This window comes from Streptomyces sp. NPDC030838 (assembly GCF_055572035.1).
On the sequence record NZ_JBVIED010000006.1, the window covers coordinates 115,344 to 172,058 of the forward strand.

Annotated in this window: 49 protein-coding genes and 2 pseudogenes (2 of these 51 running past the window's edge); 26 read left to right on the plus strand and 25 right to left on the minus strand. The window is 70.2% G+C overall.

Features of this window, described 5'->3' with window-relative positions; all coding sequences use genetic code 11:
* From ACZ42A_RS18095 to ACZ42A_RS18110, 4 genes are all read left to right on the plus strand, one after another.
* Positions 1–531 carry the 3' portion of a carbohydrate ABC transporter permease gene (locus ACZ42A_RS18095; RefSeq protein WP_468528186.1) on the plus strand. 453 nt of this gene lie to the left of the window's left edge, so 531 of the gene's 984 nt are visible here — the last part of the coding sequence; its start codon lies off the left edge, out of view; the stop codon is at positions 529–531.
* A complete protein-coding gene (locus ACZ42A_RS18100) occupies positions 528–1,361 on the plus strand; it encodes a carbohydrate ABC transporter permease (protein WP_468528187.1) in 834 nt (277 codons plus the stop codon). Before ACZ42A_RS18095 ends, ACZ42A_RS18100 begins: the two co-directional genes overlap by 4 nt.
* 52 nt (positions 1,362–1,413) lie before the next feature.
* Positions 1,414–3,150 (plus strand): amylo-alpha-1,6-glucosidase, encoded by a 1,737-nt coding sequence (locus ACZ42A_RS18105; RefSeq protein WP_468528188.1) that lies wholly within the window; start codon positions 1,414–1,416, stop codon positions 3,148–3,150.
* Positions 3,151–3,221: 71 nt separating this feature from the next.
* Positions 3,222–5,075: an RICIN domain-containing protein gene (locus ACZ42A_RS18110; RefSeq protein ID WP_468528189.1), complete on the plus strand. Its 1,854-nt coding sequence runs from the start codon at positions 3,222–3,224 to the stop codon at positions 5,073–5,075.
* Here the strand turns inward: ACZ42A_RS18110 and ACZ42A_RS18115 are convergent.
* Positions 5,029–5,397: a FadR/GntR family transcriptional regulator gene (locus tag ACZ42A_RS18115; protein WP_468528450.1), complete on the minus strand. Its 369-nt coding sequence runs from the start codon at positions 5,395–5,397 to the stop codon at positions 5,029–5,031. The genes ACZ42A_RS18110 and ACZ42A_RS18115 overlap by 47 nt on opposite strands.
* Positions 5,398–5,840: 443 nt before the next feature.
* Between ACZ42A_RS18115 and ACZ42A_RS18120 the strand changes: the two genes are divergently transcribed.
* Positions 5,841–8,492, plus strand: a complete 2,652-nt coding sequence (locus ACZ42A_RS18120; protein WP_468528190.1) for an RICIN domain-containing protein — start codon at positions 5,841–5,843, stop codon at positions 8,490–8,492.
* A 441-nt stretch (positions 8,493–8,933) separates the two neighbouring features.
* Here ACZ42A_RS18120 and ACZ42A_RS18125 read toward each other — a convergent pair whose 3' ends face one another.
* From ACZ42A_RS18125 to ACZ42A_RS18135, 3 genes are all read right to left on the minus strand, one after another.
* Positions 8,934–9,203 carry a hypothetical protein gene (locus tag ACZ42A_RS18125; protein ID WP_468528191.1) on the minus strand — a complete coding sequence of 90 codons (270 nt, stop codon included), beginning with the start codon at positions 9,201–9,203 and terminating at the stop codon, positions 8,934–8,936.
* A 4-nt stretch (positions 9,204–9,207) separates the two neighbouring features.
* Positions 9,208–10,506, minus strand: a complete 1,299-nt coding sequence (nhaA, locus tag ACZ42A_RS18130; RefSeq protein ID WP_468528192.1) for a Na+/H+ antiporter NhaA — start codon at positions 10,504–10,506, stop codon at positions 9,208–9,210.
* A 260-nt stretch (positions 10,507–10,766) separates the two neighbouring features.
* The gene (locus tag ACZ42A_RS18135) at positions 10,767–12,299 is read right to left on the minus strand and encodes an alanine/glycine:cation symporter family protein (protein WP_468528193.1); all 1,533 of its coding nucleotides are present in this window, start codon (positions 12,297–12,299) and stop codon (positions 10,767–10,769) included.
* A gap of 607 nt (positions 12,300–12,906) precedes the next feature.
* On the opposite strand from ACZ42A_RS18135, the gene ACZ42A_RS18140 reads away from it, so the two are divergent.
* The gene (locus tag ACZ42A_RS18140) at positions 12,907–13,356 is read left to right on the plus strand and encodes a hypothetical protein (protein WP_468528194.1); all 450 of its coding nucleotides are present in this window, start codon (positions 12,907–12,909) and stop codon (positions 13,354–13,356) included.
* Positions 13,357–13,386: 30 nt separating this feature from the next.
* Here ACZ42A_RS18140 and ACZ42A_RS18145 read toward each other — a convergent pair whose 3' ends face one another.
* Entirely contained in the window at positions 13,387–14,445 is a 1,059-nt protein-coding gene (locus ACZ42A_RS18145; protein ID WP_468528195.1) for a PucR family transcriptional regulator, read from the minus strand.
* 238 nt (positions 14,446–14,683) lie between these two features.
* Here ACZ42A_RS18145 and ACZ42A_RS18150 point away from each other — a divergent pair, with 238 nt between their 5' ends.
* From ACZ42A_RS18150 to ACZ42A_RS18175, 6 genes and pseudogenes are all read left to right on the plus strand, one after another.
* Complete coding sequence (locus ACZ42A_RS18150; protein WP_468528196.1) at positions 14,684–15,169, plus strand: hypothetical protein; 486 nt, start codon at positions 14,684–14,686, stop codon at positions 15,167–15,169.
* An 80-nt stretch (positions 15,170–15,249) separates the two neighbouring features.
* On the plus strand, positions 15,250–17,292 hold the full coding sequence (locus ACZ42A_RS18155) for a flotillin family protein (protein WP_468528197.1): 2,043 nt from the start codon (positions 15,250–15,252) through the stop codon (positions 17,290–17,292).
* Between the two features lie 82 nt (positions 17,293–17,374).
* A complete protein-coding gene (locus ACZ42A_RS18160; RefSeq protein ID WP_468528198.1) occupies positions 17,375–22,240 on the plus strand; it encodes a DNA repair ATPase in 4,866 nt (1,621 codons plus the stop codon).
* Positions 22,240–22,398 carry a hypothetical protein gene (locus ACZ42A_RS18165; protein ID WP_468528199.1) on the plus strand — a complete coding sequence of 53 codons (159 nt, stop codon included), beginning with the start codon at positions 22,240–22,242 and terminating at the stop codon, positions 22,396–22,398. The genes ACZ42A_RS18160 and ACZ42A_RS18165 overlap by 1 nt, the downstream gene beginning before the upstream one ends.
* A 231-nt stretch (positions 22,399–22,629) precedes the next feature.
* Positions 22,630–24,535 (plus strand): annotated as a pseudogene (locus ACZ42A_RS18170) (NAD-binding protein).
* A gap of 149 nt (positions 24,536–24,684) precedes the next feature.
* Positions 24,685–24,909 carry a hypothetical protein gene (locus ACZ42A_RS18175; RefSeq protein ID WP_468528466.1) on the plus strand — a complete coding sequence of 75 codons (225 nt, stop codon included), beginning with the start codon at positions 24,685–24,687 and terminating at the stop codon, positions 24,907–24,909.
* Here the strand turns inward: ACZ42A_RS18175 and nhaA (ACZ42A_RS18180) are convergent.
* Complete coding sequence (gene nhaA / locus ACZ42A_RS18180; protein WP_468528200.1) at positions 24,879–26,252, minus strand: Na+/H+ antiporter NhaA; 1,374 nt, start codon at positions 26,250–26,252, stop codon at positions 24,879–24,881. The two genes, ACZ42A_RS18175 and nhaA (ACZ42A_RS18180), sit on opposite strands and share 31 nt — an antisense overlap.
* Before the next feature lie 523 nt (positions 26,253–26,775).
* On the opposite strand from nhaA (ACZ42A_RS18180), the gene ACZ42A_RS18185 reads away from it, so the two are divergent.
* From ACZ42A_RS18185 to ACZ42A_RS18200, 4 genes are all read left to right on the plus strand, one after another.
* Positions 26,776–27,885, plus strand: a complete 1,110-nt coding sequence (locus tag ACZ42A_RS18185) for a PucR family transcriptional regulator (RefSeq protein WP_468528201.1) — start codon at positions 26,776–26,778, stop codon at positions 27,883–27,885.
* A 185-nt stretch (positions 27,886–28,070) separates the two neighbouring features.
* Complete coding sequence (locus ACZ42A_RS18190) at positions 28,071–28,502, plus strand: NfeD family protein (RefSeq protein WP_468528202.1); 432 nt, start codon at positions 28,071–28,073, stop codon at positions 28,500–28,502.
* A 4-nt stretch (positions 28,503–28,506) separates the two neighbouring features.
* A complete protein-coding gene (locus ACZ42A_RS18195; RefSeq protein WP_468528203.1) occupies positions 28,507–29,544 on the plus strand; it encodes an SPFH domain-containing protein in 1,038 nt (345 codons plus the stop codon).
* Positions 29,545–29,840: 296 nt separating this feature from the next.
* Entirely contained in the window at positions 29,841–30,707 is an 867-nt protein-coding gene (locus ACZ42A_RS18200; protein WP_468528204.1) for a potassium channel family protein, read from the plus strand.
* Between the two features lie 361 nt (positions 30,708–31,068).
* On the opposite strand, the gene ACZ42A_RS18205 is transcribed toward ACZ42A_RS18200, so the two are convergent.
* Positions 31,069–31,479 carry a MerR family transcriptional regulator gene (locus ACZ42A_RS18205; protein ID WP_468528205.1) on the minus strand — a complete coding sequence of 137 codons (411 nt, stop codon included), beginning with the start codon at positions 31,477–31,479 and terminating at the stop codon, positions 31,069–31,071.
* Between the two features lie 432 nt (positions 31,480–31,911).
* Here ACZ42A_RS18205 and ACZ42A_RS18210 point away from each other — a divergent pair, with 432 nt between their 5' ends.
* Positions 31,912–33,423, plus strand: a complete 1,512-nt coding sequence (locus ACZ42A_RS18210; RefSeq protein WP_468528206.1) for a SulP family inorganic anion transporter — start codon at positions 31,912–31,914, stop codon at positions 33,421–33,423.
* A gap of 57 nt (positions 33,424–33,480) precedes the next feature.
* Here ACZ42A_RS18210 and ACZ42A_RS18215 read toward each other — a convergent pair whose 3' ends face one another.
* From ACZ42A_RS18215 to ACZ42A_RS18225, 3 genes are all read right to left on the minus strand, one after another.
* Positions 33,481–33,942: a GNAT family N-acetyltransferase gene (locus ACZ42A_RS18215; protein WP_468528207.1), complete on the minus strand. Its 462-nt coding sequence runs from the start codon at positions 33,940–33,942 to the stop codon at positions 33,481–33,483.
* A 54-nt stretch (positions 33,943–33,996) separates the two neighbouring features.
* Positions 33,997–34,524, minus strand: coding sequence for an aspartate carbamoyltransferase (locus tag ACZ42A_RS18220; protein ID WP_468528208.1), 528 nt, complete (start codon positions 34,522–34,524; stop codon positions 33,997–33,999).
* A 180-nt stretch (positions 34,525–34,704) separates the two neighbouring features.
* Positions 34,705–36,102, minus strand: a complete 1,398-nt coding sequence (locus ACZ42A_RS18225; protein ID WP_468528209.1) for an MFS transporter — start codon at positions 36,100–36,102, stop codon at positions 34,705–34,707.
* Between the two features lie 108 nt (positions 36,103–36,210).
* Here ACZ42A_RS18225 and ACZ42A_RS18230 point away from each other — a divergent pair, with 108 nt between their 5' ends.
* The gene (locus ACZ42A_RS18230) at positions 36,211–36,864 is read left to right on the plus strand and encodes a TetR/AcrR family transcriptional regulator (RefSeq protein ID WP_468528210.1); all 654 of its coding nucleotides are present in this window, start codon (positions 36,211–36,213) and stop codon (positions 36,862–36,864) included.
* Here the strand turns inward: ACZ42A_RS18230 and ACZ42A_RS18235 are convergent.
* From ACZ42A_RS18235 to ACZ42A_RS18245, 3 genes are read right to left on the minus strand one after another with little or no spacing between them, the layout of a single operon-like run.
* Positions 36,773–37,138 (minus strand): sulfurtransferase TusA family protein, encoded by a 366-nt coding sequence (locus ACZ42A_RS18235; protein ID WP_468528211.1) that lies wholly within the window; start codon positions 37,136–37,138, stop codon positions 36,773–36,775. The genes ACZ42A_RS18230 and ACZ42A_RS18235 overlap by 92 nt on opposite strands.
* Positions 37,104–37,181 carry a PLP-dependent transferase gene (locus tag ACZ42A_RS18240; RefSeq protein WP_468528451.1) on the minus strand — a complete coding sequence of 26 codons (78 nt, stop codon included), beginning with the start codon at positions 37,179–37,181 and terminating at the stop codon, positions 37,104–37,106. The genes ACZ42A_RS18235 and ACZ42A_RS18240 overlap by 35 nt, the downstream gene beginning before the upstream one ends.
* Positions 37,178–37,375, minus strand: a complete 198-nt coding sequence (locus ACZ42A_RS18245) for a PLP-dependent transferase (protein ID WP_468528212.1) — start codon at positions 37,373–37,375, stop codon at positions 37,178–37,180. Before ACZ42A_RS18245 ends, ACZ42A_RS18240 begins: the two co-directional genes overlap by 4 nt.
* A 189-nt stretch (positions 37,376–37,564) precedes the next feature.
* Between ACZ42A_RS18245 and ACZ42A_RS18250 the strand changes: the two genes are divergently transcribed.
* Genes ACZ42A_RS18250 through ACZ42A_RS18265 form a run of 4 tightly spaced genes read left to right on the plus strand, consistent with a single transcriptional unit; the run spans position 37,565 to position 41,704 of the window.
* Positions 37,565–38,545, plus strand: a complete 981-nt coding sequence (locus ACZ42A_RS18250) for a GNAT family N-acetyltransferase (protein ID WP_468528213.1) — start codon at positions 37,565–37,567, stop codon at positions 38,543–38,545.
* Positions 38,542–39,882, plus strand: a complete 1,341-nt coding sequence (locus tag ACZ42A_RS18255) for an ABC transporter substrate-binding protein (RefSeq protein WP_468528214.1) — start codon at positions 38,542–38,544, stop codon at positions 39,880–39,882. Before ACZ42A_RS18250 ends, ACZ42A_RS18255 begins: the two co-directional genes overlap by 4 nt.
* Positions 39,876–40,838 (plus strand): carbohydrate ABC transporter permease, encoded by a 963-nt coding sequence (locus ACZ42A_RS18260; RefSeq protein WP_468528215.1) that lies wholly within the window; start codon positions 39,876–39,878, stop codon positions 40,836–40,838. The genes ACZ42A_RS18255 and ACZ42A_RS18260 overlap by 7 nt, the downstream gene beginning before the upstream one ends.
* Entirely contained in the window at positions 40,835–41,704 is an 870-nt protein-coding gene (locus ACZ42A_RS18265) for a carbohydrate ABC transporter permease (RefSeq protein WP_468528216.1), read from the plus strand. The genes ACZ42A_RS18260 and ACZ42A_RS18265 overlap by 4 nt, the downstream gene beginning before the upstream one ends.
* A gap of 11 nt (positions 41,705–41,715) precedes the next feature.
* Here ACZ42A_RS18265 and ACZ42A_RS18270 read toward each other — a convergent pair whose 3' ends face one another.
* Together ACZ42A_RS18270 and ACZ42A_RS18275 are read right to left on the minus strand one after the other, a co-directional pair.
* Positions 41,716–44,511 carry a glycoside hydrolase family 2 protein gene (locus ACZ42A_RS18270; protein ID WP_468528217.1) on the minus strand — a complete coding sequence of 932 codons (2,796 nt, stop codon included), beginning with the start codon at positions 44,509–44,511 and terminating at the stop codon, positions 41,716–41,718.
* Positions 44,512–44,650: 139 nt separating this feature from the next.
* Positions 44,651–45,706: a polyprenyl synthetase family protein gene (locus ACZ42A_RS18275; protein ID WP_468528218.1), complete on the minus strand. Its 1,056-nt coding sequence runs from the start codon at positions 45,704–45,706 to the stop codon at positions 44,651–44,653.
* Positions 45,707–46,134: 428 nt separating this feature from the next.
* Between ACZ42A_RS18275 and ACZ42A_RS18280 the strand changes: the two genes are divergently transcribed.
* Positions 46,135–47,142 (plus strand): terpene synthase family protein, encoded by a 1,008-nt coding sequence (locus ACZ42A_RS18280; protein WP_468528219.1) that lies wholly within the window; start codon positions 46,135–46,137, stop codon positions 47,140–47,142.
* A gap of 8 nt (positions 47,143–47,150) precedes the next feature.
* Here ACZ42A_RS18280 and ACZ42A_RS18285 read toward each other — a convergent pair whose 3' ends face one another.
* The 9 genes and pseudogenes from ACZ42A_RS18285 to ACZ42A_RS18325 all read right to left on the minus strand — a co-directional run bounded on the left by ACZ42A_RS18285 (position 47,151) and on the right by ACZ42A_RS18325 (position 51,540).
* Positions 47,151–47,480 carry a cytochrome P450 gene (locus ACZ42A_RS18285; protein ID WP_468528452.1) on the minus strand — a complete coding sequence of 110 codons (330 nt, stop codon included), beginning with the start codon at positions 47,478–47,480 and terminating at the stop codon, positions 47,151–47,153.
* Between the two features lie 14 nt (positions 47,481–47,494).
* A pseudogene (locus tag ACZ42A_RS18290) lies at positions 47,495–47,737 on the minus strand (cytochrome P450); the annotation flags it as partial.
* Positions 47,734–47,856: a hypothetical protein gene (locus ACZ42A_RS18295; RefSeq protein WP_468528220.1), complete on the minus strand. Its 123-nt coding sequence runs from the start codon at positions 47,854–47,856 to the stop codon at positions 47,734–47,736. The pseudogene ACZ42A_RS18290 and the gene ACZ42A_RS18295, both read right to left, overlap by 4 nt.
* A gap of 9 nt (positions 47,857–47,865) precedes the next feature.
* Complete coding sequence (locus ACZ42A_RS18300) at positions 47,866–48,282, minus strand: cytochrome P450 (RefSeq protein WP_468528221.1); 417 nt, start codon at positions 48,280–48,282, stop codon at positions 47,866–47,868.
* A 46-nt stretch (positions 48,283–48,328) separates the two neighbouring features.
* Positions 48,329–49,681 carry a cytochrome P450 gene (locus ACZ42A_RS18305; RefSeq protein WP_468528222.1) on the minus strand — a complete coding sequence of 451 codons (1,353 nt, stop codon included), beginning with the start codon at positions 49,679–49,681 and terminating at the stop codon, positions 48,329–48,331.
* A 183-nt stretch (positions 49,682–49,864) separates the two neighbouring features.
* Positions 49,865–50,305 carry a PPOX class F420-dependent oxidoreductase gene (locus ACZ42A_RS18310; RefSeq protein ID WP_468528223.1) on the minus strand — a complete coding sequence of 147 codons (441 nt, stop codon included), beginning with the start codon at positions 50,303–50,305 and terminating at the stop codon, positions 49,865–49,867.
* Positions 50,306–50,429: 124 nt separating this feature from the next.
* Complete coding sequence (locus tag ACZ42A_RS18315) at positions 50,430–50,882, minus strand: Hsp20/alpha crystallin family protein (protein ID WP_468528224.1); 453 nt, start codon at positions 50,880–50,882, stop codon at positions 50,430–50,432.
* A 30-nt stretch (positions 50,883–50,912) separates the two neighbouring features.
* Positions 50,913–51,050, minus strand: a complete 138-nt coding sequence (locus tag ACZ42A_RS18320; RefSeq protein WP_468528225.1) for a hypothetical protein — start codon at positions 51,048–51,050, stop codon at positions 50,913–50,915.
* A gap of 103 nt (positions 51,051–51,153) precedes the next feature.
* On the minus strand, positions 51,154–51,540 hold the full coding sequence (locus tag ACZ42A_RS18325) for a hypothetical protein (RefSeq protein ID WP_468528226.1): 387 nt from the start codon (positions 51,538–51,540) through the stop codon (positions 51,154–51,156).
* Between the two features lie 194 nt (positions 51,541–51,734).
* Between ACZ42A_RS18325 and ACZ42A_RS18330 the strand changes: the two genes are divergently transcribed.
* From ACZ42A_RS18330 to dnaK, 3 genes are all read left to right on the plus strand, one after another.
* On the plus strand, positions 51,735–52,169 hold the full coding sequence (locus tag ACZ42A_RS18330) for a J domain-containing protein (protein ID WP_468528227.1): 435 nt from the start codon (positions 51,735–51,737) through the stop codon (positions 52,167–52,169).
* 171 nt (positions 52,170–52,340) lie between these two features.
* Positions 52,341–53,792 carry a lipase maturation factor family protein gene (locus ACZ42A_RS18335; RefSeq protein ID WP_468528453.1) on the plus strand — a complete coding sequence of 484 codons (1,452 nt, stop codon included), beginning with the start codon at positions 52,341–52,343 and terminating at the stop codon, positions 53,790–53,792.
* A gap of 38 nt (positions 53,793–53,830) precedes the next feature.
* Positions 53,831–55,705 (plus strand): molecular chaperone DnaK, encoded by a 1,875-nt coding sequence (dnaK, locus tag ACZ42A_RS18340; RefSeq protein WP_468528228.1) that lies wholly within the window; start codon positions 53,831–53,833, stop codon positions 55,703–55,705.
* A gap of 109 nt (positions 55,706–55,814) precedes the next feature.
* Here dnaK and ACZ42A_RS18345 read toward each other — a convergent pair whose 3' ends face one another.
* Positions 55,815–56,715, minus strand: partial view of a ScbA/BarX family gamma-butyrolactone biosynthesis protein gene (locus tag ACZ42A_RS18345; protein ID WP_468528229.1) — the 3' portion only. Its footprint extends 32 nt past the window's final position; 901 of the gene's 933 nt are visible here — the last part of the coding sequence; its start codon lies off the right edge, out of view; its stop codon occupies positions 55,815–55,817.

The following is a 56,715-nucleotide window of genomic DNA, read 5'->3' on the forward strand; positions in this document are numbered from 1 at the left end:
GTGTCGGCCTCCACCTGGTCGTGGATGCTGAACAGCGACTCCGGTGTCGTCAACGCGGCTCTGCACGCCGTCGGCATCGGCCCGGTGAACTGGCTGACATCTCCGGACTGGTCGCTGACCTCGGTGATCATCGCGAACGTCTGGATCGGCGTCCCGTTCAACCTGGTCGTGCTCTACAGCGGCCTCCAGTCCATCCCGCACAGCCTGTACGAAGCGGCCGCCCTCGACGGCGCGAGCGCCTGGCGACGGTTCTGGAGCATCACCTTCCCGCTGCTGCGCCCGGTCTCGGCGATCACCCTGCTGCTGGGGCTGGTCTACACGCTCAAGGTCTTCGACATCATCTGGATCATGACCAAGGGCGGACCGGCGGACTCGTCCACCACCTTCGCCACCTGGTCCTACCAGCTCGGCTTCGGCAACCTGCTGCCCGCCTTCGGCCCCGGCGCGGCCGTAGGCAATCTGCTCGTGGTCGCCGCTCTGGTCTTCGGCCTGGTGTACCTGAGGGTCCAGAGAAAGCAGGCACTGGCATGAACAACCTGCTGCACCGGTTCCGCGGTACGGGGTGGAAGACCGCCCTCGGTCTTGCACTCACCGCCGTCATGCTCTTCCCGGTCTACTGGATGCTCAATGTGTCCTTCACCCGTGACCAGGACATGCGCAAGTCCCCGCCCGACCTGCTGCCCGTGCACGGCACGCTGGCCGGCTACCGCGCCGTGTTCGACCAGCAGTTGCCCTACCTGGGCACCAGCCTCGTCGTCGGTCTCGGCACGGTCGCGCTGACCGTGGCGCTGGCCGCGCCCGCCGGCTACGCGCTGGCGAAACTCCGGCCCCGCGGCGGGGGAGTGCTCAGCTTCCTCCTCCTGGTGGCCCAGATGATCCCCGGCATCATCATGGCGATGGGCTTCTACGCCATCTACCTCCAGCTCGGCCTGCTCCAGTCCGTGCCCGGCCTGATCGTCGCCGACTCCACCCTGGCCGTCCCCTTCGCGGTACTGATCTTCACCGCGTTCATGTCCGGCATCCCCGGCGAACTGCTCCAGGCCGCGCAGATGGACGGAGCCGGGCCGCTGCGTACCTTCCGGTCCGTGGTGCTGCCGATGAGCCGCAACTCGATCGTCACCGTGTCGCTGTTCGCGTTCCTGTGGTCGTGGTCCGACTTCGTCTTCGCCAGCACCCTGGCGGGCGGCGGCGCCCACGAGCCGATCACGCTCGGCATCTACCACTACATCGGCAACAACAACCAGGAGTGGAACGCCATCATGGCCACCGCCGTCGTGGCCTCGCTGCCCGCCACGGTGATCCTCGTCCTCGCCCAGCGCTATGTCGCCGCCGGCGTGACGGCCGGAGCCGTCAAGGACTGACCACCGCACGGCCCCCGTCGGTCACCCCTGCTGAAGAAACGAGTCACACCACATGACCGCCGTCCGATCCGGCCCGGCCTTCTCCCTCCACGACATCCCGTTCAGCACGCACGGCTCCTGGTTCGGCATCTCTCCCGTGCTCGCGGAGAACACACGCGCCGAGGACCTCCACCTGGTCTCGCACCAGAACGGCATGCACGCGGTCCTGCGGGTCACGCCCCTCGACGTGACGACGGGCGAGCGTGCGGGGACCCGCGTCGAGGCGACTCCGGGCCTGCTCACCTGGACCGGTGAGCAAGGGCGCGTAGCCCTCGCCTACGCCGCACCGGACACCGTCCGCCTGCGCGGCGAAGGACTCGGCCTGCGCATCGACGCGGCGGCGGACGCCCTGACCCCCTTCACGGGCACCTACTTCTACCGCGACCCGGTGGACGGGGCGTACGTGTTCACCTCGTACGAGACCGGGCGCCGTTACCGGGTCACCGTGCTGTCGGGTTCTGTCGCCGAGGTGTACGGCAGTCAGGCCCTCGGTACCGGTGAACGAGGCGTCACCGTCACCGCGGACCCCGGCGGAGTCTGGGAAGCGGCGATCGAGGAACTGGACAGCGCACGCCTGCCCTACACGTCCTCGGAGACGTTCGACGTCGTCGTGGCGACCGCGGAGCGAGCCTTCGCCGCGTTCGTCGACGCGGTGGCCCCCTGGCGCTCGTCCGCGACGCCGGCCGCCGAACTCGCCGCGTACGTCCTGTGGTCGGCGACGGTCCGTCCGGCGGGTCTGGTCACCCGGCCCGCGGTGCTGATGTCCAAGCACTGGATGGACAAGGTCTGGAGCTGGGACCACTGCTTCAACGCCCTCGCCCTGGCGCCCGGTCACCCCGCCCTGGCCCGGGACCAGTTCTCCCTGCCCTTCGACCACCAGGACGAGACCGGCGCCCTGCCCGACTCGGTGACCCACTCCGAGGTCCTCTACAACTTCGTCAAACCGCCCATCCACGGCTGGGCCCTGTCCCACCTGCGCAGACGGCTTCCCGAGCCCATCAGCCGGACCGAACTGGCCGAGACCTACCGCAGGTTGGCACGGTGGACGGACTTCTGGCTGACCGTCCGACGCGCACCGGGCGCCGCCCTGCCCCACTACCAGCACGGCAACGACAGCGGCTGGGACAACGCCACGACCTTCGACCCCGAGCGCGTGGTCGCCACCGCCGACCTGGCTGCCTTCCTCATCCTCCAGCTGCGCGAACTCGCCCGACTGGCCACCGAACTGGACCTGCCCGACGAGGCCCGGCGCTGGAACCGAACCGCCGACGCGACCCAGGCGGCGATGCTCGACGAGCTGTGGACGGGGGAGCGGTTCGTGGCCCGCGGCGTCGACACGGCCGCGACCTGGGGCAGCTCGAGCCTGCTGGACCTGATGCCGATGGCCCTGGGCGAGCACCTGCCCGAGAACATCGGCAAGGCCCTGGCCGCCCGGATCGAGACCCACCTGACCTCGTACGGACTGGCCACCGAACTGCCCACCTCACCCCACTACCTCTCCGACGGCTACTGGCGCGGCCCGATCTGGGCGCCCGCCACCGTCCTCATCGAGGACGGCCTGCGCCGCGCCGGCCACCACCGCCTCGCGGACGAGATCAGCGCCCGCTTCCGCGCCCTGTGCGAAACCCACGGCTTCGCCGAGAACTTCGACGCCCTCACCGGAACCGGCCTGCGCGACCGCGCCTACACCTGGACCGCCGCCGCCTACCTCCTGCTGGCCGAGGCACACGCACACCGAGAGTGCCCCTGACCGGCCGTCTCACCACAGCCCCGAGGACGTTCGGCACCCGCCGTCCTCCCCGCTCACGAAGGAGCCGCAGCATGACATCTCGCTGGACACTTCCCGGACTCGTAACCCGCAGCGGACGCCGGGCGACCTCGTCCGTGGCCGTCCTCCTGGCCGCCCTGGCCACGACCCTGGTGCCCGCCGGCCCGTCGCAGGCCGCGGACACCAGCGTCACCGTCGACTTCGCGACCGCCGGAGGCGCCCCCACCTACCGCGCCTCGGGCATGATCTACGGGCTGACTCCCGACGGGGCGCTGCCGCCGGACCACTTCTTCAAAGACATCAAGTGGCACTTCATGCGGGCCGGCGGCGCACAGCTCAACGGTGGCGGCTACGCCACCAGCCTCGCCGACTACCAGACCCGCTGGAAGGCCACCCTCGCCCAGTACCGGCGCACCAAGGCGCTCGGCGGCACGTTCGTCCTCCTGCCGCACGACCTGTGGGGCGCCGACGGCACCACCAGCCAGCCCTTCCCCGGCGACAACGGCAACTGGACGCAGTTCGACAACTTCGTCAAGCAGCTCATCTCCGACGTCAAGGCCAACAACATGACGGTGGAGTGGGACCTGTGGAACGAGCCGGACCTCAGCGGCTTCTGGGACCGGCCCCAGAGCCAGTACCTGCAGATGTGGTCGCGGTTCCACGCCGCCGTACGGGCCAGCCTCCCCGGGCAGCTCATCGTCGGCCCCAGCACGGCGAACCCGCCGGGCTCCTCCAACACCTGGTGGACCACCTACCTGAACCATGTCAAGGCCAACAACGTCGCCCCTGACATCTACAGCTGGCACGCCATACCGCACGACCCCGTCCAGTCCGTCAGCAACGCCAACTCGACCCTCGCCGCCGCGGGCCTGACCAACACCCGCCCGTACCAGATCAACGAGTACGCCGGACGCGAGCAGCAGCACCCGGGGGGCGGTGCCTGGTTCATCAGCCGCCTGGAGCGGGCCGGCGCCGACGGCATGCGCGCCAACTGGGGATGGGGCCCCAACCTGCACGACTACGCGGCCGGCTTGCTCACCAAGAACAGCTCCGGCCAGTACCTGCCGCTCGGCGAGTGGTTCATGTACCGCTACTACGGCTCGCAGACCGGCAACGTCGTCAACCTCATCCCCGGCGCCAACACCGACGGCCTCGCCACCAAGGACAACACCGCCAGGAACGCCAAGATCCTGATCGGCAGCAACGGCAACGCCGGCAACGTCACCGTCCATCTCACCGGCCTCAACACCACCTCCGTCGTGGAGAACGGGCGCGTCCGGGCCGTCGTCCAGCGCATCCCGTACAACAGTGGCGCCGCCGTGACCGGCCCGACGACCATCTCCGACACCACCCTGACGGTCGCCGGCAACGCCGCTTCGGTGACCGTCCCGTACACCGACGCCCAGGACGGCTACACCATCACCCTGCTCCCGCCGTCCGACACCACCGTCTCCACGGTCGCCGTCAGCGAGAACAGCGGGCAGTGCCTGGACGACACCGACCTCAGCCAAGCCGACGGCAGGCAGTACCAGCAGTACTACTGCGAGGGCGGCTACCAGCAGATGTTCGACTTCAAGCCGGTCGCCGGACGCGCCAACACCTACACGGTGGTCAACCAGCACAGCGGCAAGTGCCTGGACGTCTCCGGCGCCGCCACCGCCGACGGCGCCGCCGTCATCCAGTGGACCTGCAGCGGTACCACCAACCAGATGTTCACCCTCAAGCCCGTCACCGCGCTCGGCAACAGCCAGGACTATCAGCTCGTCGCCGTCCACAGTGGCAAGTGCGTCGACGTCTCCGGCGTCTCCACCCAGCCGCGAGCCGTTGTCCACCAGTGGACCTGCGACGCTCCCAGCACCCTCAGCACCAAGAAGAACCAGATCTGGCGTCTCCAGGGCGTGCGCTGACCCGGTCGGTGCTGCTCAGCTGCTTTCGCAGCCCCTGCTCGGTGTTGTTCACGTGCATCAGCGCTGCGGCCTGGCTCAGGACGACGTCGCGGGCGGACAGGGCATCGTAGATCGCCTCGTGTTCCGTGAGGGTCCTCCCCGCGGCCTGGTCGTCGACGAGGCCGCGCCAGATGCGGGCGCGCACCTTGACCGCCTCGCGGGCCAGGTTGCGGGACAGGCCCAGCTGGGCCGCCAGCTCCGGCTCCGGTGGCAGCTTCGAGCCCGGCGCCAGCGCCCCGGTCCGGATCAGCTCACGGATCTGCTCGATCGCCTTGTCCGTCAGAGACCAAGCCCACCCCTTCCGTCTCCGGAGTGTTCTCCGCGCTGTTCGGCGTGGCTACGTCCGGCCCGATCAAATCCTGCGTGCGAAGGTCGTCCCAGCGTGGCCTGCTTCTGATCCCTCATCCCCAGAGTGGCAGTGATGATACTGGGGTGGCCGAAAGGCAAGACGGCCGCGGCAGCGGGCAGGGCTTCGTTGCAGAGGTGGCGCCCAGGCCGAGCTCGCCACGCGGCCCGACGGTGTCCACGACCTCACGCTGACGCTGCATGGGGGGTTTCCGGCTGGCCGCCTTCAGCCTCGTCACGTCCGACTGAGACCGGGTGGCCTGAAAGATTTCCCGGTTCGCGGCAACCCTTTGCGAAGGCTGCGACCACAAGGAAGCGGATCCGCGCCTCGGTGTCCGGATCCGCTCTCTCGTCAACAGTTCGCAAGGAGAACCACCCCCCATGAGCAACCCCACGAACCGCGGGCGCCGCGGGCGTCATCGCCGTCGCTGGACCGCCAGCGGTGTGCTGGTCGGCGTGCCCGCCATCGTCGTGCCGTACTTCCTGTATGTGCAGGAGGACTCGCAGGCCGCGACGGTCGACGGCGATGCCTACTACCAGCTGGTTTCCGTGCGCAGCGGCAAGGTGCTGGACGTCAACGGCTTCTCCACCGCCGACGGCACCCGTATCCAGCAGTGGACCGACCAGGACACCGCCAACCAGCAGTGGAAGCTGAAGCCCACCGGGGACGGCTACTACCAGCTCGTGAACCGCAACAGCGGCAAAGTGCTGGGCATAGCGGGCGATTCGACCGCCCAGGCCGCCGCCGCAGAGCAGCAGACCGACAGCTCCTCCACCTCCCAGGAGTGGCGGATCGACGAGGTGAGCGGCTCCGGCGCCGTCACCCTCACCTCCCGCAGGAGCGGCCAGGTCCTGGACGTCTCCGGGGGCTCCACGGCCGACGGCGCGGCAGTCGTCCAGTATCCGGGCACCGGCAGCGCCAACCAGCAGTGGAAGCTGGTGAAGATGGCCGAGGCCCCGGCTGCCGGGACCGGCGAGGCGCAGACGACGGCCGCGGCCGGACCGTACAGGTGGAAGAACGCCCAGGTGGTCGGCGGCGGTTACGTCACCGGGCTGGTGTTCAACCCGCGCGAGAAGGGCCTGCTGTATGCGCGCACCGACATGGGCGGCGCCTACCGCTGGGACACCGGGGCCGAGCAGTGGATCCCGCTGACCGACTGGGTCGGCGAGAAGGACTGGAACCTGCTCGGCATCGACGCGGTGGCCACCGACCCCGTCGACCCCAAGCGGCTCTACCTCGCGGCGGGCACGTACACCAACGACTGGGCGGGCAACGGCGCGATCCTTCGCTCCACCGACCGGGGCCGCACCTTCAAGCGCACCGATCTGCCCTTCAAGCTGGGCGCCAACGAGGACGGCCGCGGCGCGGGCGAACGGCTCGCGATCAACCCCGCCGACAACGGCACCCTACTGCTGGGCACCCGCAAGAACGGCCTGTGGCGCAGCACCGACCACGGCAAGAGCTGGCGCCAGGTCTCCTCGTTCCCCGTCAAGGACGGGGCGAGCAGCGGCGCGGGCATATCCTTCGTGACGTACGGCCCGGCCGGCAGCAAGACGGTCTACGTCGGCGTCGCCGACAGGTCCACCTCCCTGTACCGCTCCACCGACGGCGGCAGCACCTGGCAGGCCGTCTCCGGTCAGCCCACCGGCCAGCTGCCGCAGCACGGCGTGCTCTCCGGTGACGGCTCGCTGTACCTGACGTACACCGACAACCTCGGACCCAACGGCGTGACGGGGGGCTCGGTGTGGAAGTACACGACGGGCAGCGGGGCGTGGAAGAACATCTCCCCGTCCCAGGGTAGTTACGGCTTCTCCGGGCTGGCCGTCGACCCCCGCAAGCCGTCCACGGTGATGGTCACCACCCTCGGCCGCTGGTGGCCCGAGGACGAGATCTACCGGAGCACGGACGGCGGCACGACCTGGAAGGCACTGGCCGACAAGTCGGTGCGGAACGCCTCCGCCGCCCCTTACATCGGCACCCACACCGGGCACTGGATGACCGCCCTGGCAATCGACCCCTTCAACTCCGGGCACGTGCTGTACGGCACCGGCAACGGCATCTGGCGCAGCAAGGACGCCACCGCCACCGACAGCGGCGGCACCAGCCACTGGACCGCGGGCGCCCGCGGCCTTGAGGAGACCGCGCTGCTGGACGCGATCGCCCCGCCCGGCGGCGCCACCGTCATCACCGCCATGGGCGACCAAGGCGGCTTCCGCCACGGCTCCCTGACCAAGGTGCCCGCCGGGCGACTGAAGAACCCGATGATGACCAACAGCACCGACATCGACTTCGCCCAGTCCAACCCCTCGATGATGGTCCGCGTCGGCCGTGGCGGCGCACAGGACGGCGCCTACTCCACCAACGGCGGCAGCAGCTGGAACGGCTTCAAGGCAGAGCCGGTGGCCGGTGCCCAGGACGGCCATGTCGCGCTCGCGGCGGACGGCTCCACCATCGTCTGGACCCAGGCCGGCCAGGTCCCGTACCGCTCGACCGACAAGGGGACGAGCTGGTCGCGGGTCGGCGGCCTGGGCACCGACGCCGTGGTCGTCGCCGACCGTTCCTCGGCCAGGACCTTCTACTCGCTGTCCGGCGGCACGCTCTACGCCAGCACCGACGGCGGCGCGACGTTCACCGCCCGCGCCACGGGCCTGCCCGACGGCCGGCTCACCGCCGTCCCCGGCATCGCCGGGGACCTGTGGCTCGCCGGCGGCGGCAAGGGGCTGCTGCACTCCACCGACGGCGGCCGCACCTTCAGAACGCTCACCACGGTGAAGTCCGCCTCCGCCCTCGGCTTCGGCAAGGCCAAGCCGGGCGCCTCCTACCAGGCCCTGTACCTGATCGGCACCGTCAAGGACGTCACCGGAGTCTTCCGCTCCACCAACAAGGGCGCCACCTGGCTCCGCGTCAACGACGACGCCCACCAGTGGGGGAGCATCGGCGGCGTCGGCGTCATCACCGGCGACCCCGACACCTTCGGCCGCGTCTACGTCGGCACCAACGGACGCGGCCTCCAGTACGGCGACCCGTCCTGATCCTGACGCAGGAGCGCCGCCTGCGCGGGCTCGCCGGCCACCTTGCTGTGGCGGCGCATCGTCCATGCCCACCAGGGTGAGGTGGAGTTGAAGGAGTCCACCCGGCTCGGCGTGTAGGCGGCGCCCGCGAGCCCGGGCGCCACCGTGCCGGCACTGTGGGTCTCGCCGGCCGTCGTCGGAGGAGGGTGAACCGATGTCCGTTGTCGTCTGGATCGTCGAGGGCACATGGCCGGCCTGGGTGGGCGCCGCCCGCGCCCACCTCCGGCGGACTCCGGCGTCGTCCGAGCAGACGCGGCAACGCCCGTGGCCAGGCCGGGCAGTGCCTGCGACCTGGCGAACGGGTTCCTCGGGCGGTGTGGTGTCAGGCATGACAACCGACGTGATGTGGGACGTTCTGGCCTCGTGGAACTGAGGGCAGTATCGACCTTGCGGCAGCGAAGGTCACGTGTGCCGGTGGCGTGGCCCGGCGCGGCCCGCCCGCGTACCCAGGTCGGCGCACGGCACCATCAGAGACAGGGCGGCGCAGCGGTGCCCTTGGACCTGCACTCGATGACGCCAGCCGGACGTTCCCTCGCGGCCGACTACGCAGGCCACCGGAAGGCCGGCCAGTCCCGCCCACGTGACGGCGGAGTACCTCATGTTCTGCCGGCCTGCGGTGCCGAGGGCCAGGGTGGTGACCGTGCCGGCCAGCAGTGCCGAGCCGTCGGTCATGAAGTCAGTGTTCGCCGGTGCCGGCTCGCTGGTAGATGTCGGGGATGCCATCGTGGTCCGCGTCCAGGTTCTCCTCCTCGTACAGGCGGCGGTAAACACCGTTGCGGCGCTTGATGAGGATGGCGGCGAGGACGGCTGCGATGAGGGAACCGACGAGGACGGCTGCCTTGATCAGTGCGGCGGTGGCCGGGTCGGGGAAGGCGAGTTCGCCGATGAGCAGGGCGACGGCGAAGCCGATCCCGGCCAGGACGGCGAGAGCGAAGACGTCCGCCCAGGCGAGGTCGGGGTTGAGGCGCGCGCGGGTGAAGCGGACGGCGAGGTAGGTGCCGGCGAAGATACCGAGAGCCTTGCCGGCCACCAGGCCCAGGACCACGCCCAGGGGTTCGGGCTGGGTGAAGACCTGCCCGAGTGAGTCGGCCGTGACGGCGACGCCCGAAGCGAAGAGAGCGAAAAGGGGGACCGCCACTCCGGCGGAGACCGGGTGCAGGACGTGGGAGGTGCGCTCGCCGGGCGAGTCGGTCTCTCCCTCGTCGCGGGTGGACCGCAGGATCAGGCCCATGGCCACGCCGGCGACGGTGGCGTGGACGCCGCCGTTGTACATCAGCACCCAGATGGCGATGCCGAGCGGGACGTACCACCACCAGCCGCGCACGCGGAAGCGCTGCATCAGATGGAAGACGACGAGACCCGCGAACGCGCCGCCGAGTGCGGTGAAGTTCAGGTCGCTGGTGAAGAAGATCGCGATGACGAGGATGCCACCGAGGTCGTCGACGACGGCGAGGGTGAGCAGGAACGCCCTCAGCGCGGCGGGCAGATGGGAGCTGAGGACGGCCAGGACGGCGAGGGCGAAGGCGATGTCCGTGGCCATGGGGACGGCCCAGCCGTCGAGGCTGCCGCCGCCCGCCCAGGCGGTGAGGGCGTAGAACGCGGCGGGGACGACCATGCCGGACAGGGCGGCGATGACCGGCAGGGCCGCGGTCGCGGGGGTGCGCAGTTCACCGACGACGAGTTCGCGCTTGAGCTCGATGCCGGCGACGAGGAAGAAGATCGTCAGCAGTCCGTCGGCGGTCCAGTGGCCGACCGAGAGATCCAGGCCGAGTGCCGGTATGCCGAAGTGGAACTCGCGTATCCGCTCATAGGAGTCGCCCCACGGGGTGTTCACCCACACCAGCGCGGTCACTGCGGCCGCGAGGAGCACCAGTCCGCCGACCGTCTCGGTCCTGAGCGCCTGGGTCACGGCCTTGCGCTCGGGCAGGGGCAGAAGTCCGAGCAGGGTGGGGCGCTGGCGGGGGGCGGCAGCCATCGATGGAACCTCCGGGGGGATCGGGATGAGGGCATACGAGCCCCTGAAACGCCGACCAGACTTCCCGGCACACCGCGCGCCGGAACACCCCACAGGAGGCGGGACGTTGACGCGTTCCTTGCACCCTAGCTGGCGCTGAAGGGTCCTGCCAGACTCGGTTTCACGTGCGGAAACCCGTATCCGGGCACGACGAGCGGGCCCGTGGACACCAAGGCGCGAGGTGTTCACGAGCCCGCTCAGGAGCCGGGCCGCGGGGGCGGTCAGACGGTGGTCTTCACCGACTCCTGGTCTGTGTCCTCAGCCGTTTCACCAGCGTTGCGCGCGCGGACGAACTCGAGGAAGGAGTTCAGCTCGCGCTTGACGACCGGGGCGAGGAGGTAGAGGCCGATGATGTTGATGACGGCCAGCATGAACAGCACGGCGTCGGCCATGTCGATCAGTGTCTGGAGCGTCAGCAGCGAGCCCGCGACGGCGAACAGCGTGTACAGCACCTTGAAGGTCAGCTCGCTGGTGCGGCTGCGGCCGAAGAGGTAGGTCCAGGCCTTCATGCAGTAGTAGCCCCACGTCAGCACCGTGGAGATGGCGAACAGCAGCACCGCGACGGTGAGGATGTACGGGAACCAGGGCAGGACCGTGGCGAAGGCGTCGGAGGTGATGGTGACACCGCCGATGGACTCGCCCTTGCGGGCCTCGCCCCAGCTGGCCGGGTTGGCGATGACGATGGTCAGCGCGGTCATCGTGCAGATGATGACGGTGTCGATGAACGGCTCCAGCAGGGCGACCAGGCCCTCGCTGGCGGGGTGCTTGGTCTTGACCGCGGAGTGGGCGATCGGGGCGGAGCCGAGACCGGCCTCGTTGGAGAACGCGGCCCGCTTGAAGCCGATGATCAGCGCACCCAGCACACCGCCGGCCACACCCTCGGGGGCGAACGCGCCCTCGATGATCGTGACGAACGCGGCCGGCACGTCGGAGACGTGGACCAGGATGACGATCAGGCAGGCCACGATGTAGATGCCGGCCATGGCGGGGACGAGCTTGCTGGTGACGTTGGCGATGGAGCGGATGCCGCCGAGCAGCACGATGCCGACGAGCGCGGCGACGAGGATGCCGAAGAACAGCGCGCCGGCGGAGGAGCCCATCAGGCCGTCCTCGCCGCCGGTGACGGACACCATCTGGGCGTAGGACTGGTTGACCTGGAAGAGGTTGCCGCCGAAGAGCCCGAAGAACAGGACGAAGAAGGAGGCCAGGACGGCCAGGACCTTGCCGAGGATCTTGCCGTTCTTGCCGAACCGGTCGGCCAGGCCCTTGGGCAGGTAGTGCATCGGGCCGCCGGACACGGTGCCGTCGGCATGCACCTCGCGGTACTTCACACCGAGGGTGACCTCGACGAACTTGGTGGCCATGCCGAGCAGGCCGCACAGGATCATCCAGAACGTGGCACCGGGGCCACCGACGGAGACGGCGACCGCCACACCGGCGATGTTGCCCAGGCCGACGGTGCCGGAGACAGCGGCGGTCAGGGCCTGGAAGTGGTTGACCTCGCCGGCCGACCCCTTCTCGTCGTACTTGCCGCGGACGACGTCCACGGCCAGGCGGAACTTGCGCAGCTGCACGAAGCCGAACCAGCCGGTGAAGACCAGGCCCGCGACGACCAGCCAGGCCACGATGAGGGGAAGCTCCGTGCCGCCGACGGGCACCGAGTAGAAGACGACGTCGACGAGCCAGGTGGCGATGGGCTCGAAGAATCTGCTGACGACTTCGTCGACGGACTGGGTGAGGGAGTCGAGTGACACGGTGGTTACCTCGATGGCGCGGGACCGGCGCAGGGAAGGCTGCGCCGGGAAGATGTGCGGTCTTGAGCGAACGCCGTTGTCCGATCGGCGACCCTGGGGCCATGCTCCGCGGACTCGAAGCGTGATCACCCTGGTCGTGCTGCCGACGCGTGTCGGCAGCTCCGCGGTGTGGCGAGGGGTGGTGCCACCTGCGGAGTTGCGTTGTTCTACCACGACGTTTACTACTTCTTTAGTGACGCAAGTCACATAACCATCAGTAATCTTCGAAAGTGCCAGCGAGGGAAACCAGACCGTTATCCGGTCAGCCGGATCCGTTCATCGGACAGCTATTTCCCGCTGACTCCTTGGCGGAGGTCCGGACGGGTGGTGGCGAGGGGGAAGACGAACACCAACAGACCGGCCGCGCCACTACCGGCCCAGCTCGGAATCCCCATCAGCGTCGAATTCATTCGAGCGGGCCGGATCCGCAGCCCTTTCCGTACCTGCCTCTGCCGGGCGCACCTGTTCCTGCCGGGCACCGGCAACGAAGGACGGGGCGATCGTCGGTGCCGGCCTCACCGGAGCCTGGACCGGTATCGCCTCACTCGCCGCAGGGGAGGCCGGCCTGGTGGCCGCCGTTGCGCTGGGGCTGTATCTGCTGCTCACCGGCGCCGGACGGGCCCTCATCGGTGCCGTCGTGGTCCTAGGTGTCTGCCTCGCACTGGTGACGCCCCAGGCCGCCGCAGGACTCGTGCTGGAACACCGCGGGCGGATGGAGTCGGTGGTCGTCACCTCGGTCGAGGGCGGCGCGGCGCAGGACCGCTATCTGTGTTCCGTGGCGGACCGCGACGGCACGCCCCTCACGACGGGCATCTGGCGCGGCTGCGACCGGTCGACCCGGCCGGGGGACGCACTGGCCGTGGTCCACGACCCCCGAGGGGCGGTACCGCCGCGCGGCCTGGCCGCCCCCGGTACGGAGCGCCGGCCGCTGGCCGACCTCGCGGTGCCGGCACTCGCGCTGGTCGCGGCCTGCGTGGTGGCGGTCGTACGGTCCTTCCGGCTGAGCCCGGCACGGTAGCGGCCCTGGCTGCGGTTTCCTGTGCCGCCTTTACAGGCTCTTGCCGGGCCAGTCGAGCAGGCGGGCACCGATGACCGCGGTGTGCAGCGTGTAGCGGTGCGCCGGGTCGACGGGGTTGACGCCGGTGAGTTGGTGGATGCGCTCCAGGCGGTACGTCAGGGCCCGCACGCTCAGGGAGAGCCGCCGCGCGGCCTCGGTGGCCACACAGCCGCAGTCGAAGTAGGCGGTGAGCGTGTCCAGGAGCGGCTGCGCGCCGCTGCGGGCGGTGGTGAGGGGACCGAGGGTGCCCTGTACCAGATCGGCCATGGCCTGGCGGTCGCGGGTGAGCACGGGATAGACCAGCATGTCGGCGGCGCGCAGCACCGGGTCCTCCAGGTGGAGGCGGTCCGCGAGTTCGAGGGCGTTCAGCGCCTCCTCGTAGGACTGGACCACCCCACCGGGGCCGGGCTGGGGGCGGCCGATGGCGACGCGGCCGCCGTTGGTGGCGGCGTGTGCCTGCTTGGCGAAGTGGGCCAGCACTTCGTCCTGATGGCCCGGCGCGATGCACAGCAGCTGGCCGCCCTTGGTGGTCAGCAGGAAGTCCCGGTCGCCGAAGCGGGCTATCATCGCCTGCTCGACCTGGCGGGGGACCGGCGCTCCCTCCTCGTACGCGGTCGGTCCCTGGGCCACGGCGACGGCTTGGGCCTGGGACAGCCGCAGGCCGAAGCGTTCGGCGCGCTCCGCGAGACGGCCGAGGTCGCTGCGGCCGTAGAGGAGGTCGTCGATGAACTCCCGGCGCGCGGCCTCCTCCTGACGTACCGCGAGGCGCAGCGCGCGTTCGTGGCCTTCGGCGACGGCGTCGACCGCCTGCTGCACGGCCGCGAGCACGCTGTCGGTCGTGCCGGGGGTGTGGGGCCACGCCTCGCGGGTGGCGGCGAGGTACGCACCAACCAGGGCACGCAGGCCCAGCCCGGCGTCGGCGGCCTGCTCGCCCAGGGAGCGTCGGCACTCGATCTCGTCGCGGGTGAGGCGGCGGCCGGTTGCGGAGACATCGGTCAGGATCCGGGCGTAACCGTCGAGATATCTCTCCGGTGTTGCTGTCTTGTCCATCTATGTCCCCGTTTCCGGCTGGCCGTTGACGCTTTCTTAACGGTGTCCGGCATGCAGACCCTAGTGAACTTTGCCGGTCGTCGGCAATGCGCCGCCTGGCCGAACTGGTGCACCATGCCTGCGGGGAGCACAGCGGATCCATCGGTGCCGGGTACCGGCAGATACCGGTAGCCGGCACCAGACGTGAGGCGTGCTCCACACATCGGACACCGGCATTGCTGAAGGGGAGGGGCCGACCGTGCGGACACTGCTCATGGCCGCTTCCGGCCTCCCCACACTCCTGTTCACCGCGGCCCTGCTCGTGGTGGTGTGCTTCTGGCTGCTGGTCGCCGTGCGGGTCGCCGCCGCGGACAGCTTCGACGGGGACGTCGACCTCGACGCGCTCGGCATGGGCGGGGTACCCGTGACGGTAGCTCTTTCCCTGCTGGCGGCCCTCGCCTGGACACTCGCTCTCGGCGCGGCGCTCCTGCCGGACGCCCTCGCGCTCAGCGGACTGGCCGGCTGGCTGCTGCGGCTGGCGGCGCATGTCGGGGCACTGCTCGCCGCCTGGTGTCTCACCCGTCTCTCGCTGCGGCCGGTACGCCGGCTGATCGTCAGGCCGCTGCACCGCCTCCGCCCCGACGAACCCGGCCCGGCGCGGCCCGCCGACAACGACGGGTTCCTGCGGCAGGTTCCGGATTACGCGCCCGACGGCGTCGCCGAGTTCCACCACCGCGCCGCCTGAACCCGGTTCGCGGGCCCGCGCCCCGCGAACGGAGCTCCGCTTTCGCCTCTCGACTCCCTTACGCCTCAAGGACGTATGCCATGGATGCCCTGACTCTCGGCATCGGCGCGCTCATCGCCGCCTGCCTGCTCGCCCTGCTCCTCGCCTTCCTGTTCTCGCGTCTGTTCCGCAAGGTCGAGCAGGGCAAGGCCCTGATCGTCTCCAAGCTGCGGAAGGTCGATGTGACCTTCACCGGCCAGGTCGTGCTGCCCGTCCTGCACAAGGCCGAGGTGATGGACATCTCGGTGAAGGCCATCGAGATCACCAGAGTCGGCAAGGACGGGCTGATCTGCCAGGACAACATCCGCGCGGACATCCGCATCACCTTCTTCGTCAAGGTCAACAAGACCGTCGACGACGTCATCAAGGTCGCCCAGGCCGTCGGCACGGCGCGGGCGAGCGACCGGGACACGTTGCAGGAACTGTTCCACGCCAAGTTCTCCGAGGCGCTGAAGACCGTCGGCAAGCAGATGGACTTCACCGACCTGTACACCAAGCGCGAGGAGCTGCGGTACCGGATCATCGAGGTCATCGGCGTCGATCTCAATGGCTATCACCTGGAGGACGCGGCGATCGACTACCTGGAGCAGACGCCACTCACCCAGCTCGACCCCGCCAACGTCCTCGACGCCCAGGGCATCCGCAAGATCACCGAGCTGACGGCCGCAGAGCACGTGCGCACCAACGAGGCCCAGCGCACCGAGGAGAAGGAGATCACCCGGCAGAACGTCGACGCTCGGGAGGCCATCCTGGAGCTGGAGCGCCGCCAGGCCGATGCCGAGATCAAGCAGCGCCGGGAGATCGAGATCGTACGCGCAAGGGAGGAAGCCGAGACCGCGCGGGTGGTCGAGGAGGAGCGTCTGCGGGCGCAGAGCGCCTTCCTCAAGACCGAGGAACAGCTCGGCGTCCAGCGCGAGAACCAGGCCCGCGAGGTCGCGGTCGCGCAGAAGAACCGCGAGCGGGTCATCGCCATCGAGAACGAGCGCATCGAGAAGGACCGGCTGCTCGAAGTCATCGCACGCGAGCGGGAGACCGAGCTGACCCGGATCGCCGCCGCCAAGGAGGTCGAGACGGAGAAGCGGGAGATCGCCGAGGTCGTCCGGGAACGGGTCGCGGTGGACCGTACGGTCGCCGAGCAGGAGGAGTCCATCAAGAAGCTGCGCGCCGTCGAGGAGGCGGAGCGGCAGCGGCAGGCGGTGATCATCGCCGCCGAGGCCGAGGCCCAGGAGAAGCTGGTCAAGGACATCAAGGCCGCGGAGGCCGCCGAGCAGGCCGCCGTGCACCGCGCCGCCGAGGAACTCACCCTCGCCGAGGCCCGGTTGAAGAGCGCCGACCTCGACGCCCAGGCCAAGCTGCGGCTCGCCGAGGGTGTCCAGGCCGAGTCCGCCGCCGAGGGGCTGGCCGCCGTCCAGGTCCGCGACAAGGAGGCCGAGGTCATCGAGAAGGCCGGCCGCGCGGAGGCGGAGGCGACCGAAGCGCGGATGCGGGCCGAGGCGGAGGGCGCCCGGGCGAAGGCGCTGGCGGAGGCGGCGGCCATCGGCGAGAAGCTGAAGGCGGAGGCCGCCGGTCTGACCGAGAAGGCCGCCGCGATGGCCGCGCTGGACGAGACGTCCCGTGCGCACGAGGAGTACCGGCTGCGGCTGGAGGCCGAGAAGGACATCCGGCTCGCCGGACTGGACGTGCAGCGGCAGATCGCCGAGGCACAGGCCACCGTGCTCGCCACCGGCCTGGAGAACGCCGACATCGACATCGTCGGCGGCGAGTCGGTCTTCTTCGACCGGCTGGTCGGGTCGATCGCGCTCGGCAAGGGCGTCGACGGGTTCGTGCAGCACTCGGAGACGGCGCAGACCCTCGCGAAGCCGTGGCTGGACGGCACGTCGAGCTTCACCGACGACCTCGGCCGTGCCCTCGGCTCCGTCACCACGTCCGACATGCAGAACCTGACCGTGTCCGCCCTGCTGATGAAGCTCATGAAGTCGGGCGGCGCCGACTCCGGTGCGCTGAGAGAACTGCTCGGCAAGGCGGGCGAGCTGGGCCTCGCCGACACCTCGCTCGCGGCCCTGAACGGCAGCGCGAAGGGCTGACCGGCCGCGGTCCCGGAGCTGCCGGCACAGGGGGCGACAGCTCCGGGACCCCTCCCTTTTCCGACTTCCTGAGAGGGACCTCATGACCACCGGCCTGGACACGGGTACGTACGAGGTGCTGCGCGACCGCCTCACCGCACAGGCGGCCGAGCTCGCCCGCCGCGCCGAGGCGCTGAACACCCGCCGTATCGAGGAGTTCGGCTCCCTGCGGCTGGAACTGGCCGGCACCGAGCGGCTGCGCACCGAATCGGCCTGCGTGCCGCGCGACATCGTGTCCGTCGGCGACGTCCTGCTCTTCGGCTACAACACCGTCCCCGGCCGCGGGCCGCGGACCACCGTCGGGAACGTGTTCGCGCTGCACGACCGCGCCCTGAACCGGCTGCCCGACGACGCCGTGCCCGGCCTGCTCGACGACCCCGCCTTCGTCCGCGAGTTCGCCGCCCTGCACCGCTACTTCCACCAGGCCCGGCTGCTCCGGCTCCGACGCGTCGAGGACAAGCTGCTGGCCGTCTTCCAGACCGGCGAGAAGGCCGACGACATCCGCGTCCTGCGCTGGGCCGTCACCGACGACGGCCAGGTGTCGTTCCTGGACGCGCGTGGTGACCGCGACCACGTCCTCCCGCCCGCGCACGACTTCGCGTGGACGGTGACGACACGCGAGGACCACGTGCTGGGCCGTCACCCACACGTCTCGATCGAGGGGGAGGTGTTCGTCGCCACGCTGGGCGGGACACTGACCGTCAAGGTCGAGGACGACACCGAGACCGGTGACGGCATCCACACCGAGCCGGTCGTCGAGCCGTTGCAGTCGCTCGCCGACGCGCACATCGCGTACGCGCGCGTGGGCGCCCTGATCCTGATGGACATCCTCCCTTACAAGGAGGACGTCCACCGCTACCTGGTGTTCAACACCCTCACCAAGGCGGTCGTCCGCCTCGACGGGATCGGGCAGGCGTGCCGTCGGCTGCCCGAGGACCAGGGCATCGTCTTCCCCGGCGGTTACTGCCTGGCCACCGGCACGCACCGGACGTTCGACGGCGTCGACACCACGGGCCTGGAGTTCGAGCGGGTGGTCCGGTCCCCGAACGGCGAGGACGTCCTCTTCACCTTCCACGCGCGGGTGGAGGGCCGCAGCCTGCTGCTGCCGTACAACATGATCCGCAAGGAGATTCCCACCCTCCTGACCTGCCACGGCTGGGCGCTCTTCGACGACGGAGCCCTGCTCGCCCTGCGCGCGGACGGCGACGAGCCGCAGCGCGTGCACCCCGTCCAGCTGTGGAACTCCCCGTACGTCTCCGACACCCACGCCGCCCGCCGGCCGGCCGGGACCGGGCCGCTCGCCCGTGTCGGCAACGCCGACCTCGTCCGCGGCATCTCCGACTGTTTGTCCCTCACGCGCGCGGTCGCCGACACCACCCCGACCAGGGAGGTCTACGAGGCACTGGCCGCCGCCTGCGTCCGGGCCGCCGACTCTCACCACTGGCTGGCCGAGCCGGGACTCGGCGGCCTGCATGAGCCGCTCACGCAGGTCCGGTCCACCGCCGAACAGGTGCTGGCCGAGTTCGAGACGGTCCAGGCCCTCACCCGGCAGGCCGCAGAAGCCCTCGCGGAGGCCGCGGCGCGCGTCGCGGGCGTCGTACGGCGCCTGCGCGGCGAGGCACCGCGCAGCGCCGCCGCCTGGGTGTCCGGGCTCACCGAACTCCGGCACGCCCAGGGCCACCTGCTCACCCTCAAAGACATGCGGTACGCGGACACCGACCGCATCGACGAGCTGGCCGCCGACGTCGAGACCGACCTCGCCGGCTTCGGGCAGCGAGCCGTCACCCACCTGGCCCACGAGAACGCCTTCGCCGCCCACCAGGCCGACATCGAGCGGCTCGTCGCCGACGCCGAGGCGATCACCACCGTCGCCGAGGGCGCGCCCGTCGCGGCACGCCTCGACGAACACGCCGGCAGTCTGCGCACGGTGACCGAGGTCGTTGCCGGTCTCGACATCGGCGACGCCACCGTCCGGACCTCCATCCTGGAACGGATCGCCGAGGTCCTCGGCGGCGTCAACCGCGCCCGCGCCACCCTCGACGCCCGCCGTCGCGAACTCCTCGACCAGGAGGGAAGAGCCGAGTTCGCCGCCGAGTTCGCCCTGCTCGGCCAGGCCGTCACCGGCGCGCTCGCGGCGGCCGGCACCCCCGAGGCCTGCGACGAGCAACTGTCCCGCATGCTCGTACAGGTGGAGAACCTGGAGTCGCGGTTCGCCGAGTCCGAGGACTTCCTGGCAGAGCTGGCGGACAAGCGCGACGAGGTCCACGAGGCGTTCTCCGCCCGCAGGCAGACCCTCGCCGACGCCCGCGCCCGCCGCGCCGAGCGGCTGGCCGACTCGGCGGCCCGCGTGCTGGAAACGGTCACCCGCCGCGCGTCCGCGCTCGCCGACGCGGACGCCGTCACCACGTACTTCACCTCCGACCCGATGCCCGCCAAGGTCCGCCGCACCGCCGACGAACTGCGCGAACTCGGCGACCCGGTGCGGGCGGAGGAACTGGACGGCCGTCTGAGGGCCGCCCGCCAGCAGGCCCTGCGCGCCCTGCGCGACCGCACCGACCTCTACGCCGACGACGGCCGCACCATCCGCCTGGGCACCCACCGCTTCGCCGTCGACACCCAGCCGCTGGACCTCACTCTGGTCCCCCAGGGCGAGGGCCTGGCCTTCGCCCTGACCGGCACCGACTACCGCGCCCCGGTCACCGATCCCGACATCGCCGCGACCCGGCCGTACTGGGACCGCCCGCTGCCCTCGGAGTCGCCGGAGGTCTACCGCGCCGAACACCTCGCCGCCCGCCTCCTCGACGAGTACGGCCCGGCCGCCCTCACGGCGGCCGAGGACCTGCCCGCCCTGGTCCGGCGGGCGGCCGAGGCGGCCTACGACGAGGGCTACGAGCGCGGCGTCCACGACCACGACGCGGCGCTCATCCTGGCCGCGCTCCTGCGCCTGCACGAGGGTGCCGGGCTGCTGCGCCACGAGCCCGCCGCCCGCGCCGCCGCCCAGCTCTTCTGGGCACACGGCACGACGGCCGACGAGCGGGACGGCTGGACCCGGCGCGCGGTCTCCCTGGCCCGGGCCCACGACATCTTCGGACTCGCGCCCGCGATCGCCGATCTGCAGGCCGAACTCGCCGCGGCGATCGGCGACCAGGCCGCGGCCGCCTACCTTTTCGAGGAGCTGACCCGCGGCCCCGACGGCTTCATCATCAGCGCCGGCACCCGCACCCTGCTCGACAAGTTCCGCCGCACGGTCGGCACACCGGCCTACGACGACGACCTCGCCTCCCTCACCGATCCGGCCGCCCGCAGACAACTCGTCGAGGCGTGGCTGACCTCGTACACCACCGCGACCGGAGCAGACCTCACCCCGGGCGACCTGGCGGAGGCGGTGGCCGCCGAGCTCTGCCCGCTCCTGCCTCGCTACGAGTCGGACGCTCCCCTGACCGAAACCGTCGAGGGACTGCTCGGCACCCACCCGCGCCTAAACGGCCGTACTCTCACCGTGCGCGTCGACGAACTCCTCGCGCGTGCCGGGGACTTCCGCACCCGCGAGGTCCCCGCCCACCGGGCCTACCAGCGCCGCCGCACGGCTCTCGTGGCCGCCGAGCGCAGCCGCCTCCGCCTGGACGAGTACCGGCCGCGCGTGATGTCGGCGTTCGTCCGCAGCAGGCTCATCGACGAGGTGTACCTGCCGCTGATCGGCGACAGCCTCGCCAGGCAACTCGGCACCACGGGCGACACCAAGCGCACGGACACCGGCGGCCTGCTCCTGCTCATCTCCCCGCCGGGCTACGGCAAGACGACTCTCATGGAGTACGTCGCCGACCGGCTCGGCCTGATGCTGGTGAAGGTCAACGGCCCCGCGCTGGGCCACACCGTGACCTCGCTGGACCCGGCCGAAGCTCCGAACGCGACGGCCCGGCAGGAGATCGAAAAGATCAACTTCGCGCTGGCGGCGGGCAACAACACCCTCCTCTACCTCGACGACATCCAGCACACCTCGCCCGAGCTGCTGCAGAAGTTCATCCCGTTGTGCGATGCCACACGCCGTGTCGAGGGCGTGTGGGACGGCGAACCGCGCACCTACGACCTGCGGGGCAAACGGTTCGCGGTGTGCATGGCGGGCAACCCGTACACCGAGTCCGGCAGCCGCTTCCGCGTGCCGGACATGCTCGCCAACCGTGCCGACGTGTGGAACCTGGGCGACGCCCTGGCCGGCAAGGAGGACATCTTCGCGCTGAGCTTCGTCGAGAACGCCCTCACCGCCCACCCGGTGCTCGCTCCGCTCGCCGGCCGCGACCGTACGGACCTGGACATCCTGATCCGCCTCGCCAGTGCCGACCCCGACGTGCGCCCCGATCAGCTCGTCCACCCCTACGCCCCCGCGGAACTGGAGCACATCCTGGCCGTCCTGCGCCTGGTGCTGGCGGCCCGCGAGACCGTCCTCGCCGTCAACGCGGCGTACATCGCGTCCGCCGCGCAGGACGCCGCCGCCCGCACCGAGCCGCCGTTCCTGCTGCAGGGCTCGTACCGCAACATGAACAAGATCGTCCAGCGGATCCAGCCCGTGATGAACGATGCCGAACTCCAGGCGCTCATCGACGACCACTACACCGCGGAGGCCCACACTCTCACCACCGGCGCCGAGGCCAATCTCCTGAAACTGGGAGAACTACGGCGGACCCTCACGCCCGAGCAGGCCCAGCGGTGGGCCGAGGTCAAGGCCGCGTACGTCCGCGACCGAGCCGTCGGCGGCCCGGACGACGAACCGCTCGCCCGCGCAGCCGCCGCCCTGGGGCTCCTCGCCGACCGGGTGGCGGCCGTCGAGGCGGCCATCACGCGGGCCATCGACCCCCGTTCCTTGCTCGCCAACCCGAACGCACGGCACGCTGCCGGACGGAGGGAGCAGTGATGGCCCCGTTCCTGATCCCCATCGCCGTCGCTCTCGCGATCATCACCCTGACCACCGCTGTTCTGACAGCCCGGGACCGGCGACGCGGTGCGGCCGAGGCGGAACCATCGGCCGAAAGGACGGAAGACGAGATCGTCTCCGACGAACTGGCGAGCTGACGGTCCGGCTCGAACCGCCACCCGCTTGGCCATCGGGCTCGTCGCCGAGGGGCTCGGCGGCGGAGGCGTGAGGCGATGTCGGTGGCCTGAGACATGATCAGTACGTACGCGGGGCCGGCCGACCGCCGTCCGCGGCCTGCCGATGCCTCGGGACCAGGCAAGGGGGAACATGTCATGAGAGGTGTGCCCGCGCTACCCGACCAGGTCCGTCGCCGGGCACTGCCGGGACACATGGTGGTGTGCGGAGACGACGCCCTCGCCGAACGTCTGGCCGCCGAGCTGCGCGAGCTGTACCGCAAGCGCGTCACCGTCGTCGTCCCGTCACTGCCGGGAGATCGCAGGGCCGGCGCCGGCCCGGCGGGGCGGACCCGCACGGCGATGCTGCTCGCCCGGATGCAGACGCTCGTGAACAGGACCGCCGTCGCGGACGTCACGTCCGGCGTACGCGTCCTCGAGGCACCACTCCTCGACGAGGAGACGCTGGCCGAGGCCGGTGTCGCGGAGGCCGACGCCCTGGCGCTCGTGCACGACGACGACGAGACCAACATTCGCGCCGCCCTCGCCGCCCGCCGGCTGAACCCCCGGCTGCGCCTGGTCATCCGGCTCTACGACCGCAAACTGGGCCAGCACCTCGCCGACCTGCTGGACCAGGCCGCCATGGTGGCTTCCCCCGGCCTCGACCCGGCGGCCCTGGACACCTCCACCACCGTTCTGTCGGACGCCGACACCGCCGCACCGGCACTGGCGGCCTCGGCCGTGGCCGGAACCAGCAAGGTCGTTCAGGCCGACGGCCTGCTACTGCGCGCCGTGGAGCGCACGCCACCCGGGCGCGGCGAGGTCGCCGACCCCGGCCTGTGCACGCTCGCCCTGTTGTCCTCCACCGCCGGCGACCCGGCGGGCGCCGAGGGGTCCGAGGGGAGCGGCCAGGAGGGACCACTGCTGCTGCCGGACGACCGCACTGTGGCCGCCGCAACCGGACGCGGCACCGTGGTCCTGGAAACCGTCTCCTACGCCGGGCCCGCGCGCCTCACCGGCCGCCTGGCACGCCGCGCCCTGCCGTTCGGCTCGCTGTTCTCGCGGCGGCTGCGCTGGTCCCTGGCAGGGCTGGTGCTCTGCGTCGCGGGTCTGGCGGTTGCCTCGTGGCTGACCACGGGCGAGCACCCCCTGCACGCCGCCTACCTCACCCTCCTTGACCTCCTCGCCATCGGCGACCCCGCCACCGGCGAACCGACCGCCCGCCAGATACTCCAACTCCTGTCCGGACTGGCCGGACTCCTCCTGCTGCCCGTCCTGCTCGCCGCCGTGCTGGAAGGGCTCGGCACCTTCCGCACCGCCTCCACGCTGCGCCGTCCGCCCCGCGGCCTGTCGGGCCACGTCGTCCTCCTCGGCCTCGGCAAGGTCGGCACCCGGGTCCTGGCCCGCCTGCGCGAACTGGGCATCCCCGTCGTCTGCGTCGAGGAGGATCCCGAGGCCCGCGGCCTCCCGCTCGCCCGCCGCCTGCGCGTACCGGTGGTGCTCGGCGACGTCACCCAGGAAGGCGTCCTGGAAGCCGCAAACGTCCACCGCGCGCACGCCCTGCTCGCCGTCACCAGCAGCGACACCACCAACCTGGAAGCCGCGCTCTACGCCCGCTCGGTCGCACCCCGTCTGCGCGTGTCCCTGCGTCTGTACGACGACGACGTCGCCACCGCCGTCTACCGCACCCTGCGCGCCGCCCACCCCCGGGCCCTGACCCGCAGCCGAAGCGTCTCCACCCTCGCCGCCCCAGCGTTCGATGATGGGCCGCAGGGTCCTCGGTGCCATCCCGGTCGAGCGGAGAGTGCTCGTCTTCGCGGCCCTTGAGGTGGCGGGTCACCCGGAACTGGAGGGCCGTACGATCGCCGAGACGTTCCGCCCGGGCGCGTGGCGCGTGCTCGCCATCGACTCCGCCGCGCCCGACGAGCGCCTGCCCGACCTCGCTGTCTCCCCCTCCGACGACGGCACGGACCACCTCAGCGGCCTCCTCTGGGACCTCCACCCGGGCTACGTCCTGCGCCCCCAGGACCGCGTCGTCCTCGCCGCCACCCGCCGGGGCCTGGCCGAACTCCTGGCAGCCCGGCCGCGCACTCGTCGATCGCCCCGCGGGGCCTCGGTGTGATCTCGGTCGGATGTGGCCAGGACTGGTGATCTGCCGCAGCCATGTGCTGTGACGGTCACGGTGCCGTGGAAGACGTGGGCACGCTTGTCGTATCTCGTGGCCACCGCCCGGGACCCCTCACTGGCCGGCTCCTGGGCTGCGTCCTGGGCGTGGCCATCGTGACCTGGCTGACCACCGGCGACCACCCGCTGCACGCCGCCTGTCCCACGTTGCTCGACTTCCTCGCGATCGGCGACCCGGCGCTCGACGAGCCCACCGCGCGGCAGGTGCTCCACTCGCCCGCCGCCTTGGACTGGTCCGGAATCCTGGCCGGGAGTGTCCTACCCGCCGAGTGTTCACGTGTTCACGGGTCGGCGGATCTGCCGCCGCTGTGACCGTGTCGGTCCGGATCTCGAGTCCGTGGGTTGGCGGTGCGCTGCGGTGAGGTTGAGTCGGCCTGTTGGTAGATGTCGGGGATGCCGTCGGCGTTCTCGTCGCGGTTCTCCTCCGCGTACAGCCGGCGGTACTTGTTGTTCCGCAATCTGAGCAGTACACATGCCACGAGTGCGGAGGTCAGGGAGCCGAGGAGGACGGCGGCCTTGATGTGCTCGAGGTCTGCGGGGTTCGGATAGGCGAGTTCGCCGATCAGCAGGGAGACGGTGAAGCCGATGCCGGCCAGCGTGGCCAACGCGAACACGTCGGCCCAGGCGAGGACCGGGTTGAGGCGGGCCCGGGTGAAGCGAACGGCGAGGTAGGAGCCGCCGAAGACGCCCAGGACCTTGCCGGCGGCCAGGCCCACTGCCACGCCCAGCGGCTCGGGTTCGCTGACCACAGCCCCGAGCGTGTCGCCGGAGACGCTGACGCCGGCCGAGAACAGCGCGAACAGGGGGACGGCGACTCCAGCGGAGACGGGGCGGACGAGGTGCGCGATTTGCTCGGCCGGACGTCGGCCTCTCTCACCGTCCTTCGCCACCCGTAGCAGCAGTCCCATGGCGACTCCGGCAACGGTCGCATGGATGCCGCTGGCGTACGTCAGGCCCCAGATCGCCAGGGCGAGCGGCAGATACCAGTACCAGCCGTGCACACGCCGTCGGTCGTGCAGGTGGAAGAACAACCCCAGCCCGAGGACGGCGCCGATGAGCGCGGGAAGGTGGATGGTCGAGGTGTAGACGAGGGCGATGACGACGACGGCCCCCAGGTCGTCGACCACTGCGAGCGTCAGCAGGAAGGCACGCAGCGCCGAGGGCAGATGGGTGCCGATCACCGCGAGCACACCCAGGGCGAAGGCGATGTCGGTGGCCATGGGGACGGCCCAGCCGTTCCACGTTCCGTCCATGTTGGTGGCGACAAGCCCATAGACCAAGGCCGGTACCGCCATGCCGCAGAATGCCGCGATCACCGGCAACGCCGCCGTGCCCGGGTGACGCAGCTCGCCGACCACCAGCTCACGCTTGAGTTCCGCGCCGGCGACGAAGAAGAAGATGGCCAGCAGTCCGTCGGCCGTCCAGTGGGCCACGGAGAGATTCAGGCCGAGTGCCTCGATGCCGAAGTGGAAGTCCCGTATGGACTCGTATGCGCCGCTCAACGGGGTGTTGGCCCACACCAGCGCTACGGTGGCCGCAACGAGCAGCACCATCCCGCCGACCGTCTCTGTGCGCAGCGCGTCCGCCACGAACGTCCGCTCGGGCAGCGGGAGACGGCCGAGGAAGGTGCGGTTCCTGCGGTTACGTCCGGGCATGTAGCCGACCTTTCGCTGACCTGGTGCGGCCTCCTGGGTACGGTGCAGTCGGGAGCGGTCGTGGCAAGGAACGGCCTGCCCAGGGGTAGGCAGTGGATCCTCCTGAATGTGTCCGGGCACCAGAGTTCTGACGCCGGCGCAGGCGGGCAGAGTCGCGTACGGCTGTCGGTCGGGGGCGACCACCGACAGCCCGGGAAGAAGTAGATGGTCGCTCATGCCAGGTAGCCGGTCGTCGGTGTGGTGCTCGCCCGAGCTGGGAGCCCCTGCCTTCGCCAGTCGTGTTGTCTCCCGTCGTCGCTCCGGTGGCGTCGCCGCGCCGCATGCCGCGACCAGCTCTGTTTTAATCACGGATTACCCGCGCGGATCAGCGGGACGCCTGCCGAGTCGGAACAAACACGGCCGTCTCGACCCCGCGCACTTTGCCGTCCTTCGGCAAAATGGGGGCATGGTGGCGGGAAAGCGTTCCCAAGATCCGGTTCCGGTGGCGCCGACTGCCGGAGTCGCCGCGCCGCATGCCGCGACCGTGGCGGGTAACAAGCCCACGGCGGCGGACTGGGAACGGCACCTGAAGCAGCTCGCCGGCACCTGCGTCAGCAAACGGCGACTGCCTGTCGAGGACCTTGAGAGGCTTCGGCAGCTCGCCGCCATGGCGGCCGGCCGTGGAACGGCCCTGCGGTTCCTGGTCGCCGAGTACCTGACCTCGGTGTGCCGGGTCTGGACGGACCTGTCGGGGACCGGTCAGGCGCTGGAGCCCGACGATCTGAGAGAAGTCGGTTCGGCTCTGATCAACGCGATCAGCGAGGCGACCGTGGCACTGACGGAGGGCTATGAAACCGCCCACCGCGCGGCCATCCGAGGCGAAGAGGCGATGCGGCGGGAGTTCGTCGACGACCTCCTCGACGGTCGAACCGGCCTGGGCCGCCTTGCCGAGCGGGCCGAACGGTTCGGGCTGCGACTGGTCGGGCCGCACAGTGTCGCCGTCGCCCGGGCGAGCAAGCCCTTCGGCGCGGGGGACGATGCCACGCGCTATGTCGAAGAGGCGCTGTCCGCCAGGTTCAGCACGCAGGACGTGCTGATCACCACCAAGGACAGCTTGCTCGTGTGTGTATCGCCCGGCGCGGTACCGGAGGTCACGGACTTCTTCGCCGGCGCGGTGCGCAACGCCGTCGACGAGCGGTGCAGGATCGCCGTCAGCCGCCCCCGGCCAGGCCCCAGCGGCATCGTCCGTTCCTACCAGGAGGCACGCAGCACCCTCGACCTCGCCACCCAGCTCGGCCTGCCCCCCTCGTGCGTGCACGCCTCGGACCTGCTGGTGTTCCAGGTTCTCGGCAGAGACCGCGCCGCCATCACCGACTTGGTGGCCACTGTCCTGGGCGGCCTCGAAGGCGCACGCGGCGGGCCGAGGACACTCCTGGAGACCCTGACCGCGTTCTTCGCCAGCGGCTGCCTGAACACCACCACGGCCCGCCGACTCGGGGTGAGCGTGCGCACCGTCACCTACCGGCTCACCCGAATCCGGCAACTCACCGGCCACGACCCCACCGACCCCGACCAGCGGTACATCCTGCAGACCGCCGCACTCGGCGCCCGCCTCCTGGACTGGCCGGCCCGCCCTCTGCAACCCTCCGAGTGATCCGGTCCGGGCTACGGCCGGCGTGCTGACCTGCTGACCCGTTGCTGCGGATCGAGTACGCACGCGATCCGGCGGAGCAGAAACGTAGGTTTGCTTATCGCAGGGATACCGCGACTGCCCTGTATCGGGGTCCAATGGTCAGAGTCATGCCCTTCCGCACCCGCACCGGTGAGAGGAGGCACGCAATGGATCCATGGCTGATCTGGTTGATCGTCGCAGCCGTGTTGGCTGTGGCGGAGATCTTCACCCTTACTGCTGCGCTCGGAATGCTGAGCGCGGCGGCGTTGGTCACGGCGGGGTCCGCCGCGATCGGGCTGCCGCCGCCTTTCCAGTTTCTGGTGTTCACCATCGTCGCCACGGTCACCGTGCTTTTCGTGCGCCCCATCGCGTTGCGCCATGTGCTCCAGCCCCAGGTGAAGCGATTCGGTGTGGACGCACTGGTCGGCAGGGCTGCCTATGTCGTCTCGGAGGTGACGGGCCTGGACGGCAGGGTCCGCATCGACGGCGAGGAGTGGACGGCTCGCGCCTACGACGAGACGCTGGTGATTCCTCCCGGAAAGACCGTTGATGTCATAGAGATCAAGGGCGCCACCGCGATCGTCTACCCCAGGGACTGAAACCATGGAAACTTCGGCTTTCCTCATCGCCGGCGTGATCGTCGCACTGATCGCGGTTTTCACCGTGGTGCGTGCGGTCCGTATCGTGCCCCAGGCGCGGGCGCGTAATGTCGAGCGACTCGGCCGCTACCACCGGACCCTGAATCCTGGCCTCAACCTCGTCATTCCTTACATTGACCGGGTTCACCCGCTGATCGACCTGCGGGAACAGGTGGTCTCCTTCAAACCGCAGCCGGTCATCACCGAGGACAACCTGGTCGTCGAGATCGACACCGTCCTGTACTTCCAGGTCACCGACCCGCGCGCGGCGTTCTACGAGATCGCGAATTTCCTTCAGGCGGTCGAGCAGCTCACCGTCACCACCTTGCGCAACGTCGTGGGATCCATGGACCTGGAAAAGACCCTTACTTCCCGGGACACCATCAACAGCCAGCTCCGCGGCGTGCTGGACGAGGCGACCGGCAAGTGGGGGCTGAGGGTCAACCGGGTCGAGATCAAGGCCATCGACCCTCCGCAGTCCATCAAGGACGCGATGCAGAAGCAGATGCGGGCCGAGCGGGACAAGCGGGCCGCGATTCTCACCGCCGAGGGGCAACGCCAGTCGCAGATTCTCACCGCCGAGGGCGACAAGCAGGCCGCCGTCCTGCGCGCGGAGGGCAACCGTACCGCTGCGATCCTCCAGGCCGAGGGCCAGTCCCGGGCCATCGACGAGGTGTTCCAGGCCGTGCATCGCAACGACCCGGACCCCAAGCTGCTCGCCTACCAGTACCTCCAGATGCTGCCCCAACTCGCGCAAGGCTCCGGCAGCACGTTCTGGGTGATTCCGAGCGAGATGACCGCTGCGCTGCAGGGCGTGTCCCGCGCCTTCAGTGAGGTGCTGCCGCAGTCACCGGCCACCCGCGAGAAGCCCTCGGACGACATGGCCGCCCAGGCCGCCAACGACACGGCTAAGGCCGCGGAGGCCGCTGCCGCCGCCCTCGCCGACGCAGCCAAGGCCGATCGCGCAGCCCCCGCCGCCATCCCGTCCAACCCCCCACGCTGACCAGGGCGACGCACCCGGCATCCGTAACGTCATCGGCTGACCGCTGCGGTCGCTCCACCTGAGGTCTTTGACGAATGCACGCCGCCGGTCGCTTGGCCAGACGCGCCCCGCGGTTGGCCAAGCAGACCGAGCCCGGCGCGATGCACATCTCTCCGTGCCGGCCTGCTTCGGGACGGTGACGACTGTCCCGGAGCATGGTGCATCTCGGGTGAGTTCCGAGGCGCAGGGGTGGTGACGGCCCGGGTGGACCGGTGACACGGCAGGCTGGAACTGCTGCGCCCGGACGAGGAGGTTTTATGGACTGGCTGGTCACGCTGATCGGTGCCGCCATGATCCTGATCATCCTGAGGGACCTGTTCCACACACTGTGGCATCCGACGCGACACGGGGGCCTGAGCCGGATCGTGATGACGGGGCTGTGGCGGCTGCTCTCCCCGAGCCGTGCGGTACGGGGGGCGGCGGGGCTTGTCGGTCCCCTCGGCATGGTGAGCGTGGTGGTGATGTGGGCGTGTGGGGTGGCCGTGGGCTGGGCCCTGGTGTATTGGCCCCACGTGCCGGAGGCGTTCGCCTTCTCCAGTGCGCTGGATCCGGCCGAGCACTCGGGTCCGGTGGACGCCCTCTACATCTCTCTGGTGATCGTCTCCACGCTCGGCCTGGGCGACATCGCGCCCGCGGAGGGCTGGCTGCGCGTCGTCGCACCTCTTGAAGCACTGGTGGGCTTCGCACTGCTGACCGCAACGGTCTCCTGGGTCCTCGGCATCTATCCCGCTCTGGCCCGGCGCCGGGCGCTTGCGCTGCGGATCTGCCACCTGCGCCGCGCCGGTCTGACACCGCAGCAACTGGACTCCGATGCCGGGGCCGCGGTGCTGGACGGACTCGCCGGCGACATCGCCCGGGTCTGTGTGGACCTCACCCAGTACCCCGAGTCCTATTACTTCCACGATGGCCCCGGCGACACCTCGCTGGCCCGGTCGATCGGATACGCCGCGGACCTGGCCGAGCAGGCGCGGCGGTCGGAACACGCGGGTATCCGGCTCGCGGCGTCGGTGCTCGCCGCGGCACTCGACGACCTCGCCGCCGTACTCGACGACCGCTTCCTGCACACGCGAGGCGCCGCACAGCAGGTCCTGGCCGCCTACGCGCACGACCACGGCAGCCGCTGAGCCTGAACGCTTCCGCGCCCTGTCGACACGGGCATCGGCATGTATGCCTGCGTGGGCAAGCATGCAGCGGAGTGTCGGCATCGCAGGGCAGGCATGCTCAGTGGTGATGACTCGCGGGTAGGGTATGCGGCCGGGATCACCGTGCACGTGAGGATGCGGCACACCTCGGCGTCGGTGCAGCCGGCCGGATCGGTCACGGCGGCCCGCTCCGCCAGAGCCTGGAGGACCGCCTTCGTGGCTTCGAGTGCGGCCAGGCGCCGGTCGATGTCCGCAAGGTGCCGGCCGACGAGCGCGGTGACGTGGGAGCAGGGGGCGGCGCCGGCCCGAGCAGACCGGGAAAGGGTGAAGAGGCAGCCCGTCCTTACGAGACGGTGGCGCTCTGGTTCCGCTCCACCCGCTCCTGCAGCGTTCGCGCGAACTCCTCGGCCCGCGCGAGCTGGACGCGCAGCTTGGCGATCTGCTCGGCAGCGCTCTGCTCGTATCCACGGATACGCTCCACCAGGGCCTCTCGCTCATCCGGCGACACCTGATCACCGTCAAGGCGGTCGGTCGCGTCCAGCAAGTCGCGCATCTGATCCAGGGTGAAGCCCAGAGGTTTCATCCGGCGGATCACCATCAGCCGGGCGACGTCCCGTTCGGTGTAGAGGCGGAAGCCGCCCTGGGAGCGGGCGGAGGGAACGACCAGCCCGGTCTCCTCGTAGTGCCGGATGGTGCGCAGGGACAGTTCGGTCCGTGCGGCGACTTCGCCGATCTGCATGTGCTTGCCGTCCACGCCCGTGATCCTCTGGCCTCTACTCGTCGCTGACGGCTTCGGCCCGGGTGGGCGCCGCCGATCTCTACTCTAACGTTAGGGTAGGGTTGCTGGTGGTGAGGGCGGCGTGCGGTTGCCCCACTGTTGCCGTGTCGGGGCCGATGGTGCCCCCGGCGAAGTTCTGATTCTTGCAGGAGAGAAGCGTGCGCGAGCCCTTGGCGCCCGGCGCCGCCGGCTGTCCGCCGTGAGGCTTCGCCTCTGGCTCTGAGTCCGGCCGCGACTCGTGCGGGCCCGCGCTCGATTCCCCTTCGATTCCCCTTCGATTCCCCTTCTTCCACCGGCTTCGTCCTCGTGCGGGGCCGTCCGCGGGGCGCCACCCGGCCCTTCCGCGTCCTCCCGCACGCCCCAGCCTGCCGAAAAGGGTGTGCCCGAGCACGACAGGTTCCTGTTCCTTTGTCCTCTCCTGCGACGACAGCGTCCCCGGCCGCTCTGCTGCGTGGCCTGAAGCCCGACTGGCTGCGTGATCCGAAGGTCTGGCGCACCGAGGTACTGGCCGGCCTGGTGGTCGCCCTCGCGCTGATTCCCGAGGCGATCTCCTTCTCGATCATCGCCGGTGTCGACCCGGCGCTGGGTCTGTTCGCCTCCTTCACGATGGCCGTGGTGATCTCCGTCGTCGGCGGGCGTCGGGCGATGATCTCCGCCGCGACCGGCGCCGTCGCTCTGGTCATCGCGCCGCTCAACCGCGAGCACGGACTGGGCCACCTGATCGCCGCGGTCATCCTGGCCGGCGTCTTCCAGGTGATCCTGGGCGCGATCGGCGTGGCGAAGCTGATGCGGTTCATCCCGCGTTCGGTGATGGTCGGCTTCGTCAACTCCCTCGCGATCCTGATCTTCATGGCCCAGGTCCCCGAGATGCGGAACGTGCCATGGCCGGTCTATCCGCTGATCATCGGCGGCCTGGCGCTGATGGTGTTCTTCCCGAAGCTCACCACCGTGATCCCGGCGCCGCTCGTCTCGATCGTCGTGCTGACCGTCATCACCGTCGCGGCGGCCATCGCCGTGCCGACCGTCGGCGACAAGGGCGCCCTGCCCTCCTCCCTGCCGGTCCCGGGCCTGCCCGACGTGCCGTTCACGCTCGACACGCTGAAGATCGTCGCCCCGTACGCGTTCGCGATGGCACTGGTCGGCCTGATGGAGTCGCTGATGACCGCCAAGCTCGTCGACGACATCACCGACACCCACTCCGACAAGACCCGCGAGTCCATCGGCCAGGGCATCGCCAACATCGTCACCGGCTTCTTCGGCGGCATGGGCGGCTGCGCCATGATCGGCCAGACGATGATCAACGTGAAGGTCTCCGGCGCCCGCACCCGCCTGTCCACCTTCCTCGCCGGCGCCTTCCTGATGGTCCTGTGCATCGTCTTCGGACCGCTCGTCTCCGACATCCCCATGGCCGCCCTCGTCGCCGTCATGATCATGGTGTCGTTCGCGACCTTCGACTGGCACTCCATCGCCCCCAAGACGCTTCGGCGGATGCCGGCCGGGGAGATCACGGTCATGGTGATCACCGTCGTGGCCGTGGTCACCACCCACAACCTGGCCATCGGCGTCGTCGTCGGCTCCATGACCGCCATGGTGATCTTCGCCAAGCGCGTCGCCCACCTCGCCGAGGTCACCGCCGTCACCGACCCCGACGGCACCACGGTCGTCTATCGGGTCACCGGCGAGCTGTTCTTCGCCTCCTCCAACGACCTCGTCGGACAGTTCGACTACGCGAACGACCCGAAGAAGGTCGTCATCGACCTGTCAGCCGCGCACATCTGGGACGCCTCCTCGGTAGCCGCCCTCGACGCCATCGAGACCAAGTACGCCCAGCGCGGCAAGACCGTCGAGATCACCGGCCTCAACACCCCCAGCGCCGATCTCCACGGCAAGCTCAGCGGCGAACTCACCGCCAGCCACTGACTCCGGCCGTGAGACAGCGAAGACCGATCACGCCCGCATGCGTTTGCACTGATCCGCTCATGGCTCCGCCCGTGATCCGCCGGCCCCGTCGCTCGCGCCCATGACGCGGTACATGCCGACCGAGTTGTGCGAGGCGGTGTCGGAGAACCCGAACTTTTCGTAGAGGACGCGTGCGGGGCCGTCCGCGATCAGCGAGACGTAGGCGGTGGCGGGTGCCCGACGCTCCAGTTCCTCGGTGAGTGCGGCCATGATGCGCTTGCCGAGGCCGCGGCCCTGGTATGCGGGGTGTACGCAGATGTCGACGATCTGGAACGCGGTGCCGCCGTCACCGATGATGCGCCCCATGCCGATGGGCACCCCCTCGTGGTGGAGGACCACCCCGTGCCATGTGTTGGGCAGGGCCAGCGCGACCGCTGCGGGGTCCTTGTCCGAGAGACCGGCATCGGTGCGCAGGCGGCGGAAGACCTCGACGGAGGGCACACCCACGCTCAACTCGTACGGGTCGTTCAAGCTGTCCACTTCCGATCCTGCGATGTGTGCGGTGACGGCCTGCCGTGGTGCTCGGCTGGTTGGTCAGTGGCCGGCCTCGGCGTGGTCGCCGTGGTCGCTGAGCTGTGCTTCGAACCAGTCGTGCAGCGCGTCGACCAGCGCGGGCTCGTCGGTGGTGTAGGTGAGGGTGGCCCCGTCGGGCCGCTCCCGGTAGCGCACCTCGATGCGTTCGTAGCCGTCTTCCAGATCCGCCAGGCCCGGCATGCTCTCGCCGTGGATCTGGGCGGGGTCGCCGAAGTCTCCCTCGCTGAACGCTCTGGCTTCCTGCTGGAGATGAGTGCGTATGAGGTCGACCTGCTTGGCGTCGTCGGCCTGATCGGCGACGACGTCCTGGACCCCGCCCGTCTCGGTGGGGGTGAAGTGGTGGGTGGTCTCTTCCAGGTCGAAGGGCATCACGGTCCGACCGCGCTCGGCGACCGCTTCCTGCCGACTGGTTGGCCCGTCGTCGCCCTCTTGCTGCGTGCCGCCGATCAGGAGGGCTGCGCCCAGTGCCGCGCCGACAGTTGCCGCGGCGATGCCGGCCGTCAGCAGCCGACGCTTGCCGTACCTCATTCATTGCCTCCGTGAGCACTTCGAGGGCGTGCGGTTCGCCCGTTCCGTTTGTGGGTGGATTCGCTGCGATGCGGTGGCCGACAGGGTGCATCGGAGGGTCTTCGGCTTGGGCTACGCCGCGGCTGTGGAAGTGCTGGGCGTGGCCCGTCCGTGCCGACCCCCCGGCCTGTCGGCTTGGGTTTACTGGTGCCTGGCGGGGATCAGCCAGAGAGCGATGACGGCGGAGGCAGCGGCCATGGCCGTGGCCACGAGGAACGCGGCGTCGAAGCCGGAGGCGGTCTGGGCGCCGGCGTGGGCGGCGATGCTCGTGGCGGCGGCGCTGGAGACGGCCGCGGCGCCGGCCGAGGCGCCGAACTCATGGAAGGTGCTGACGATGCCCGACGCCACACCGGCCTCGTGCGGGGCGACGCTGGCGAGTGCGGTGGCGGAGGCGACGACGAACAGTGCGCCCAGTCCCGCCGCCGCGACACTCACGCCGGTGACCATCGCGGTGGTCCCGGACCACAGCACCGGAACGAGGAACCCGGCGGCCGCGACAGCCAGGGAGAGCACAGCCAGCAGCCGTGCTCCCAGACGGCCGATCACGCGCCCGGCGGCTGCGGCTGCGGCCATGGTCAGCAACGCCACCGGCAGGAACAGCACCCCGGTCGTCAGGGCGCCGTGGCCCTGGCGGTTCTGGAGGTAGAAAGAGCCGAGGAAGAAGGCCCCCACCATCAGCGCCGTGGTGACAGCGATCACGAAGGTGCCCGCCACCACCGGGCGCCGGCCCAGCAGACGCAGATCCATCAGCGGTGCCGCCGCCCGGCGTTGCCAGACGGCGAAAGCCGCGTAGCCGGCTGCCGCGGCGGCGACCAGGGCAACCGTGACGATGTTCAGCCAGCCGTGGTCGCCGGCACGGATCAGGGCGTAGATCAGGGCGCCGGTCGCGGCGGCGACCAGAGCAGCGCCGGGTCCGTCGAGGGAGCCGGTGGCCGCGCGGGGCAGGCGGGGCAGGATCCGGGCGAGCGAGACGAGGACGATCAGGCCGACGGGGACGTTGACGAAGAAGACCCAGGCCCAGCCCGGACCTGCCGTGATCAGCCCGCCCAGCAGCACGCCGAGGGCGGCACCCCCGCCACCGAGCGCCGACCAGATACCCAGCGCGCGGTTGCGCTCGTCGCCGTCGAACAGCCGCACCACCACGGAGAGTGCGGCAGGCGAGAGCATCGCGGCGCCCGCCCCCTGAGCGATTCGCGCGGCGAGCAGTAGCGGGGCGCCGGTGGCGAGTCCGGCTGCCAGCGACGCGGCGGTGAACACGAAGAGCCCGGACAGTACGACCCGCTTGGGACCGAACAGGTCCGCGGCCCGGCCGCCGAGAAGCATCAGACTCCCGAACGTGAGGGCATATCCGCTGACCACCCAGGTCAGCGCCGCGCGGCCCAGGTCCAGTTCCGCGCCCATGTCAGGGAGAGCGATCGCGACCACGGTGATGTCCAGGATCAGCATCAGCTGGGCCAGCCCCAGCAGCCCCAGGGCCGGCCAGCGCAGCGGATGCGGTGCATCCGCTGCGCGCGTGGTGGTGGTTTCCGTGTCGCTCATGACGCTCACCCCTCGTGAATGACTAAGTCGTACAGCGATGTTCAGGTTATACACCCGGGGGGTATAATCCAAACAGTGCTGTACGACTTGCTGCGGTACTGTGGGCGCATGGGCAGCAAGAGCACCCCCAAACGCGCCGACGCCCTGCGCAGCATCGAGGCGATCGTGCAGGCCGCGGCCGAATGCCTCGGACAGAACCCGGAGGCGAGCCTGAGCGAGATCGCCCGGGCCGCAGGCGTGGGCCGGGTGACGCTGTACGCGCACTTCACCTCCCGGGCAGAGGTCGTCGACGCGGCGATGAGCCGCGCCATCGACCGGGGCAACGAAGTACTGGACACGGTCGACCTGACCGGTGACCCGCGTCTCGCCCTGGCGCGCTACATCGAGGCCGGCTGGCACCTGGTGGACCAGGCACGGGCGCTGCTCGCCGCCGCGCAACGGGAACTTTCCGCCGGACGCATCCGCGAACTGCATGCCGGGCCCGCCGCCCGAGTCGAGGCGCTGGTCGCCCGTGGCCGCGCCGAGGGAGCCTTCCGTACGGACCTGCCGATCGCCTGGATGGTCAATGTCCTGCACGCAGTCATGCACAGTGCGGCAGAGGAGATCCGCGCCGGCCGTCTCACCTCCGAACGCGCCGCCGACCACATCACCGCCACCGTGCTCGCCGCCTTCACACCCCCAGGCAAACCGGTACCCGAGAGACCGGCGGCGGAGCCCGCCCGTACCCCGCGCCGAAGAAGCCGCGGCTCCGAGGAGTCCTAGTCGTCGGCGGTTCGTCCTCGGAGAGGGACCCGAGGCAGGTGTGGCCGGTCATGTGGCACCAGGCGGGCAGGTCGAGCGGGGCGGCCGGGTCGGTGGCGATGACGTGCACAACGGTGCCTGGCACGGCGCCGTCGATCTCCTTGCGCAGGCGGAGCAGGAGGGTGACGCAGAGCAGGTCGGTGCCATCGACGGTGATGTCGGGGCCCCTCGGGCACCGAGCTGGTGAGCAGAGGGGAGTGTCAGGCGGCGGCGAGGGCCTGGGCGAGGTCGGCAATGAGGTCGTCGGCGTCTTCCAGACCGACGGACAGGCGGATCATGCTGTCGGCGATGCCGCCGGGCCCGGGTAGTTGACGCGGGCCACGCGCGGGTGCGTGGGGAGGAAGGCGGCGACAGCCGCGGCCGTGTCGTTCTGTGCGCGGACGCGGACGGGGAGGCTGCGGATGGAGCGGGCCGGCAGGAACGCGGTCTCGGGGGCGATGACCCGGCCGAGGTTCTTGCGCCGTCCCACCACCGGCGCCAGCAGCTCGGATCGGCCGATCAGCGCGCGGCGGTGATGCCCCCTCCGGCCGCCGGGCAGGGACGCCAGTTCGTCACTGTGCTCGCACGATCGGCCGATCCCCAGGCCGAGGTCTGGCTCGTTGACACGTGCAGCAGCGCTCGACGCCGTCCCTGACCGGTGTATGGAAGGGCAATCCCGCCGATGACCGATCGCACAACGACATCCCGGGCCGACATCCGTGGCTTTCGCGCGGGCGACGGACCGCGGGTGGTGGAGGTGTGGCGGCGCAGCGCGCCGGCCGACCCCGTCACCGCGGACCGCTTCCGCTCCCTGGTGCTGCTCGACGCCAACTTCGATCCGGAGGGTCTGCGGGTCGCCGTCGAGGGGAACCGTGTCGTCGGTGCGGCCTACGCGGTGCGCCGTCTGACGCCGATGACCGGCACCGACCTGGAGCCGGAGCAGGGCTGGATCCCGTTCTTCTTCGTCGACCCGGCCGCCCGCGGGCGCGGCCTCGGCCGCCGGCTGCTGGCCGACGCCCTCGACTGGCTGCACGGCCACGGCCGCACCCGGGTGGACTTCTCCTCGTACACCCCGAACTACGTCCTGCCCGGCCTGGACGCCGAGACGTACCCGGAAGCGGCCCTGCTCCTGGAGTCCCTGGGCTTTCGCACGCTGTACGAGGCGGAGGCGATGGACCGGGGCCTGGTGGGCTATCGCCTCCCGGAGGACGTCGCGCGCCGCGTGGCGGAACTGACGGCGCGGGGCTACCGGTTCGCCACCCCGTCCGACGACGACCTGGTGGATCTGTTCGCGCTCGCCGGGAGCCACTTCGGTCCGGACTGGGCGTGCACGATCCGGGCCTGTCTGGCCGCGGGCACGCCGCTCGACCGGATCGTCGTCGTCCGGGACCCTTCGGGCCGCATGGTCGGCTGGGCGATGCACGGGGCGTTCGACGCGGTGGACGAGCGGTTCGGCCCGATCGGCGTGCTGGAGGAGATGCGCGGCATCGGACTCGGCGAGGTCCTCCTGCACCTGGTCCTGGAGAGGATGCGGGCGCGCCGCGCGCACTCCGCGTGGTTCCTGTGGACCGGCGCGCAGTCCCCGGCAGGCCACATGTACCGCAAGACCGGCTTCACCACGACCCGGGTGTTCCGCGTGATGCGCCGGGAGGTCGCCGAATGACGCCCGCACGCCGCACCAGCGGCCTGAGCCGCCGTCACTTCGCGCTTGCGCTCCCGTCGGCGCTGCTCGCCTCGGGATGCGCCGCGCCGCACCAGGGCACCGGGCGGCCCGGGGATCCCATCGTCCTCACCCTGCTCTCCCACTACGCGAGCGGCGTGCTCAAGGAGGCCCTGCAGGGCCCGGTCGACGAGTGGAACGCGACCCACGACCGGATCAAGGTGCAGACCAAAGCCGTCGAGTTCACGGACCTGCTGACGACGTTCATGGTCCGGCAGGCCGCGGGCCTGGGCGCCGACATCCTCCACTCGTACTGCCTGTGGAACGGCCAGCTCGTCCAGGCCGGCGTCCTGAGCCCCGCTCCGCCCGAGTACGCCGAGGAGATCACACGCGGCTACGGCGAAGCCGCGGTCGACGCCGCCTTGGTGGGCGGCCGGGTCTACGGCTACCCGACCGAGGTGCAGACGTACGCCCTCTACTACAACAAGCGGCTGCTGCGCGAAGCCGGCATCGACGGCCCGCCACGCACCTGGCGGGAACTGGAGGAGACCGCCTACCGCACCGCCAGGCGCGACCGGTACGGCAACACACTGGTCCAGGGCTTCGGGCTGTCGACCGCCGACGACTCCACCACCGTCGGCCAGACACTCGCCCTGCTCCACGCCGCCGGCGGCAGGTTCCTCTCCGAGGACGGCAGGAGCACCGCCATCGACTCGCCGGCCGGACGGGCCGTGTTCGATCTGGAGCACCGCCTCGTCACCAGAGGCGCGAGCGCACCGGGTGTCAACGTCTACAAGGCGTTCCGGTCCGGGCAGGTCGCCATGGTGGTCAGCGCCGGCTGGTGGACCGGCAGCCTGAAGACCCTGATGGGCGAGGACTATCGCGACGTCGGTGTCGCGCCGCTGCCCCTCCCCGAGGCGGACGGCAAGCGCGCCACGCTCTCCACCGGCTTCATGCTGGGTGTCAACGCGGCCGGCAAGCACCCGCGCGCGGCCTGGGAGTTCCTGCGCTGGCTCAACACCGAGAAAGTGAACGTCACCGGCGCCAAGGAAGGTGGCACAGCGACTCGGATGAGCTCCCTCCAGGTGTCGGTCGGCTCCCTGACCGGCCGCGCCGACGACATGCGCACACTCCTGGGCGCGCACGGCGACGCGAACCTGCGCCCCTTCCTGGACGCGCTGGCGTACTCGGTGCCGGAACCGAACGTGCCCGGCGCACAGCAGGCCAAATCCCTGCTGCGCAAGAACATCGAGGAGCTGTGGACCGGTCAGCAGTCGGTCGACCAGGCACTGCGCACCACCCGTCGTCAGGTCGACCGAGAGGTGTCGCGCTCATGGTGAACACGCTGACGACGACGGCGACCGAGCGGGCGGCGCCCGGCACCCGCTCCGCCGGGCCCGCCGTCGACGGCCGCGCCCGGTCCCGGCGCCGCCAGGCCGTCGTCGCCTATCTCTTCCTGGCGCCGGCGTTGCTGTTCTTCGCCGTCTTCCTGGTCCTGCCGCTCGGTTTCGCGCTGCTGCTGTCGATGTCCCGCTGGGCCGGGTTCGACCTCGGCGGCATCCAACCGGTCGGCACGGACAACTTCACGGGCCTCTTCGCGGACGGATCCACGTTCCTGGCGCCAATCCTCACCAACACGCTGCTGTTCGCCCTGGGCACCGTGGTCCTCGCGCTCGCCGGCTCCGTCGTCGTCGCCACCTGCATCGACAACCTGAGGTTCCAGGGTCTGTGGCGCACCCTGTACTTCCTGCCGATCGTGACGACCGTCGTCGCCGTCGGCAACGTGTGGAAGTACATGTACGAGCCGGGCGGCCTCGTCAACGGCGTCCTCAACGCCCTCGGGCTCGGCTCGGTGGCCTTCCTCCAGGACCCGGACACCGCGCTGCCCTCGGTCGTGGTCGTCCACGCCTGGGCCTCGGTCGGCTCGGCGATCCTCGTCCTGACCGCCGGGCTGAAGTCCATTCCCGAGGCGTACTACGAGGCCGCCGCGCTCGACGGCGCCGGGCCGGTCACCGTCTTCCGGAAGATCACACTGCCGCTGCTGCGGCCGTCCCTGCTGCTCGTGTGCGTCACCCAGTTCATCAGCGGCCTGCAGTCGTTCGCGTTGATCATCGTGATGACCAAGGGCGGGCCGGGGGACGCGACCAACGTGGCCGGCCTGGAGATGTACCGGCAGGCCTTCTCGTACGGCCACTGGGGCCCTGCGAGCGCCGCCGCCTTCGTCCTGTTCGTGGTGGTCCTCGTGGTCACCCTGGTGCAGTTGTGGATCTACCGGCGCAAGGGGGAGGACGCATGATCCGCCGCCGTTTTCCGTGGTTCTCGTCTCTGGTGGTCGTGACCGGCGCCGTGCTCACGGTGGTGCCGTTCCTCGACATGGTGATGACGTCGTTCAAGGGGGCCGGTGAGGCCGGCACGCTGCCGTACCGCTTCCTGCCCCAGGCGTTCGAGCTGTCGAACTACCGGGCGGCGATCGACCAGCTCGATCTGCCGGTGCTCTTCCGCAACAGCGTCGTCGCGACCGCCGTGATCACCGGGTCGGTCCTGTTCACGTCATCGCTCGCCGGCTACGCGCTCGCCAAACTCCGCTTCCCCGGCCGGAACTTGATCTTCCGACTCGTGCTGTCGACGATGATGTTCCCCCCGTTCCTCTTCTTCATCCCGCACTTCCTGATCGTGGTGCACTGGCCACTCGCGGGCGGCAACGACCTGTTCGGGCGCGGGGGCGCGGGCCTGACCGTCAGCATCGCCGCGCTCGCCATGCCGTTCCTCGTCAACGGCTTCGGGATCTTCCTGATGCGCCAGTTCGTGGTCTCGATCCCGGACGAGGTCCTGGAGGCCGCGCGCATCGACGGTGCCGGCGAGTTCACCGTGTGGTGGCGGATCGTCGTGCCGCAGACCAGGCCGGTGCTGCTGACGCTCGGTCTGCTGACCTTCGTCCATGCGTGGAACGAGTACCTCTGGGCGCTGCTCATCTCGACCGCCAACCCGGACGTGATGACCCTGCCCGTCGGCATCCAGCTCCTGCAGGACTACGTGGACCCGACCCGCACGATGCCGATCGTCATGGCCGGTCTCGTCCTGAGCGTCCTGCCGGTGCTGATCCTCTTCCTGCTGCTGCAGAAGTACTACATCCGCGGCGTGATGCTCAGCGGCCTCAAGTGAGCCACGTCGCGTCAGCCGGACGGGACGGTGACGGTCCGGGCGTTCCAACCGGAGACACGGACGCGTGGGGCGCCGTCCTCGACTGTCCGATGCGAGGCCACCAATGTCACCGACTCGCCCGGCCACAGGCTGATGTGATTGTCGTTCCAGTGGATGGGCAGCGTGGGAGTCCTCCCGTCCGCGGAGACCAGGTCGACGTCGGTGAGCAGAGCGGGGGCGTTCGTGGTCCCCGGGTGGCGGAGGGTCACGGTCGTCGTCGATGTGCCGGACCTGGTTGCCGTCGTCGTGGCCGTCACGTCCAAGGTGACCCGCGGCATCGAGTTCAGTCCGGTCAGGTCGGCGTAGGAGGTGGTGGGGGTGTGGTACCAGTCGGTGCGGGCATAGTCGAGGACGTCGTCGCGGGTGGACAGCCAGTAGACGTTGCGGCTCAGTTCCCGGCCGGTGGTGTCGGTGAGCTGCAGCCGGGCCAGGTACGTGGTCGCCAGGCCCGGGACCTTGTCCGGGAGGGTCAGCGAGGTGGTGGTCACACCGCGGGCTTCGACGTCGACACCGGTCACCGCGCGGTCGTACTTCTCGGTCCCGTCGGTGTTGAAGAGCGTGACCCGGGCCTTCAGCCCCGAGGCGGCGGTGCCGCGGTTGTTGACGATGCTCACCGTGCGGTTGTCGTAGCCGTACTGGATGTGGAGGGGTTCGTTGGCCTTCTTCGCGCCGAAGTAGGCCCCGTTCTGGTCCAGATAGCGGTCGATGAGCTGCCAGTGGAGGGAGGTCCAGCCGCTGTTGAGCATCCAGTAGATGACGCCGGTCGCGGGGGCGGTGGTGTCCTTGGCGTTGCGGGAGTACGCCTCGAACTGCGCCCGGACGTTCTCGTACTGGGCGAGCTGCGCCTTGCGCACGTAGTCGCCGAGACCGGTCGGGGGTCCGTAGCGGCCGGCGAGCGCGGCGTTGTACAGCTTGAGTGTCGAGAACGCGGATGAGGGAGAGCGGTGGTACTGCGGAGCGGAGGGTTGCTTCCAGAGGGTCTCCAGCTCGGCCGGGGTCATCATCCGCCGCAGTGTGTCGAGGGTGGGGATGCTCGGGCCGGCGCTGGTCTCGGAGTTGAAGCCGGTGGCTCCTCCTTCGCGTTTGTCGTACCAGTAGCCGGGCGGTACCCAGTCGTAGGGGCCGGTCATCCGCATCCCGGAGCGGCCGGTGACGGGTGTCGACTTCCCGGAGGCGGAAGGGATCACGGGCACGTTCCAGTCGGCGCCCCGCAGCGCTTGGAGGTATTCCGACTCGATCTCGGCGTTGGGCGCCGCGTCGCTGCCGATCAGGAACGAGATCACGCTGGGGTGGTGGCGCAGCCGGGCCGCCTCGGCGGCCATCGACGCTTTCGCGACCGCGTGGTCGGCGGCGTCCCACCTCTCCCCGGACTCCGAGCGGTTGACCTCCCCTTCCCACTTGTTGCAGCACTCCCAGCCGGCGATGGTGAGGATGCCGTACCGGTCGGCGAGGTCGAAGAACTCGTCGGGCTCGAGGTGGCCTTCCAGGCGCAGCGTGTTCAGGCCCAGGTCGCGGACGTACCGCATGCGGTGCTCGGCGTAGGCGTGGTCCCAGCGCAGGAACTCGTCGGGGGACCAGCCCGCGCCCTTGATCAGCAGCGGGCGGCCGTTGATCCGGTACTGGCGCGCGCCGTCGGCATTGATCGGTGCCTGAACGTCGCGGATACCGAAGGTGGAGTGCGCGGTGTCGGAGGTGACCCCGTCGACCCTCACGGCCAGGTCGAGGTCGTACAGGGGCTGCCCGCCCATCCCGGCGGGCCACCATACGCGTGGCGACGCCACATGAAGTCCGGGGTGGTCGGCCGGGGAGAAGACCACGGTCCGGCTCTCCCCGGGTTCCAGCGTCACCTGCCGGCTGAGGGCCGCGGGCCCCGCGTTGCCGGAGAGGAGCGCCGTGACGGTGTCGGGTGAGTCGTTGCGCAGGCGGGCCTTGACGGTCAGGTCCGCGGAGGCGAGCGACGGCACGGCCAGGTCGGTCACGACGTGGGCGTCACGGAGGACCACCGGGCCGCTGCGGCGGACGACGACGTCGCGGACGATGCCCATGTTCCCGTCCGGCGGCGGCTGCAGCCAGTCGAGCCAGCCCACGGTGAGATGCTTGCGCGGGTCGTTGGGCTGCACCCGGAAGGCGACCGTGTTGGTGCCCGGCCTGACCAGGTCGGTGATGTCCAGCTCGTGCCGGGTGTAGGTGCCGGCGACCGTGCTCGCCGTCGAGACCTGACGGCCGTTGACGAAGACGTCGGCGGCAGAGGTCACCCCGCTGAAGTCGAGGTAGGTACGACCTGCCCGGCTGTCGTCGACCGAGAAGTCGGACCGGTACCACCACGGGACCTTGAAGTCGGCGGCAGGGATCAGCTTCTGGTTGGTGGAGTGGAATGGGTCGGGGTGGACGCCGGCCGCCAGCAGGGCGGCGAGGACGGTGGAGCGAGGGCCGGCCTGGTACCAGCCCTTCGTCGGATAGCCGGGGCTGGACACCTCGGCCGCCGGGTCCGTCACCACGGCCGTCGACTGGATCATGAACCTTGACAGAGCCATGCCGGAGTCATGCCCGATGGTGACCGCGGCGGCAGCCGGCGCACCGATCGCCGCCCGGCCGGTGAAGCCGACCGGGCTGAGGGCGGGGGCCAGGAAGACAAGCAGGCCGAGGAGGGCGCAGACGACGGACCGGCCGGGCACCCAGGCCCGGCGGTGTGACGGACCACGGGCCGGAATGGACGCGAACGGGTAACCAGGGCGGCACGGTGAGACCCTGCCCAGCAGTTGAGGCATGCCGTTCAGCATGGTGACGAAACCCTGACAGCCGACGCTCCACATGCCGAGCGTCGCCCGATCGCAGCAACCGAGGAGCGCGGGGAGGAGTAATTCCGAGGTCCTCGACCGGATGACGCGAGTGTGTGGCTGACAGACGTCAGGTGGCGCGTTGCTGTGCGGCCCGGGCCGTCTCACGCAGTGCGGCGTCGACGGGTGCCGGCAGGCGGGCCTGATCCAGGCCGCGCAGGGCCTGCCGGTAACGGTCGTGGATCATCTCCTCGACCCGGTCGCGGGCGCCGCAGGACTCCAGCACCGCGCGGATCTCCGCCGCCTGATCCTCGTCCATGCCGGGATCACCGAGTCGGCGGCGCAGCAGACTCCGCTGGGCGGGTGTGCAGTGCCGCAGGGCGCATGCCGCGAGCGCGGTGTGTTTGCCGGAACGCAGGTCATCCAGGACCGACTTGCCGGTCTGCTCGGGATGGCCGAAGGTGCCCAGCAAGTCGTCCCGCAGTTGGAACGCCTCCCCGAGCGGTAGAGCGAAGGCGCTCAGCGCCCGGTACAGCTCGGGCGGGGCACCGGCCAGTGCGGCGCCGACGTGGAGCGGCCGCTCGACGGTGTATTTCGCCGTCTTGTACCGGGCGATTCGCAACGCCGTTGTGACGCTGTCCGTGGGACGGCCCTCAGTGATGACATCCAGGTACTGCCCGTAGACGATCTCCGCGCGCATCCTGTGCACGATGGGCATGACGGCTGCGCACCGCTCGGTGGACGCCACGGCGTGTTGCAGCAGTTCGTCCGACCAGGCCCACGCCAGATCACCGGCGAGGATGGCCGCGCTGGTCCCCAACCGCCCGGCACCGCCGCGCCTGCCGCGCCCGTGCCGCTCCGCCAGCGCGCAGTGGACCGTGGGCCGACCACGGCGCCGGTCGCTGCCGTCCATCACGTCGTCATGGATCAGGGCGAAGGCGTGGAACAGCTCCAGCGAGGCGGCCACCTGAAGCACCGGTGCCGGAGCCCTGCCGGCCCCACCGGCCGCGTACCAGCCCAGCGCGCACAGCAGCGGACGGATGCGCTTGCCACCAGAGGTGACAAGGTTCTGCACAGCGCCCGCCAACACTCCCAGCTCGGGCTCTTCCGCCGTGCCCCGTGCCTTCGCTGCCAGGAACGTGCCCAGCGCCGCGTCGACCCTGCGGGCGATGTCCCGCACATCCACGCCGGCACTGGGAGAAACCGTTACCTCGGGCACGACAGCCGACCACACGTCGTCGCGCTCAGTCTCATGGCATTGACATTTCCCGCACCGGCCGACCCGGTAAGCCACAAGGCTGGGCGCAGCGGTTGCGTTCCCGGACCGGCGGGAGCACATCGGGCTCGCGGACGTCTCGGAGAAGACCGCACCGCCCGGCTGTGCGGCGTGCGTGCGCGGATGCACCACACCGCGCCCCCCACCTGCGAAGAGCCGGGCACGTAGCGCTGTCGTCGGCCGGGCATACCCAGAGACGGACGGTGGCTCGTGTCGCGAAGGGACTTGGGGGTATGGCGGTGGTGGCCCAGGGCGGAGAGGAGGCACTGGAGGTCACAGTGACAATCCCGCCTCGCTATTGCCCGCTTCCTTCACCGGCGCATCCCGGGGCCGCGGACATGACGGAGCGCGGGGGGCGCTGGCTCAACGGCTTCGGGCTGTGCCGGAAGGAGCCCGAGCGGTCGCGGATGCTGAACAACGACTGCGGGGAGTTCTACGGGCGGATCATGCCGCAGGCGCCGCAGGAGCGGCTGCAGTTGGCGGTGGACTGGTGCACCGTGATGTTCGCCTTCGACGACGTTCACTGCGATGAGGGCGCGGCCAGCATGCGACCGGGGGACTTCGCCGACGTCGCCTCGCGCGTCGTGCGGGTTCTTCAGGTGCCGGAGGCGGTGATGGGGCGGCCGGGGGATGCGTTCCTGGCAGCGGTGCGTGACCTGGCGGAGCGAGGCCGTACATGGGGTACTCCGGTGCAGCTGGCGCGCGTGGTGGAGGGGCACCGCGGGTGGTTCTACGGCGTCCTGTGGGAGTTCGGGTGCCGGATGCGGGATCGTACGCCCGCGCTGAACGACTACGCGCACATGCGGCAGCACACCGCGGCCGGCCCGGCGACCTTCAGCTGGACGGAGATCGTCGACGGCGAGGAGATCCCGGAGCGGGAGATGGCGTCACCGGCGGTGCAGGCGTTGCGGGAGCTGGCGTTCACCACGGCGGCTTTCGACGATGATCTGTTCTCCTACGGCAAGGAGCAGTGGCTCGCCGCGCGCAGTGAGCACAGCAACGGGTGCCGGCTGAATCTGGTGGACATTCTGATCGAGGAGCGCTCCCTCTCCCTCGCGGAGGCGTTGGACGAGGCGGTGGCGCTGAACAACCGTCTCACGGCGCGGTTCGTGCAGTTGCGTGACCAGGTGCTGCCCGGGGCGAGCGGTCCGCTGCGCCTTCACCTGGACCACCTGTCGACCCTGATCAGGGGCAACCTGGAGTGGGGCCTGCGCGCCGGGCGCTACACCAACCCCGACGGCCGTCATCCCGGTGCCGTGGTCACCACCGGCTCCTTCACCGAGGCGGCACCGCCCGCGGGGCCGCCCGCGATTCCGTCGCTGTCGTGGTGGTGGGAGCGCCTGTAGCCGGGGGATCAGCGAGTCGTCACCGTCATGCGCAGGCTGCTGGGGCGTGGATGGATGCCGTTGATCTCACGGACGGTCTCGCCGGGGGCCAGGCGCAGTCGCCAGCGGGGCAGCAGCATCGCGACGGCGGTCAGCATCTGCGCCCAGGCGAAGTGTTCGCCGATGCACCGGTGGCGGCCCTCGCCGAACGGGGTGAGGGCGCCGGGCGGCAGTGGCTTGGCCGCCTCGGGCAGCCAGCGGTCCGGCTCCAGTCGTAGCGGGTCCGGGTAGAGGCCAGGGTCACGCTGAATGGTGGGCGGGCTGTAGCCCGGGTGTAGTCCAGCCCCTTGCCCTTCCAGTCCTCCGGCACCGCGGTGCTGGTCTCGGCCACCACCCTTTCTTCGACATCAGGGTGGAGGGCCAGGTCGTGGAAGAACCAGGCCAGGGTGGCCGCGGTGGTGCCGGCTCCGGCGATGAAGACGCTGAAGGCTTCATCGTGCACCTGCTTCGGCGACATGGGCTCGCCGGTCGCCGGATCGCGGGCGGTCAGCAGCAGGCTGATCAAGTCGTCTCCTCCAGGCTCGGCGAGCCGGCGGGAGACGACCTCACCGATCATCCGATGGATGGCGCGGCTGGTGGCCGTTGGCGGACGGCCTCGTCGGTGCTGTAGCCGAACAGAGCGTCGGTGGTGTTGCGGATGACCAGGTCGGTCATGGCCTGCTGCACATCGACCACCTGCCCTTGCTACCAGGAGTCGCTCAGGCGGGCCGTGTTGCGCTGCATCACGGCGGAGTAGGCGGTGACGCCGCTGCGCCGCAGGGCCGGCTGCATCAGGCGGCGTTGCCGGCGGTGGAGGTCTCCCTCGGACGACAGCGGCCCGTTGCCCACGAGTTCGCGGCCACGCTCGAAGAGGATCCCGCGGGCGATCCTGTCGGCGTCGGTGACGAGCACGGCGTGGACGTACCCGGGCCTGTTGAGGATGTACATCGGGGTGGTGCCGATGTGGATCCGTACGACATCGCCCAGCTCGTGGACGGACCGCAGGAAGGCGAAGGGCCGGTTGAGCAGCGGCAGGGCGTGGCCCAGGAGGGGGAGCCGTCCCGGCGCGGAGGGAAGGTCGGCAAGTCGTCGTGGTGGGGTGGCGGCTTGTTCGGTCACCATCGTCTTCCTCAACGGGTGTCGGCAGGGCCGGAAGTCGTCCAGGGCGTCAGCGGCCGCGAGGAGTCAGGACCAGCCCGACGCGGCCGACAGGCGGCAGGGCCACCGCCAGACGCGGGCGGGGGTCAGCGGTCAGATGGATGTCGTACCGGCTCAGCACGGTGGCCAGGACCAGCACCGACTCCATGGCGAAGAACGCCTGCCCGACGCACTGGTGGGCACCGTCCCCGAAGGGCAGGTAGGCCAGCGGATGCCGTTCGCGCACGGCCTGCTTCTCGAACCGGCCGGGATCGAAGCGCAGCGGGTCGGGCCAGAACTCGGGCAGCCGGTGGGTGAGATAGGGGGAGATGACCAGCGTGCTGCCGGCCGGCACCGGCACCCGGCCGACCACGTCGTCCTCCCTGGCGACGCGGGGGACTGCCCAGGCCATGGAGTAGAGCCGCATGACCTCGGCCATGACCTGCTGGGTGAACACGAGTTTCCGTACGTGCTCGGGGCGTGGTGGCCCCCCGGCCAGTACCTGGTCGGCCTCCTGGCGCACCCGGGCCGCGGTGTCCGTATGCCGGGCCAGCAGGACCCAGGCCCAGGTGAGCGTGAGGGCGCTGGACTCCGAACCGGCCACGAACAGGGCCACGATGTCCTGGCTGACATGCTCGTCGCTCAGGGGCTGTCCGTCAGCTCCCCTGCCCCGCAGCAGGGCGCTCATCAGGTCCGCGCCGTCATCGCCCTCCCGGCGGGCCCGGTCGATCACCGGCAGCAGCATCTGGTTGATGACGCGGGTGGCCCCCAAGAACGCCCGGTCGCCGGGCATCGGCACCCTGATCGGGACGAAGGGCATCGCCATGCGCCACAACAGCGATCCCAGCGCCGTGGCCACCTCCCCGCCCAGCCGGTCGCACTGGGCCGCGCTGATACGGGAGCCGAAGAAGACCGGGTTGATCACCCGGTGCACCAGCCGCGTCATCTCCACGACCGCGTCCACCGGCCGGCGCCGTGCCCGGTCGGCCAGCTCCTCCACCGCCTGGGCGACCGAGGCGGCGATCTGCTCCCCCGCCTGCTGGAGATACGAGCCCGACATGGCCTTGCGCAGGATGTCACGGCTGGCCAGCCAGCCCGCCCCCTCACCGGCGATGCCCTGGCCGGTCAGCCGTCCCAGGGCCTCCCACATCGCCGCCCCGCGGACGTAGTTCTCCGCGCCGTCCCGCAGCACATGCCGCAGATGGTCGGGATGCGTGACCAACAGTGGCTGAAAAGGGCCCAACCCCAGCCGGATCACCGCTCCCCGGGCCTCCCGGCCGACCCCCTCCACCAGCCCCAAAGGCCCCCTGCGCACCACCCCAGCCACCACACGGTGAAGGGGCACGTCATGAACATGGCCACGGCCACCGGTGGGCGCGCGCATCGAACCCCGCCTTCAGACTCCGAACCGGGCCCGAGCGCACCCGGAGACAGCCACGGACTCAACGGCGTCTTACCCGGACACACCAGCCGTATATGGGTGTCCCCAAGGGGAGCGCGGAAGCACGACCGTCTCACCCCCACACAGCAAGCGCCCTGGCACGGCACACGCGCGTAACCCGGCGCGCTATGCCGGCGGTAGTGCTCCCCGGCGGAACTTGTCGACGCCGTTCACACGGCGGACGTGGTGTGGCTCGATGTAGACCGCCACGCGGGTCTCGCCGGGGACCAGCCACGGGAAGGTCTCGGTGCCGAGGTACTTCCGGGCGAGGCGGTCCATGACACGCACGGCGGGCGGACCCTCGACGAACCGGACGGCGTGGCCCCGGATCTCCACGCGGTGATAGGGGTTCTCCGTGTCCATGCAGGACAGGGACAGCCGGGGGTCGCGTCGCAGGTTCTCCTCCTTCACCCTGCCCATCGAGGTGTTGACGACGATCAGGTCGTCCTCCAGGTCGGCCCACATGGGGGTCAACTGTGGTGAACCGTCCGGGTTGAGCGTCGCCATCTGCCAGAACCTCGCCTCGGTGAGCCACGTGCGCGTGATGTCGTCCAGGGTGATCGGCATAGGGCTGCTCCTCGTTCGGGGGCCGGACGGTTGCCTCCCTACCCGGGTTCGTGGCGACGGACTCCGGATCAGACGGACTCCCCCGACCGCGTCGGTGGCCGGGGGAGTCGTGGAGGAGGGAAGGTCAGCTGGTGATCTCGATACGCCGGGGCTTGGCCTTCGTCACCTTCGGGATCGTGACGGTGAGCACCCCGTCGGCGAGTTCGGCGGTGACCTGCTCTTCGTCGGTGTCCTGGGGCAGCGTCACCCGGTAGTCGAACTGGCCGGTACGCCGTGTGCGGCTGCGCAGCACGCCGGTGCGCTCCTTCTCCTTGATCTCGCCGTGCACGGACAGCTCGCCGGCGTCCAGCTCGACGGTGAGGCCGTCCCTCTTCACACCGGGCAGGTCGACCTCGACGACGTAGGCGTCATCGGTCTCCTCGACATCGGCCAGCGGCGCCCACGACTCACCGAACAGCCCACCGCCACCAGGAACGGCGGACTGCCACAGCTGCCCCATCCGTTCGTACAGATCCTGGAACTCCCTGAACGGATCCCAGGCCGGACGGCTCTGCTCACGTCGTACAGGAAGCGTCATGTCCGATCATCTCCCTCTGGAGGGCTTGGGCTACTCGGGCCCTTCTGTCGGGACCTCGTACGTCTTGGTCCAGGTGGCCCCGCAGCGGCAGGAGGAGTGCTCCACGAGCTCACCGTGCTCGGTGACCCCCAACCCTTGGCTGACGCGGACGTGCACGTGCTCGGACATGGGCGGACTCCCTCTTCACAAGCCTGGCGACTTGATGACAGCTGAAGCCCCCATTCTCCGCAGACGGGACAAAGCACGCGTATGAGCTGTGTCACATCAGCCCTCAGTGGTCGGCGGGTGAGGTGGCCGGCCTTTCCTGCCGGGGCTGCTCATGGGCGTTCGCTTCCAGCGGTGGCGCGTCATGCCGGTCGGTGCGGTACTGCTCCCGGGGCGTGGTGATCCTCTGCCGGGGGGTGTCGACGGGACCGGGCGGGACGGGGATGGGGCGGCGGGCGGTGAGACGGCCCACCCAGCGGCGGCCGCAGATGGGGCAGGGCGGAGCGCCTTCCGGGGCGTAGGGAGACGGCGCGCCGTGGCCGTCGCGGATGAAGTACTCCCACTCGTCCCCCTTCTCGTCGCGGTAGTGCTGCACGTCGTAATCGACGCTCCACTTGTGCCAGCAGTGGCCGCAGGCGAACTCCACGCGCTCGACAGCCAGCTCGGTGATCATCGGCTTGCCTCCCTTCGGGTGGCCGTCGGCTCCTCGGTGCGACTGATCTCGATCTCGCTCTTCCGTTTCATCGCTCTCATCGCCCATATACCTCAAACCCGGCATATTGACAACGAGTGAGCGAAGTTGTAAGCGGTCCTCGTGGGGGACTCGTGCGATGTGGGCGGGCGGAGCCGCCGCGGGAGGTGAGGGTGATGCCCGGGCAGCAACCTCGGCGCGATCACTACGCGGTCCTCGGCGTCCCGCGTTCGGCCTCGGCGCAGCAGATCACCTCCGCCTATCGCAGGCTCGTGCGGTCGCTGCACCCCGACACCCGGCCGGAGGATCCGGCGGCGGCGCAGGGCCTCGCCGACGTCCTCGCCGCCTACGCCACGCTGCGGGATCCGCGGCGACGCGCGGCATACGACGCCGCGCGGAGCGCTCCGGTGCCGAGTGCGCCCGTCGGCCGGCCGGTGCGCGTCCACGTCCGCGTCACGCGGACCTCCGCGGCACGGCCGGCGTCCTCGAGTCGGGCGCGGCACGAGACGTACGACCTGTTCACGATCCCTCCCCTGGTGTGGGACGACCGCGGGCTCATCATGTGGGTGCTGCGGCATTGGCTGCGGCGGACGGATATCTGGCCGCGATAGGCGGCGGTGCCGCAACGCCGGACAACGGGCGCATGCCTCCCTCCGTCTTTTCTCCCCTTCCCTCCTGGTTCGTGCACTGCTCTGGCGAGTGCGTTGGCGTAAACTTGAGTCGATCGGTAGCAACTATCCTTAGCGCGAGAAGTGGCGATCCCCTCGACCGGGGAGGGCGTCGTGGAGTGGTTCACGGATGCCGATTACTGGCTGGGCAGGCTGCTGTTCCAGCGCGGCTTGGCCGTGGCCTATCTCGTCGCGTTCCTGAGTGTGGCCGCCCAGTTCCGCGGGCTGATCGGCGAGCACGGACTGCTCCCGGCGCCGCGATTTCTGGCAGCGGTCGGCTTCAGGCAGGCGCCGAGCATCTTCCACCTCCACTACTCGGACCGTTTCTTCGCCGCCGTGGTGTGGACGGGGGCGGCCCTGGCCGCGGCCCTGGCGGCGGGAGCGGGTGACCTGGTGCCGCTCTGGGCGTCGATGCTGATGTGGGCGGTGCTGTGGGCGCTGTACCTGTCGGTCGTCAACGTCGGTCAGAGCTGGTTCGCGTTCATGTGGGAGTCGCTGCTGCTGGAGGCCGGCTTCCTCGCGATCTTCCTCGGCAACGACGACACCGCTCCGCCGGTGCTGGTGCTGTGGCTGCTGCGCTGGCTGCTGTTCCGGCTGGAGTTCGGGGCCGGGCTGATCAAGCTGCGCGGTGACCGGTGCTGGCGCGACCTGACCTGTCTCTACTACCACCACGAGACCCAGCCGCTGCCGGGCCCGCTGAGCTGGTTCTTCCACCACCTGCCCCGGCCCGTGCACCGGGTGGAGGCCGCGGCCAACCACTTCGCCCAGCTCGTGGTGCCGTTCGCGCTGTTCGCTCCGCAGCCTGTGGCCAGTGCGGCCGCCGGGTTCGTGATCGTCACCCAGCTGTGGCTCATCGCGTCCGGGAACTTCGCCTGGCTGAACTGGCTGACGATCGTGCTGGCGCTGCCCGTCGTCGGCGGTGCGCACACCACCGATGCCCTGGGCCTGCCCGGACCGCCTCGGTTCGCGACCGCGCCCGCGTGGTACGAGGGCATGGTGCTGGCGGTCACCGTCCTGGTGGCGGTGCTCAGCTACTGGCCGGCTCGGAATCTGCTCTCGCGGCACCAGCTGATGAACGCCTCCTTCACTCCGCTGCACCTGGTCAACACCTACGGCGCCTTCGGCAGCATCGGCCGTCATCGCTACGAGCTGGTCATCGAGGGCACCGACGAGCCGGAGATCACCGACGCCACGGTGTGGAAGGAGTACGGCTTCAAGGGCAAACCGGGCGACGTGCGACGCCTGCCGCCGCAGGTGGCGCCGTACCACCTGCGTCTGGACTGGCTCATGTGGTTCGCCGCGCTGTCGCCCGCGTACGCGGGGCCCTGGCTCCCGGCCCTCCTCGTCGCGCTGCTCGACGGCAACCGCGCCGTCCTGCGACTGCTGCGCGGCAACCCGTTCCCCGCCGCGCCGCCCACCTACGTACGGGTCCGCCTCTACCACTACCGGTTCACCAGTTGGCGACGACTGCGCACGACGGGCACCTGGTGGGAGCGCACGCACGTGGGCGACTACGTCCCGCCCGTCACCAAGGCGCCCAAGGAGGTGGAGACCGGAATTCCCTGACAGCCCCAAGACGATGGACACAGAGGGAGGAGACAACCATGGCACGCGCAGTGGGAATCGATCTCGGCACGACGAACTCGGTGGTCTGCGTGCTGGAGGGCGGAGAGCCCACGGTCATCACCAACACGGAAGGGGCGCGGACCACCCCGTCGGTGGTCGCCTTCGCCAAGAACGCCGAGGTGCTGGTCGGAGAGGTGGCCAAGCGCCAGGCCGTCACCAACGTGGAGCGCACCGTGCGTTCCGTCAAGCGCCACATGGGCGACGCGACGTGGCGGTTTCCGGACACGGGCAGCGTCGACGGCAAGCGCTACACGGCTCAGGAGATCTCCGCGCGCGTCCTGCAGAAGCTGAAGCGGGATGCGGAGGCGTACCTCGGTGAGGACGTCACCGACGCCGTGATCACCGTCCCGGCGTACTTCAATGACTCCCAGCGCACGGCGACCAAGGAAGCCGGTGAGATCGCCGGGCTGAAGGTCCTGCGGATCATCAACGAGCCCACGTCCGCCGCACTGGCCTACGGCCTGGACAAGGAGAGCGACCAGACGGTGCTCGTCTTCGACCTCGGCGGCGGCACCTTCGACGTGTCGCTGCTCGAGATCGGCGAGGGCGTGGTCGAGGTGAAGGCCACCAACGGCGACACGCACCTGGGCGGCGACGACTGGGACCAGCGGATCGTCGACCACCTGATCAAGCAGTTCAAGAACGGCTACGGCGTCGACCTCGGCAAGGACAAGATGGCCGTGCAGCGGCTGCGCGAGGCCGCCGAGCGGGCCAAGATCGAGCTGTCGTCGTCCTCCGAGACCACGATCAACCTGCCGTACATCACGGCCTCCGCCGAAGGGCCGCTGCACCTGGACGAGAAGCTCACGCGCGCCCAGTTCCAGCAGCTGACGGCCGACCTGCTGGAGCGGTGCACAGGCCCGTTCCACAGCGCGATCAAGGACGCCGGGATCAAGGTGTCCGACATCGACCACGTCATCCTGGTCGGTGGCTCGACGAGGATGCCGGCGGTGACGGATCTGGTGCGGGAGCTGACGGGCAAGGACCCGCACAAGGGCGTCAACCCCGACGAGGTCGTCGCCGTGGGCGCCGCCCTGCAGGCCGGTGTGCTGAAGGGTGAGGTCAAGGACGTCCTGCTGCTGGACGTCACTCCGCTGTCCCTCGGTATCGAGACCAAGGGCGGCATCATGACCAAGCTGATCGAGCGGAACACGACGATCCCGACGAAGCGCTCCGAGATCTTCACGACGGCCGAGGACAACCAGCCGTCCGTGCAGATCCAGGTCTACCAGGGCGAGCGCGAGATCGCGGCGTACAACAAGAAGCTCGGCATGTTCGAGCTGACCGGTCTGCCGCCGGCGCCGCGTGGTGTCCCGCAGATCGAGGTCTCCTTCGACATCGACGCCAACGGCATCATGCACGTCACGGCGAAGGACCTCGGCACCGGCCGGGAGCAGAAGATGACCGTCACCGGCGGCTCCTCGCTTCCGAAGGACGACATCGACCGCATGATGCGCGAGGCCGAGCAGCACGCCGAGGAGGACCGGCGTCGCCGTGAGGCGGCCGAGACCCGCAACCAGGCCGAGCAGGTCGCCTACCAGACCGAACGGCTGCTCACCGACAACGCCGACAAGATCCCCGCCGACGTCAGGGGCGAGGTCGACAGCGCTCTGGGAGAGCTCAAGCAGGCGCTGAAGGCGGAGCCGGCGGACACCGCAACCCTGCGGCAGGCCACCGAAAAGGTCACCGCCGCGGCCCAGAAGGTGGGCACCGCCATGTACGCGCAGGCGCAGGGCCAGCAGGCTGCCGGCGGCGCGGGTGGTGGCGAGGCAGGTACAGCCGGGCAGGACGAGGACGTCGTCGACGCCGAGATCGTCGACGACGACAACAAGCGGCAGGAGGGCTCCGGATGACACACCCGAGCGACCCGGGCGGCGCCCACCGCCCGTGACACCGCCCGGTGCCGCCCTCGCGGCGACACCGGGCGGTGGCGGCGCGTCTTGTGCTCACAGCCTCAGTGGCTCACTGACCAGACGGCCGGAGACGGGTCGTCACGACGCAGGAGAAGACGAGTTCGCCGGACTGGTGTGCCTCGACCTTGATCCGTCCGTCGCCCTGGGCGTCGTGCGGGAGGGGCTTCGTGGTGATCATGCAAGGCTGGTCGAACTCCACGTACCGCAGGAACGTGGTGTCCAGGGCGACGGGCACCGCCGCCAGGGTGCCGGCCTCGGCGACCGCGGCCTGGCCGGCTGCCTCGAGCAGCACCATGCCCGGCACGTGATCGTGCGGGTGGTCGAAGAGCACGCGATGCGAGGTGTCGACGCGCAGTTGCCAGCAGTGCGGCTGAGGAGTGGGGGAGAGCACCACGTTGCGTTCGTGGGTGCGGCCCACGAGCGACGCCGGCACGGGGGCGGTGAGGGGGATCGCCCGTGCGAAAGCCTCTCTCGCGTTGGCGTAACGGCCGCGCAGACGGTCGTATATGACCGAGGGGTGGGCGCTGTAGCGCAGCGCCGCCGTGCCCAGCTGCATGTCGCCCCGGGTCGCCACGACGCGGGAGGCCAGGTGCACGGAGCCCATCCGGCGCCGCTTGACCTCGGTGTGGTTGATCAGGAGTTCCACCTCCACCGGGTCCGAATTCACGGACAGCGCCCGGGGATCGACGGTGGAGCGTATATGCTCCCAGCCGAGCCGATGGGCGAGGGGTATGTCGTGCACGGTATGCGTGAGCAGGGCTAACGCCTGGCGGAAACTCTCCGTCGCGAGAAGGGGGCTGTAGCGGTCACCTTCGATGTAGAAGTCGTGCTGCTGAGGCCACCGTACGGTGACGACCTGGCAGTCCTCCGAGAGGGAGCGCCAGCCCGTGACCAGCGCTTCGTCCGGAACCGACTTGCCCACCAGCGTGCTGTGTGTGAGGGAACCGAGT

What these genes read in the sequence shown, in the direction of transcription:
- ACZ42A_RS18195 (WP_468528203.1), top strand. Translation starts at nt 28,507, where the DNA reads ATGGAAACTTCGGCTTTCCTCATCGCCGGCGTGATCGTCGCACTGATC.
- ACZ42A_RS18315 (WP_468528224.1), bottom strand. Translation starts at nt 50,882, where the DNA reads ATGACGCTTCCTGTACGACGTGAGCAGAGCCGTCCGGCCTGGGATCCG.
- ACZ42A_RS18280 (WP_468528219.1), top strand. Translation starts at nt 46,135, where the DNA reads ATGACGGAGCGCGGGGGGCGCTGGCTCAACGGCTTCGGGCTGTGCCGG.
- ACZ42A_RS18110 (WP_468528189.1), top strand. Translation starts at nt 3,222, where the DNA reads ATGACATCTCGCTGGACACTTCCCGGACTCGTAACCCGCAGCGGACGC.
- ACZ42A_RS18200 (WP_468528204.1), top strand. Translation starts at nt 29,841, where the DNA reads ATGGACTGGCTGGTCACGCTGATCGGTGCCGCCATGATCCTGATCATC.
- ACZ42A_RS18320 (WP_468528225.1), bottom strand. Translation starts at nt 51,050, where the DNA reads ATGTCCGAGCACGTGCACGTCCGCGTCAGCCAAGGGTTGGGGGTCACC.
- ACZ42A_RS18225 (WP_468528209.1), bottom strand. Translation starts at nt 36,102, where the DNA reads ATGAGCGACACGGAAACCACCACCACGCGCGCAGCGGATGCACCGCAT.
- ACZ42A_RS18190 (WP_468528202.1), top strand. Translation starts at nt 28,071, where the DNA reads ATGGATCCATGGCTGATCTGGTTGATCGTCGCAGCCGTGTTGGCTGTG.
- ACZ42A_RS18125 (WP_468528191.1), bottom strand. Translation starts at nt 9,203, where the DNA reads ATGACCGACGGCTCGGCACTGCTGGCCGGCACGGTCACCACCCTGGCC.
- ACZ42A_RS18270 (WP_468528217.1), bottom strand. Translation starts at nt 44,511, where the DNA reads ATGCCTCAACTGCTGGGCAGGGTCTCACCGTGCCGCCCTGGTTACCCG.
- ACZ42A_RS18305 (WP_468528222.1), bottom strand. Translation starts at nt 49,681, where the DNA reads ATGCGCGCGCCCACCGGTGGCCGTGGCCATGTTCATGACGTGCCCCTT.
- ACZ42A_RS18260 (WP_468528215.1), top strand. Translation starts at nt 39,876, where the DNA reads ATGGTGAACACGCTGACGACGACGGCGACCGAGCGGGCGGCGCCCGGC.
- dnaK (WP_468528228.1), top strand. Translation starts at nt 53,831, where the DNA reads ATGGCACGCGCAGTGGGAATCGATCTCGGCACGACGAACTCGGTGGTC.
- ACZ42A_RS18105 (WP_468528188.1), top strand. Translation starts at nt 1,414, where the DNA reads ATGACCGCCGTCCGATCCGGCCCGGCCTTCTCCCTCCACGACATCCCG.
- ACZ42A_RS18165 (WP_468528199.1), top strand. Translation starts at nt 22,240, where the DNA reads ATGGCCCCGTTCCTGATCCCCATCGCCGTCGCTCTCGCGATCATCACC.
- ACZ42A_RS18100 (WP_468528187.1), top strand. Translation starts at nt 528, where the DNA reads ATGAACAACCTGCTGCACCGGTTCCGCGGTACGGGGTGGAAGACCGCC.
- ACZ42A_RS18145 (WP_468528195.1), bottom strand. Translation starts at nt 14,445, where the DNA reads ATGGACAAGACAGCAACACCGGAGAGATATCTCGACGGTTACGCCCGG.
- ACZ42A_RS18230 (WP_468528210.1), top strand. Translation starts at nt 36,211, where the DNA reads ATGGGCAGCAAGAGCACCCCCAAACGCGCCGACGCCCTGCGCAGCATC.
- ACZ42A_RS18250 (WP_468528213.1), top strand. Translation starts at nt 37,565, where the DNA reads ATGACCGATCGCACAACGACATCCCGGGCCGACATCCGTGGCTTTCGC.
- ACZ42A_RS18330 (WP_468528227.1), top strand. Translation starts at nt 51,735, where the DNA reads ATGCCCGGGCAGCAACCTCGGCGCGATCACTACGCGGTCCTCGGCGTC.
- nhaA (WP_468528192.1), bottom strand. Translation starts at nt 10,506, where the DNA reads ATGGCTGCCGCCCCCCGCCAGCGCCCCACCCTGCTCGGACTTCTGCCC.
- ACZ42A_RS18220 (WP_468528208.1), bottom strand. Translation starts at nt 34,524, where the DNA reads ATGAGGTACGGCAAGCGTCGGCTGCTGACGGCCGGCATCGCCGCGGCA.
- ACZ42A_RS18240 (WP_468528451.1), bottom strand. Translation starts at nt 37,181, where the DNA reads ATGATCCGCCTGTCCGTCGGTCTGGAAGACGCCGACGACCTCATTGCC.
- nhaA (WP_468528200.1), bottom strand. Translation starts at nt 26,252, where the DNA reads ATGCCCGGACGTAACCGCAGGAACCGCACCTTCCTCGGCCGTCTCCCG.
- ACZ42A_RS18255 (WP_468528214.1), top strand. Translation starts at nt 38,542, where the DNA reads ATGACGCCCGCACGCCGCACCAGCGGCCTGAGCCGCCGTCACTTCGCG.
- ACZ42A_RS18120 (WP_468528190.1), top strand. Translation starts at nt 5,841, where the DNA reads ATGAGCAACCCCACGAACCGCGGGCGCCGCGGGCGTCATCGCCGTCGC.
- ACZ42A_RS18310 (WP_468528223.1), bottom strand. Translation starts at nt 50,305, where the DNA reads ATGCCGATCACCCTGGACGACATCACGCGCACGTGGCTCACCGAGGCG.
- ACZ42A_RS18155 (WP_468528197.1), top strand. Translation starts at nt 15,250, where the DNA reads ATGGATGCCCTGACTCTCGGCATCGGCGCGCTCATCGCCGCCTGCCTG.
- ACZ42A_RS18325 (WP_468528226.1), bottom strand. Translation starts at nt 51,540, where the DNA reads ATGATCACCGAGCTGGCTGTCGAGCGCGTGGAGTTCGCCTGCGGCCAC.
- ACZ42A_RS18160 (WP_468528198.1), top strand. Translation starts at nt 17,375, where the DNA reads ATGACCACCGGCCTGGACACGGGTACGTACGAGGTGCTGCGCGACCGC.
- ACZ42A_RS18265 (WP_468528216.1), top strand. Translation starts at nt 40,835, where the DNA reads ATGATCCGCCGCCGTTTTCCGTGGTTCTCGTCTCTGGTGGTCGTGACC.
- ACZ42A_RS18300 (WP_468528221.1), bottom strand. Translation starts at nt 48,282, where the DNA reads ATGGTGACCGAACAAGCCGCCACCCCACCACGACGACTTGCCGACCTT.